Annotated in this window: 55 protein-coding genes and 1 pseudogene (1 of these 56 running past the window's edge); 22 read left to right on the top strand and 34 right to left on the bottom strand. The window is 39.1% G+C overall.

Annotated features, from left to right (window positions below):
• Nucleotides 1-395, top strand: the final stretch of a protein-coding gene (locus tag DK207_RS07095; protein ID WP_109440572.1) for an adenosine deaminase. Its footprint begins 604 nt before the window's first position; the window shows 395 of its 999 coding nt (coding positions 605-999); the start codon falls outside the window, past its left edge; it ends in the stop codon at nucleotides 393-395.
• Nucleotides 396-438: 43 nt separating this feature from the next.
• Here DK207_RS07095 and DK207_RS07090 read toward each other — a convergent pair whose 3' ends face one another.
• Nucleotides 439-993, bottom strand: a complete 555-nt coding sequence (locus DK207_RS07090) for a cytochrome b (protein ID WP_109440571.1) — start codon at nucleotides 991-993, stop codon at nucleotides 439-441.
• A 214-nt stretch (nucleotides 994-1,207) separates the two neighbouring features.
• Here DK207_RS07090 and DK207_RS07085 point away from each other — a divergent pair, with 214 nt between their 5' ends.
• Both DK207_RS07085 and rnhB read left to right on the top strand, forming a co-directional pair.
• On the top strand, nucleotides 1,208-1,588 hold the full coding sequence (locus DK207_RS07085; protein ID WP_109440570.1) for a hypothetical protein: 381 nt from the start codon (nucleotides 1,208-1,210) through the stop codon (nucleotides 1,586-1,588).
• 40 nt (nucleotides 1,589-1,628) lie between these two features.
• Nucleotides 1,629-2,195 (top strand): ribonuclease HII, encoded by a 567-nt coding sequence (gene rnhB, locus DK207_RS07080; protein ID WP_109440569.1) that lies wholly within the window; start codon nucleotides 1,629-1,631, stop codon nucleotides 2,193-2,195.
• Between the two features lie 51 nt (nucleotides 2,196-2,246).
• Here rnhB and csrA read toward each other — a convergent pair whose 3' ends face one another.
• From csrA to alaS, 3 genes are all read right to left on the bottom strand, one after another.
• The gene (gene csrA, locus DK207_RS07075) at nucleotides 2,247-2,510 is read right to left on the bottom strand and encodes a carbon storage regulator CsrA (RefSeq protein WP_005082058.1); all 264 of its coding nucleotides are present in this window, start codon (nucleotides 2,508-2,510) and stop codon (nucleotides 2,247-2,249) included.
• 231 nt (nucleotides 2,511-2,741) lie between these two features.
• Nucleotides 2,742-4,022 (bottom strand): aspartate kinase, encoded by a 1,281-nt coding sequence (locus tag DK207_RS07070; RefSeq protein WP_109440568.1) that lies wholly within the window; start codon nucleotides 4,020-4,022, stop codon nucleotides 2,742-2,744.
• A 63-nt stretch (nucleotides 4,023-4,085) separates the two neighbouring features.
• A complete protein-coding gene (gene alaS / locus DK207_RS07065) occupies nucleotides 4,086-6,734 on the bottom strand; it encodes an alanine--tRNA ligase (protein WP_171293644.1) in 2,649 nt (882 codons plus the stop codon).
• 255 nt (nucleotides 6,735-6,989) lie between these two features.
• Here alaS and DK207_RS07060 point away from each other — a divergent pair, with 255 nt between their 5' ends.
• From DK207_RS07060 to DK207_RS07040, 5 genes are all read left to right on the top strand, one after another.
• Nucleotides 6,990-8,015: a type I glyceraldehyde-3-phosphate dehydrogenase gene (locus tag DK207_RS07060; protein ID WP_109440566.1), complete on the top strand. Its 1,026-nt coding sequence runs from the start codon at nucleotides 6,990-6,992 to the stop codon at nucleotides 8,013-8,015.
• 33 nt (nucleotides 8,016-8,048) lie between these two features.
• Nucleotides 8,049-8,360 (top strand): hypothetical protein, encoded by a 312-nt coding sequence (locus DK207_RS07055; protein ID WP_109440565.1) that lies wholly within the window; start codon nucleotides 8,049-8,051, stop codon nucleotides 8,358-8,360.
• A 78-nt stretch (nucleotides 8,361-8,438) separates the two neighbouring features.
• The gene (locus DK207_RS07050; RefSeq protein ID WP_109440564.1) at nucleotides 8,439-9,527 is read left to right on the top strand and encodes a hypothetical protein; all 1,089 of its coding nucleotides are present in this window, start codon (nucleotides 8,439-8,441) and stop codon (nucleotides 9,525-9,527) included.
• 204 nt (nucleotides 9,528-9,731) lie between these two features.
• Nucleotides 9,732-10,898 carry an ATP phosphoribosyltransferase regulatory subunit gene (locus tag DK207_RS07045; protein WP_109440563.1) on the top strand — a complete coding sequence of 389 codons (1,167 nt, stop codon included), beginning with the start codon at nucleotides 9,732-9,734 and terminating at the stop codon, nucleotides 10,896-10,898.
• Nucleotides 10,899-10,958: 60 nt separating this feature from the next.
• A complete protein-coding gene (locus DK207_RS07040; RefSeq protein WP_004638526.1) occupies nucleotides 10,959-12,278 on the top strand; it encodes an adenylosuccinate synthase in 1,320 nt (439 codons plus the stop codon).
• A 378-nt stretch (nucleotides 12,279-12,656) separates the two neighbouring features.
• Here DK207_RS07040 and DK207_RS07035 read toward each other — a convergent pair whose 3' ends face one another.
• Both DK207_RS07035 and DK207_RS15875 read right to left on the bottom strand, forming a co-directional pair.
• Nucleotides 12,657-13,610: a hypothetical protein gene (locus tag DK207_RS07035; RefSeq protein WP_109440562.1), complete on the bottom strand. Its 954-nt coding sequence runs from the start codon at nucleotides 13,608-13,610 to the stop codon at nucleotides 12,657-12,659.
• A 110-nt stretch (nucleotides 13,611-13,720) separates the two neighbouring features.
• A complete protein-coding gene (locus tag DK207_RS15875) occupies nucleotides 13,721-14,722 on the bottom strand; it encodes a helix-turn-helix transcriptional regulator (RefSeq protein ID WP_109440561.1) in 1,002 nt (333 codons plus the stop codon).
• A 202-nt stretch (nucleotides 14,723-14,924) separates the two neighbouring features.
• On the opposite strand from DK207_RS15875, the gene DK207_RS07025 reads away from it, so the two are divergent.
• The gene (locus tag DK207_RS07025; protein WP_109440560.1) at nucleotides 14,925-15,659 is read left to right on the top strand and encodes a proteasome-type protease; all 735 of its coding nucleotides are present in this window, start codon (nucleotides 14,925-14,927) and stop codon (nucleotides 15,657-15,659) included.
• A gap of 48 nt (nucleotides 15,660-15,707) precedes the next feature.
• Here the strand turns inward: DK207_RS07025 and DK207_RS07020 are convergent, their stop codons facing one another.
• The 14 genes and pseudogenes from DK207_RS07020 to ppsA all read right to left on the bottom strand — a co-directional run bounded on the left by DK207_RS07020 (nucleotide 15,708) and on the right by ppsA (nucleotide 29,109).
• The gene (locus DK207_RS07020) at nucleotides 15,708-16,178 is read right to left on the bottom strand and encodes a DoxX family protein (RefSeq protein ID WP_109440559.1); all 471 of its coding nucleotides are present in this window, start codon (nucleotides 16,176-16,178) and stop codon (nucleotides 15,708-15,710) included.
• Nucleotides 16,179-16,239: 61 nt separating this feature from the next.
• Complete coding sequence (gene alr / locus DK207_RS07015) at nucleotides 16,240-17,313, bottom strand: alanine racemase (protein ID WP_109440558.1); 1,074 nt, start codon at nucleotides 17,311-17,313, stop codon at nucleotides 16,240-16,242.
• A 63-nt stretch (nucleotides 17,314-17,376) separates the two neighbouring features.
• The gene (gene dnaB, locus DK207_RS07010) at nucleotides 17,377-18,822 is read right to left on the bottom strand and encodes a replicative DNA helicase (protein ID WP_008940978.1); all 1,446 of its coding nucleotides are present in this window, start codon (nucleotides 18,820-18,822) and stop codon (nucleotides 17,377-17,379) included.
• Nucleotides 18,823-19,004: 182 nt separating this feature from the next.
• Nucleotides 19,005-19,305: pseudogene (locus tag DK207_RS07005) on the bottom strand (TM2 domain-containing protein).
• A 114-nt stretch (nucleotides 19,306-19,419) separates the two neighbouring features.
• Nucleotides 19,420-19,866 (bottom strand): 50S ribosomal protein L9, encoded by a 447-nt coding sequence (rplI, locus tag DK207_RS07000; protein ID WP_109440557.1) that lies wholly within the window; start codon nucleotides 19,864-19,866, stop codon nucleotides 19,420-19,422.
• A gap of 9 nt (nucleotides 19,867-19,875) precedes the next feature.
• Nucleotides 19,876-20,103, bottom strand: a complete 228-nt coding sequence (gene rpsR / locus DK207_RS06995) for a 30S ribosomal protein S18 (protein WP_000090661.1) — start codon at nucleotides 20,101-20,103, stop codon at nucleotides 19,876-19,878.
• Nucleotides 20,104-20,114: 11 nt separating this feature from the next.
• Nucleotides 20,115-20,498, bottom strand: coding sequence for a 30S ribosomal protein S6 (gene rpsF, locus DK207_RS06990; RefSeq protein ID WP_004638540.1), 384 nt, complete (start codon nucleotides 20,496-20,498; stop codon nucleotides 20,115-20,117).
• A 189-nt stretch (nucleotides 20,499-20,687) separates the two neighbouring features.
• Complete coding sequence (gene cyoE, locus DK207_RS06985; RefSeq protein ID WP_109440556.1) at nucleotides 20,688-21,566, bottom strand: heme o synthase; 879 nt, start codon at nucleotides 21,564-21,566, stop codon at nucleotides 20,688-20,690.
• A 10-nt stretch (nucleotides 21,567-21,576) separates the two neighbouring features.
• A complete protein-coding gene (locus DK207_RS06980) occupies nucleotides 21,577-21,906 on the bottom strand; it encodes a cytochrome o ubiquinol oxidase subunit IV (RefSeq protein ID WP_004638542.1) in 330 nt (109 codons plus the stop codon).
• Entirely contained in the window at nucleotides 21,906-22,526 is a 621-nt protein-coding gene (cyoC, locus tag DK207_RS06975) for a cytochrome o ubiquinol oxidase subunit III (protein WP_004638543.1), read from the bottom strand. Before cyoC ends, DK207_RS06980 begins: the two co-directional genes overlap by 1 nt.
• Nucleotides 22,527-22,530: 4 nt before the next feature.
• Nucleotides 22,531-24,513 carry a cytochrome o ubiquinol oxidase subunit I gene (gene cyoB, locus DK207_RS06970; protein WP_109440555.1) on the bottom strand — a complete coding sequence of 661 codons (1,983 nt, stop codon included), beginning with the start codon at nucleotides 24,511-24,513 and terminating at the stop codon, nucleotides 22,531-22,533.
• Between the two features lie 3 nt (nucleotides 24,514-24,516).
• Entirely contained in the window at nucleotides 24,517-25,587 is a 1,071-nt protein-coding gene (gene cyoA / locus DK207_RS06965; protein ID WP_109440554.1) for a ubiquinol oxidase subunit II, read from the bottom strand.
• A gap of 297 nt (nucleotides 25,588-25,884) precedes the next feature.
• Nucleotides 25,885-26,664, bottom strand: a complete 780-nt coding sequence (locus DK207_RS06960) for an RDD family protein (RefSeq protein ID WP_109440553.1) — start codon at nucleotides 26,662-26,664, stop codon at nucleotides 25,885-25,887.
• A 66-nt stretch (nucleotides 26,665-26,730) separates the two neighbouring features.
• Nucleotides 26,731-29,109 carry a phosphoenolpyruvate synthase gene (gene ppsA, locus DK207_RS06955; RefSeq protein ID WP_109440552.1) on the bottom strand — a complete coding sequence of 793 codons (2,379 nt, stop codon included), beginning with the start codon at nucleotides 29,107-29,109 and terminating at the stop codon, nucleotides 26,731-26,733.
• A 158-nt stretch (nucleotides 29,110-29,267) separates the two neighbouring features.
• On the opposite strand from ppsA, the gene DK207_RS06950 reads away from it, so the two are divergent.
• On the top strand, nucleotides 29,268-30,104 hold the full coding sequence (locus DK207_RS06950; protein WP_004638549.1) for a pyruvate, water dikinase regulatory protein: 837 nt from the start codon (nucleotides 29,268-29,270) through the stop codon (nucleotides 30,102-30,104).
• A gap of 336 nt (nucleotides 30,105-30,440) precedes the next feature.
• Nucleotides 30,441-32,492 carry an EAL and GGDEF domain-containing protein gene (locus DK207_RS06945; RefSeq protein ID WP_109440649.1) on the top strand — a complete coding sequence of 684 codons (2,052 nt, stop codon included), beginning with the start codon at nucleotides 30,441-30,443 and terminating at the stop codon, nucleotides 32,490-32,492.
• Nucleotides 32,493-32,645: 153 nt separating this feature from the next.
• Here DK207_RS06945 and DK207_RS06940 read toward each other — a convergent pair whose 3' ends face one another.
• Both DK207_RS06940 and DK207_RS06935 read right to left on the bottom strand, forming a co-directional pair.
• Nucleotides 32,646-33,647: an LLM class flavin-dependent oxidoreductase gene (locus DK207_RS06940; protein ID WP_162540210.1), complete on the bottom strand. Its 1,002-nt coding sequence runs from the start codon at nucleotides 33,645-33,647 to the stop codon at nucleotides 32,646-32,648.
• A 138-nt stretch (nucleotides 33,648-33,785) separates the two neighbouring features.
• Nucleotides 33,786-34,283 (bottom strand): glycine zipper 2TM domain-containing protein, encoded by a 498-nt coding sequence (locus DK207_RS06935; protein ID WP_109440550.1) that lies wholly within the window; start codon nucleotides 34,281-34,283, stop codon nucleotides 33,786-33,788.
• Between the two features lie 237 nt (nucleotides 34,284-34,520).
• On the opposite strand from DK207_RS06935, the gene DK207_RS06930 reads away from it, so the two are divergent.
• Nucleotides 34,521-35,237, top strand: a complete 717-nt coding sequence (locus DK207_RS06930; RefSeq protein WP_109440549.1) for a pseudouridine synthase — start codon at nucleotides 34,521-34,523, stop codon at nucleotides 35,235-35,237.
• A gap of 32 nt (nucleotides 35,238-35,269) precedes the next feature.
• Here the strand turns inward: DK207_RS06930 and DK207_RS06925 are convergent, their stop codons facing one another.
• The 3 genes from DK207_RS06925 to DK207_RS06915 form a co-directional block, all read right to left on the bottom strand.
• Nucleotides 35,270-35,713 carry a GNAT family N-acetyltransferase gene (locus DK207_RS06925; RefSeq protein ID WP_109440548.1) on the bottom strand — a complete coding sequence of 148 codons (444 nt, stop codon included), beginning with the start codon at nucleotides 35,711-35,713 and terminating at the stop codon, nucleotides 35,270-35,272.
• Between the two features lie 98 nt (nucleotides 35,714-35,811).
• Nucleotides 35,812-36,120 (bottom strand): type II toxin-antitoxin system RelB/DinJ family antitoxin, encoded by a 309-nt coding sequence (locus DK207_RS06920; protein WP_109440547.1) that lies wholly within the window; start codon nucleotides 36,118-36,120, stop codon nucleotides 35,812-35,814.
• A gap of 109 nt (nucleotides 36,121-36,229) precedes the next feature.
• Nucleotides 36,230-37,138: a pseudouridine synthase gene (locus DK207_RS06915; RefSeq protein WP_109440546.1), complete on the bottom strand. Its 909-nt coding sequence runs from the start codon at nucleotides 37,136-37,138 to the stop codon at nucleotides 36,230-36,232.
• Nucleotides 37,139-37,255: 117 nt separating this feature from the next.
• Between DK207_RS06915 and tsaE the strand changes: the two genes are divergently transcribed.
• The 5 genes from tsaE to DK207_RS06890 all read left to right on the top strand — a co-directional run bounded on the left by tsaE (nucleotide 37,256) and on the right by DK207_RS06890 (nucleotide 42,188).
• Complete coding sequence (gene tsaE, locus DK207_RS06910) at nucleotides 37,256-37,732, top strand: tRNA (adenosine(37)-N6)-threonylcarbamoyltransferase complex ATPase subunit type 1 TsaE (RefSeq protein WP_109440545.1); 477 nt, start codon at nucleotides 37,256-37,258, stop codon at nucleotides 37,730-37,732.
• The gene (gene mutL / locus DK207_RS06905; RefSeq protein ID WP_109440544.1) at nucleotides 37,722-39,695 is read left to right on the top strand and encodes a DNA mismatch repair endonuclease MutL; all 1,974 of its coding nucleotides are present in this window, start codon (nucleotides 37,722-37,724) and stop codon (nucleotides 39,693-39,695) included. The genes tsaE and mutL overlap by 11 nt, the downstream gene beginning before the upstream one ends.
• A 6-nt stretch (nucleotides 39,696-39,701) precedes the next feature.
• Nucleotides 39,702-40,646 carry a tRNA (adenosine(37)-N6)-dimethylallyltransferase MiaA gene (miaA, locus tag DK207_RS06900; protein WP_109440543.1) on the top strand — a complete coding sequence of 315 codons (945 nt, stop codon included), beginning with the start codon at nucleotides 39,702-39,704 and terminating at the stop codon, nucleotides 40,644-40,646.
• Nucleotides 40,647-40,736: 90 nt separating this feature from the next.
• Nucleotides 40,737-41,249 carry an RNA chaperone Hfq gene (gene hfq, locus DK207_RS06895; RefSeq protein WP_109440542.1) on the top strand — a complete coding sequence of 171 codons (513 nt, stop codon included), beginning with the start codon at nucleotides 40,737-40,739 and terminating at the stop codon, nucleotides 41,247-41,249.
• A 78-nt stretch (nucleotides 41,250-41,327) separates the two neighbouring features.
• On the top strand, nucleotides 41,328-42,188 hold the full coding sequence (locus DK207_RS06890) for a DMT family transporter (RefSeq protein WP_109440541.1): 861 nt from the start codon (nucleotides 41,328-41,330) through the stop codon (nucleotides 42,186-42,188).
• 41 nt (nucleotides 42,189-42,229) lie between these two features.
• Here DK207_RS06890 and nfsB read toward each other — a convergent pair whose 3' ends face one another.
• The 3 genes from nfsB to DK207_RS06875 all read right to left on the bottom strand — a co-directional run bounded on the left by nfsB (nucleotide 42,230) and on the right by DK207_RS06875 (nucleotide 44,415).
• A complete protein-coding gene (gene nfsB / locus DK207_RS06885) occupies nucleotides 42,230-42,883 on the bottom strand; it encodes an oxygen-insensitive NAD(P)H nitroreductase (protein ID WP_109440540.1) in 654 nt (217 codons plus the stop codon).
• 206 nt (nucleotides 42,884-43,089) lie between these two features.
• Nucleotides 43,090-43,806, bottom strand: coding sequence for a UDP-2,3-diacylglucosamine diphosphatase (locus DK207_RS06880; protein ID WP_109440539.1), 717 nt, complete (start codon nucleotides 43,804-43,806; stop codon nucleotides 43,090-43,092).
• Nucleotides 43,807-43,905: 99 nt separating this feature from the next.
• On the bottom strand, nucleotides 43,906-44,415 hold the full coding sequence (locus DK207_RS06875) for a peptidylprolyl isomerase (protein ID WP_004638567.1): 510 nt from the start codon (nucleotides 44,413-44,415) through the stop codon (nucleotides 43,906-43,908).
• Between the two features lie 167 nt (nucleotides 44,416-44,582).
• On the opposite strand from DK207_RS06875, the gene DK207_RS06870 reads away from it, so the two are divergent.
• The gene (locus DK207_RS06870; RefSeq protein WP_109440538.1) at nucleotides 44,583-46,310 is read left to right on the top strand and encodes a glutamine--tRNA ligase/YqeY domain fusion protein; all 1,728 of its coding nucleotides are present in this window, start codon (nucleotides 44,583-44,585) and stop codon (nucleotides 46,308-46,310) included.
• A 420-nt stretch (nucleotides 46,311-46,730) separates the two neighbouring features.
• On the opposite strand, the gene DK207_RS06865 is transcribed toward DK207_RS06870, so the two are convergent.
• On the bottom strand, nucleotides 46,731-47,441 hold the full coding sequence (locus DK207_RS06865) for a glutamine amidotransferase (RefSeq protein ID WP_416224662.1): 711 nt from the start codon (nucleotides 47,439-47,441) through the stop codon (nucleotides 46,731-46,733).
• 37 nt (nucleotides 47,442-47,478) lie between these two features.
• Nucleotides 47,479-48,444 carry an alpha/beta hydrolase gene (locus tag DK207_RS06860; RefSeq protein WP_109440536.1) on the bottom strand — a complete coding sequence of 322 codons (966 nt, stop codon included), beginning with the start codon at nucleotides 48,442-48,444 and terminating at the stop codon, nucleotides 47,479-47,481.
• A gap of 228 nt (nucleotides 48,445-48,672) precedes the next feature.
• On the opposite strand from DK207_RS06860, the gene DK207_RS06855 reads away from it, so the two are divergent.
• Both DK207_RS06855 and DK207_RS06850 read left to right on the top strand, forming a co-directional pair.
• Nucleotides 48,673-50,388, top strand: a complete 1,716-nt coding sequence (locus DK207_RS06855) for an AAA family ATPase (protein WP_109440648.1) — start codon at nucleotides 48,673-48,675, stop codon at nucleotides 50,386-50,388.
• A 10-nt stretch (nucleotides 50,389-50,398) separates the two neighbouring features.
• Nucleotides 50,399-50,761, top strand: coding sequence for a 5-carboxymethyl-2-hydroxymuconate Delta-isomerase (locus DK207_RS06850; protein WP_109440535.1), 363 nt, complete (start codon nucleotides 50,399-50,401; stop codon nucleotides 50,759-50,761).
• Nucleotides 50,762-50,824: 63 nt separating this feature from the next.
• On the opposite strand, the gene DK207_RS06845 is transcribed toward DK207_RS06850, so the two are convergent.
• Together DK207_RS06845 and trmB are read right to left on the bottom strand one after the other, a co-directional pair.
• Entirely contained in the window at nucleotides 50,825-51,184 is a 360-nt protein-coding gene (locus DK207_RS06845) for a hypothetical protein (protein ID WP_109440534.1), read from the bottom strand.
• Between the two features lie 352 nt (nucleotides 51,185-51,536).
• Nucleotides 51,537-52,253, bottom strand: coding sequence for a tRNA (guanosine(46)-N7)-methyltransferase TrmB (trmB, locus tag DK207_RS06840; protein WP_109440533.1), 717 nt, complete (start codon nucleotides 52,251-52,253; stop codon nucleotides 51,537-51,539).
• Between the two features lie 183 nt (nucleotides 52,254-52,436).
• On the opposite strand from trmB, the gene DK207_RS06835 reads away from it, so the two are divergent.
• Both DK207_RS06835 and DK207_RS06830 read left to right on the top strand, forming a co-directional pair.
• On the top strand, nucleotides 52,437-54,899 hold the full coding sequence (locus tag DK207_RS06835; protein WP_109440647.1) for an ExeM/NucH family extracellular endonuclease: 2,463 nt from the start codon (nucleotides 52,437-52,439) through the stop codon (nucleotides 54,897-54,899).
• A 239-nt stretch (nucleotides 54,900-55,138) separates the two neighbouring features.
• Nucleotides 55,139-55,753, top strand: a complete 615-nt coding sequence (locus DK207_RS06830; RefSeq protein ID WP_109440532.1) for a glutathione binding-like protein — start codon at nucleotides 55,139-55,141, stop codon at nucleotides 55,751-55,753.
• Nucleotides 55,754-55,818: 65 nt separating this feature from the next.
• Here DK207_RS06830 and DK207_RS06825 read toward each other — a convergent pair whose 3' ends face one another.
• Nucleotides 55,819-56,130 carry a hypothetical protein gene (locus DK207_RS06825; protein WP_109440531.1) on the bottom strand — a complete coding sequence of 104 codons (312 nt, stop codon included), beginning with the start codon at nucleotides 56,128-56,130 and terminating at the stop codon, nucleotides 55,819-55,821.
• A 156-nt stretch (nucleotides 56,131-56,286) separates the two neighbouring features.
• Nucleotides 56,287-57,671, bottom strand: a 1,385-nt coding sequence (ahpF, locus tag DK207_RS06820; protein ID WP_109440530.1) for an alkyl hydroperoxide reductase subunit F, incomplete at its 5' end; no start/stop codon positions are given.

Here is a 57,671-nt window from a genome sequence, read left to right as displayed (position 1 = left end):
CTCCAGCATATATTTGGGAGGCTTTAGATTTACTCAAAGTCAACCGTATTGATCATGGTGTGCGTTCAGAAGAGGATGAGCAACTTATGGCTCGTTTAATTTCAGAAAAAATGCCTTTAACGGTTTGTCCGCTCAGTAATCTAAAATTGTGTGTAGTAAACGATATGGCCGAACATAACATTCGCCGTTTACTTCAAAAAGGCGTACATGTCACTGTAAACTCTGACGATCCTTCATATTTCGGTGGGTACATGAATGATAACTTTATTGCGATTCAGCATGCTTTAGATTTATCCGATGATGAGCTAAAACAGCTTGCGATTAACTCATTTGAAGCTTCATTTATTGCTGATGAAGAAAAGCAAAAGTGGATTGATGAAGTAAAGAAAATTTAAATATAAAAAAACCGCATCATGCGGTTTTTTTACATCCAAAGATTTACTTAGGTTGTTTTAGCATGCTTAGTAAGACATTATCTTTATCAATAAAGTGATGTTTAATAGCCGCTAATCCATGACCAACAATCAATAAACCTGCAAACCAAGACAAATAAATATGTAGCGGTTTAACAATGGCTAAAAGCTCAGGATTGTCTTGAACCAATCTTGGTATTTCAAATAAGTATAAAACAGGTGCAGGGTGACCAGCACTCCAACTAAATAAACAGCCTGTGATTGGTAAAGCTAAGAGCATTAAATAAAGCAGGAAATGTCCAACATGTGCCAAAGTTTTCATCATTGGAGACATGGTGTCAGGTAGCTGGGGAGTAGGGTGGGTATAACGCCAAAAGATTCGAATGAGGACCAAAAAAATAATCGTCGTTGCAATATTTTTATGTAAGGTAATGACACTGCCTTTGAAGCTACCATCCGCTTCATAACTGAGAAAATTTCCACTATAAAAACCAATAAGCCATGCAACAATAAAAATCGCTGCCATGAGCCAATGCAATACTTGTGCGGTACGTGTATAGTATTGTGTTGAGGTTGACATCGCAACATCCTAGCTGTGATATGAGTAAATTAATTCTAAATACGGGAATAATCTCCTCATACTCAGTATATGTAACAGAGCGTTTTATCCTTAGAACGTTTAATCAAACGGTAAGAAGCTAAATTGTTTTATTGTGTAAAATTGAATTTGGGTCATATCATAAACGCTCGTGTTTAGGCACAATACGCCTGCCAAAATTTAGGTAGGTAAAATTATGAAAAAATTAGTATTGATTGTTGCTCCACTTGTTTTAGCGTTTGCAGGATGTGCCGCAACAGATACAAATAATCCAACTACGACTTCACAGCAACTAGGTATGGCCGCGTTAAAAGTTGCCGTAAATGCGAAGTGCTTAAATGAAATCAATAATATCGCTGCATGGAAAACAGCAACACGCTATATGAGTACTGAGCAAAGAAATGAGATTCAAACCAATGTATGTGGTTGTGTCAGTGATAAAGCGCCTGAAAGTGTGACTGCTTTTGATCTTGCAACTGCCGCAGTTGATCCTGCTGCGCGTACAATGATTGTAAATAAAGTGGTTACAGAAACTGTAAATACTTGCGTAAATGAAGCGTTAAAACAAGCGAAATAATGAATGAGGCTGTAATCAGCCTCTTGTTGAGAGATGTAATATGACGATTGCTGGTGTCGACGAAGCAGGGCGAGGACCTTTAGTTGGTTCTGTTGTTGCTGCGGCTGTAATTTTGGACCCAAATAATCCAATTGAAGGCTTGAATGACTCGAAAAAGTTGACTGAAAAGAAACGTGAAAAATTATTTGTAGAGATTCAAGAAAAAGCACTCGCGTGGTCTATTGCTGAAGCAAGCCATGCGGAAATTGATGAATTCAACATTTTACAAGCCACTTTTCTCGCGATGCGTCGAGCAGTTGAAGCATTGGCGACTCAACCAGTGAAAGTGATAGTAGATGGTAATCAAATCCCCAAAGGTATAAGCATTCCTTGTGAAGCAATCGTTGGTGGTGATGCGACGCATGCTGAGATTAGTGCGGCGAGTATTTTAGCTAAAGTCACACGTGATCGCCAAATGAAGGCTTTAGATTTGGAATATCCTAATTATGGTTTTGCTAAGCACAAAGGCTATCCAACCAAGGCGCACTTTGAAGCTATAGCTATACACGGGGTGATTGACGAGCACCGACGTAGTTATGCTCCTGTTAGAAAAGCATTGGGCTTATAAATAATTAAAGCGACTATTGTAGTCGCTTTAATTATTGAAGAATTCGCTATATTAACGATTGAAGTTATTATGTTGAGAGAAATCATTACTCTCTTCTTCATACGTATGTTGATAATCTTGATCAAGATGTTGTAAATGCTCATGCATGGCACGTTCATGTTGGATACGTTGGTAAATTTCCTCACGATGCACAGAAACTTCTTTTGGAGCATTTACACCAATACGCACCTGATTGCCTTTTACGCCAAGCACAGTAACACTGACTTGATCCCCAATCATTAATGTTTCTCCGACACGACGGGTCAGAATCAGCATGTTTATCTCCTTGCTAAACGCTTAAACTTGCGACAGGGAATTCATTGTTCGAAAGCACAGCCTAATATACAGAAAATTCTAACAAAATTATGTAAAAAATTTTTTTCGTAAATTTTGTGAGAACTTTCTTAAAACCTCTGCGCTAATATAACAGAGCCACTATAAAAAAAACTATAGTGGCTCTGTTTTTTTTATTATTTACTTGAAAGTAAATATTTAACTAGCTACAAATTAAGCACGTGCGCTGCTTTCACCATGCTCACGGTCTAGACCAAAAGCTGTGTGTAAACAACGAACTGCTAGTTCTAAATAATTTTCTTCGATTAACACAGAAATTTTAATTTCTGATGTAGAAATCATGAGAATATTAATGCTTTCTTCAGCCAAAGCAGTGAACATTTTACTTGCAACACCCGCATGTGAGCGCATGCCAACACCCACGATAGAGACTTTAACAATATCGTCACGCGTAACAACTTCACATCCTTCAATGCTGCTTGCTGTTTGTTCTAAAATCGCTTTTGCCTTGGCAAGATCAGTACGATTTACGGTAAATGTAAAATCAGTTGTACCATCTTCTTCTACATTTTGGATAATCATATCCACTTCGATGTTGGCATTACTAATTGGCGACAAGATTTTAGATGCAATACCAGGCTCATCAGGAACGCCTAGAATCGTTAATTTTGCTTCGTCACGGTTAAATGCAATACCTGCGATGATTGGTTGTTCCATATCGTCTTCCGCCTCAGTCGTAATTAGTGTGCCTACATTTTGTTTGAATTCTTCATCGAACGCGCCGTCATCGTCATTATCAAAACTTGATAATACACGTAATGGAACTTGATATTTACCAGCGAATTCAACAGAGCGAATTTGTAAAACCTTTGAACCTAAAGATGCCATTTCTAGCATTTCTTCAAAAGAAATACGGTCAACTTTCTTTGCTTTAGGTGCAACACGAGGGTCAGTCGTATAAACGCCATCTACATCAGTGTAGATCTGACATTCATCCGCTTTTAACGCAGCTGCAATTGCAACACCTGAGGTGTCTGATCCACCACGACCTAAAGTTGTCGTATTGCCATCCGCATCAAAGCCTTGGAAACCAGCAACCACCAGAACACGACCTGCATCTAAATCTTTGGTCATCACATCGGTATCTATTGATTCGATACGTGCTTTGGTAAACGCGCTGTCGGTTTTGATTCCAACTTGACGACCCGTATATGATTTAGCTTCTACACCAATAGAATTAAGTGCCATAGCTAACATGGAAATCGTTACTTGTTCACCCGTTGACACCATTTGATCAAGTTCACGTGGGTCAGGGGTGCTGGTAATGGCTTTAGCAAGCGCAAGTAAGCGGTTAGTTTCACCACTCATTGCAGATACGACCACGACCACTTTGTGACCATGATCATGCCAGCGCTTGACACGACGAGCAACATTTAAAATGCGCTCAGGAGTACCCATAGAGGTACCGCCATATTTTTGAACGATTAATGCCATAGTTGTTCCATATAAGCCATGACCCTGAGAGGCATCAGGGTCAGTTACACAAAAGTGAAGTTCTTATTGCTCAAGCCAAGCAGGGAGTGCTGCAAAGACTTGATCGAACTTCTCGTTTAGTGGCGCGCCACCTTGTGCTAAGTCAGGTTTACCACCACCTTTACCACCTAGTTCTTGAGCTAAGTGTTTGATGATGTCACCTGCCTTTAGATTTGCAGTATATTGTTTAGCGACAGATGCGATTAAACTCACTTTATCGCCTTCAACGCCAGCTAAAATAATGACTGCATCTTCCAATTTTGATTTTACGCTATCATGTAAATTGCGTAATGATTTGGCATCTAAACCTTTGACTGTGGTAATGAGTGTTTGACGTCCCGCAATTTCTTTCACTTGATCCAGTAATTCAGCTGCTTGGAAACTTGCCAATTTCTGATTCAGTTGTTCGATTTGCTTTTGCAAACTAGAAGCTGTTTCAACAACCGCTTCAACTTTCTCAACCGTTTGATCTTTTTGAGCTTTCAACAAACCGTTGATCGTTTGAATGTCAGTATCTGCTTTTTGAACGACTTCAAGTGCTTGAGTACCAGTAACTGCTTCAATACGGCGTACGCCGGCAGCAACACCACCTTCAGAAGTGATTTTGAATAAACCAATATCACCAGTACGCTTCACGTGAATACCACCACACAGCTCAATAGAGAAGTTCTTGTCTTCAATCAATGAACCCATAGATAACACACGAACTTCGTCACCGTACTTTTCACCGAACAACATCATTGCACCTTTGGCTTTGGCTGTTTCGATATCAAGTAGTTCAGTGGTTACTGGTGTATTTGCAAGAACTTCAGCGTTAACCAAACGTTCGATTTGTTGCAACTGATCAAATGTCACAGGTTGGTCATTTGCAAAGTCAAAACGTAAAATGTCGCTAGCAACGAGAGAACCTTTTTGCTGAACGTGATCACCTAAGATTTGGCGTAAAGCTGCATGGAGAAGGTGTGTTGCAGAGTGGTTACGTGCAGTTGCAGCACGAATGTCAGCTTTAACAGTAGCTTCAACACTTTGAGTTGCTTTTAAGCTACCTACAGTTACGATACCTTGGTGAACAAACGCGCCACCAGATTTTTTGGTATCTTGTACTTCAAAAATACCCGTATCGTTCTTGAAAATACCTGTATCACCGATTTGACCACCGCTTTCAGCGTAGAAAGGCGTTTGATTCAATACAATTAGTGCTTCATCACCTTCATTGATCTCGTCAACTTGAATACCATCTTTATAGATCGCAATAATTTGACCTTGACCATTCGTAGCTTCATAACCGTCGAACTGTGTTTCGCCTTCAACTTTAACAATGTTGTTGTAGTCTACGGCGAACTTTCCGGCATCACGTGCGCGTTGACGTTGAGCAGCCATTTCGATTTCAAAGCCAGCTTCATCAATTGTAAGATCACGCTCACGTGCGATATCCGCAGTTAAGTCAGTCGGGAAACCGTAAGTATCGTAAAGTTTAAATACCGTTTCACCTGCAATCACTTTACCTTTAAGTTGTGCAAGTTCACCTTCGAGCAATTTCAAACCTTGTTCAAGTGTTTTAGCAAATTGTTCTTCTTCACGGATTAAAGTTGCTTCAATGACATCTTTGCGTGCCGCAAGCTCAGGATAAGCTTCGCCCATAACCTCAATTAAAGGTTGCAACATTTTATAGAAGAATGTGCCAGTAGCCCCAAGCTTGTTACCATGACGTACAGCACGACGAATAATACGACGTAGTACGTAACCGCGACCTTCATTTGAAGGGTTCACACCATCAGCAATCAAGAAACAGCAAGAACGCGCATGATCAGCAACCACACGGAGTGACGGTTGACCTTCATCTTCGATACCGATGATATTGGCAGCCGCTTTTAATAAATGTTGGAACAGGTCAATTTCATAGTTCGAGTTGACGTGTTGAAGTACCGCAGAAATACGCTCTAAGCCCATTCCTGTATCAACAGAAGGTGCTGGGAGAGGGTGCATCACGCCATCCGCAGTACGGTTGAACTGCATGAAAACGTTGTTCCAGATTTCAATAAAGCGATCGCCGTCTTCTTCTGGTGTACCTGGTAAACCACCCCAGATATGATCGCCATGATCGTAGAAAATTTCTGAACAAGGACCACAAGGTCCTGTATCACCCATTGCCCAGAAGTTATCAGAAGCGTATTGACCACCTTTATTATCGCCAATACGGATAATACGTTCAGCATCTACGCCGATTTCTTTATTCCAGATGTCAAACGCTTCGTCATCGGTATGATAAACCGTGACATACAAACGATCTTTAGGTAAACCTAGCCATTGTTCGCTGGTTAAAAATTCCCATGCAAACTTGAGTGCATTTTGTTTGAAATAATCACCAAATGAGAAGTTACCCAACATTTCAAAGAATGTGTGGTGGCGTGCTGTATAACCGACATTATCAAGGTCATTGTGTTTACCACCCGCACGGACACATTTCTGTGATGAAACAGCGCGAACATAGTCACGCTTTTCTAAACCAAGAAAACAGTCTTTAAACTGGTTCATACCAGCATTGGTAAACAGCAAAGTTGGGTCGTTGGCGGGAACGAGTGAGCTCGAAGCGACACGTGTATGCCCTTGCGATTCAAAGTAACGCAAAAATGCTTCACGAATTTCAGCTGATGTCATAAAACGAGTACTCACAACCAAGACACTCCATAATTTTGAATTTGGCTATATGCAATTAAGGTCATTGTTCGATGTTCTACAATTGAACCAATCACATGGCATGGATTTTAAAAGTGCTAAATTATAACGGAAAATACCTGTCCGACCAACGATTTTACAAGCAATATCATATAAAACTGTGTTTAAGCTAAAAATCTATATTCAACAGCGCGGTTCATGTTTTACCATATAACACATAAATGATGATGTTTTGATGAACAAGGGCTCTGCATGCAACGTATCGCTATCAATGGATTTGGTCGGATTGGCCGGAATGTATTACGTGCATGGTTTGAAAATCCCAAACAGTTTCAATTTGAGATCGTTGCGATTAATGATATCGCTGATGTACAAACGTTGGTGCATTTATTTAAGTACGACACAACCCATGGACGCTTTGCTGGACAGGTTGAAATTCAGATTGAAAACCAACATATTTTTTTGAATATTCACTCCAATCAGCGTCAGCTTAAAATACAGGTATTTAAACAAGAGCAGCCTGAGTTGCTTCCCTGGAAAGATTTAGAGATCGATGTGGTGCTGGAGTGTACGGGGTTATTCCGTTCAAGAGCAGACGCAACTCGTCATATTGAAGCAGGGGCAAAACGCGTCATTATCGGTGCGGCTCCATTTGATAGTGTAGATGCTGCAATTGTTTATGGTGTAAACCATGCTGATGTAAAAGCAACTGATCAGATCATTTCTAGTGTTTCATGTACTACGCAAGCATTAGTCCCTTTAGTGAAGATTATTGATGATGCTTTTGGTATTGATACAGCTTTAATGACTGAAATCCATGCGGTTACTGCAGATCAATCCGTTTTGGATCATGCACATCGTGATTTACGCAGAGCACGGGCTTCTGGTCAGAATATCATTCCAACGACTTCAAGTGCTTTAGGTGCATTGAAACGTGTTATGCCGAAAATGGAAAATCGAATAGATGGTTATTCCATCCGAGTGCCAACAATTAATGTTGCAGCCATTGATTTAACCTTTGTATCGCATTCACCAATTACGGTGCATAAAGTAAATGAAATATTAATCAAGGCTGCACAGTCTGATTATGCACAGATTATGCAAGTGACCGATGAAGATCTTGTCTCTAGCGATTTTAATCATTCGCCATATTCCTTAATTGTAGATTTAACTCAGACCATGGTTGTCGGTCATCAAGCAAAAGTTTTTGCGTGGTATGATAATGAATGGGGATACGCAAATCGTTTACTCGATTTGTGTGAGTCGTTCGACTCATAAATTTTATAACTAAAAAATAATTTGGAGACTTAAATGACATTTATGTTGATGTGGGGATTTATTGCTATTTTATTATTGGCGGTTATATTTTTATTTTGGTTTCAATTTAAAACGCAGTCAGAACCAACATATGATGCTCAGGTATTGCAAGTTGAAGAAAAAGTTTTGCATTTGGAGTTACATCTGAAGAAAGGTTTAGAAATCATGCAAGACATGGCCAAAAAAATGCATGTGCAACAAGAAGTATTAGATAAAACCATAGCGAATGTTGCTGCTTTGGAAAAACAGAATGCTGAGTTAGTTAGTGTTCTAGAAATGATGATTAAAACCGGGAATAAAAAATAAAGAAATTTTGTTGTTTGCTATATTTACTCTTGTTATTCTTTTTGTCGATTTAATAAGACTAAAATTAAAAGGAAATATATGAAGTTTTATTCGAGAAAAATAGGTGTATTTTTTATACTTAGTTCGGGGTTTATTTTAACAGCATGTGGAGGAAGTTCTAGCGAGAAAAGAAAAGCCGAAACAGATGTTAAGAATGATGAGGCCTTATATCAAGTTTATTATCAAAAACCACTTTTCTCTGAAGGTTATATTTTTGACTCTTTTGAAATCACAAAGTATTCGATAAGAAATAATGAAATTAATTTTTCAAAGTCACATAATGAACCCTTAGATTTGAAGATTCTGACTGAAAATAAGATTTTTGAAATTAATACCCCACAAAGTAATCTGATCAAGAGAGTTTCTCCAACACTGTGGACCTATGAGCGTTTACCAGAACTAAAGCAAAATTTAACTTTTGAACTTTTAAATTTGGATGGCGAAAATATATTTGATCGTGTGTTGCCTGGGTATCGTGAAACGTTTAATTTGAATAACGAGCTAAATGATCGCTTGGATCAAGAATTGGTTAAATTTTATCAAAATTATAAAGATGCCACTTTCCCAAAAGGTAGTTCTTGTTATCGCTTAAAAGAAACACAATGGAATCAACCCTATATTACTTTAAATTTTGTTTTTGATAATCAATCATTCAAGCAGGAGAGAGAAAATATTCTAAATACATACGAGAATTTAAATTCTCATGCGAATAAAGCAGATTATGACTTGTTTTGGGGGAATTGGCATAATTTGGATTGGATTTTTTTAGTCAATAAATACGATAGTTGGGGCACTTTCGGTATTGCTGGAAATACCGATGCTCAAACATTCCGTGCAGTCTTAACTTCACCATTAATATGGGATGCTGCACTAAGTTTGGATTATGAGAGCAAACGGTTAGAAGAACTTAAGAACTCTAATTTTGATTTCGATAGTAGAATTAAAGAAGGACTTCTATTAAGTCAGGAACTTCGCGTTGCTCAATTAGAAAAAGGGTGCTTTGCATATAATGAACAAGCCATTACAGCAATCCGAAAACTGAAATTGATCAATTGGAAACAAGGAGATAGTTCAGCTATTGGGCAGTTCTTTGGACAGCGAACTTGGACTTTTGAGCCAAATCCATAATAATAATCTATTGAAATCATTGGTTAATTAAATAAAAACTGTTTGTTTTCTATAATGTGGAATAAGCAGTTTTTATGCAAATTCTCAGGTGCATCATGTAAATCTTCATGCTACACTACGCTGAATCGGGCATTCACCCGATTTTTTTATGTGGTTGCTTTTTATGTGGATGCCTCCACGTTGAACAGATTTTAGGTTTGGAACATGACCATTTCACAGACATGGTTGCTCCCTGATGGGGTAGCAGATGTATTGCCCGAACAAGCGCAAGTCGTTGAAACATTGCGCCGAGAAGCTTTAGATTTCCTCGCCGTTCGAGGTTATCAGTTAGTGTATACGCCATTTATTGAATACATCGAATCGTTGTCTTCACTTTCAGAATCCAGTCAAGATTTAGATTTAGTTACTTTCAAAGTGATTGATCAACTATCTGGTCGTTTGCTTGGTGTTCGTGCAGATATGACACCACAAGTTGCACGTATTGATGCTCATGTTCGACCAATTGAAGGTGTGGCTCGTTATTGTTATGCGGGCACGGTATTACATACTAAACCTCAAAACTTTAATTCAACGCGTGCACCTTTACAGTTGGGTGCGGAGTTGTACGGTCATGACAGCATTGAAGCTGATGTTGAAATGATTGATGTGATGTTAGGCTTGCTTAAACATACACGACGTTTAGAAGGTGTTCATCTAGACTTAGGACACGTCGGCTTATTCCGTAGTTTGGTAAAACGTGCTGGTTTAAATAAAAATACTGAAAGTGAACTTTCAGACTTATATCAGCGTAAAGCATTACCTGAACTAGAAGAATTTACTAAAGATTTAATGATGGGCGCTGATTTTTATGCATTAGGTCGTTATGCAAGTGATCTAGATGCATTAGAAAATAACTTAAGCCAAGATATTTTAAATGATGAAGATTTTAAAAATGCTTTTGATGCATTGAAATCAACATTTGCACAAATTCAATCACGCTGGCCGAATCTAGATATTGGTATTGATGTGATCGAGTTACGTAGTTACCACTACCATACCGGTCTGATGTATGCCATTTATGCACCAAATCGTGCGGCACCACTTGCGCAAGGTGGTCGATATGATGGTATCGGTGAACATTTTGGGCGTGCGCGTCCAGCGACAGGATTTAGTTGTGATTTATATGCTTTAGGTGCAACACAATTTGTAGAAATTGAGACTGTTGTCGCTCCAAAAGGTAATGATCAAGATTTATTAAATGCAATTGTAGCTGCACGTAGTCAAGGTTTACGTGTGGTGCAATTATTAGGTAATGATGATTTAAGCTCTGTCCCATATGCGACCCATCAAATGGTGTCTCAAAATGGGCAGTGGGTTATTGAAAAAATTTAATTGCTAAGTTGTTTGACGACTTGGTTTCCAATTTTAACAGCATGATGTAATGAGGCTATTATGGGCAAAAATGTTGTGGTACTTGGTACCCAATGGGGCGACGAAGGTAAAGGTAAAATCGTCGACCTGCTCACAGATCAAGCGGCTGCGGTAGTTCGCTATCAAGGCGGACACAACGCAGGTCATACTCTTGTGGTCGGTGGTAAGAAGACTGTCTTACACCTCATTCCATCAGGTATTTTACGTGAAAACGTATTGTGCTTAATTGGCAATGGTGTAGTGCTTTCTCCTGAAGCATTAATCAAAGAAATGGCGATTTTGGAAGAGGAAGGCGTACCTGTTAAAGAACGTTTACGTATTTCTCCAAACTGTCCATTAATTTTGCCAAACCATATTGCGCTTGACCAAGCACGTGAGAAAAAACGTGGTAATGCCAAAATTGGTACAACAGGTCGTGGTATTGGTCCAGCTTACGAAGATAAAGTGGCTCGCCGTGCGGTACGTGTAGCAGATTTGATTCGTGGCGGAGCATTACTTGAAGAAAAACTCAAGGAAATGCTTGAGCTTCATAACTTCCAACTTTCTCAATTCTATGGCGTTGAAGAAGTGAAGTTTGAAGACGTTCTTGCGCTTTGTAATGAATGGCGTGAAGTGCTTGCTCCATTAGTAATTGACGTAACTAAAGTGTTACATGATTACCGTAAAGAAGGTAAGGCAATCATGTTTGAAGGTGCACAAGGTTCATTGCTTGACATCGATCACGGTACTTATCCTTATGTAACGAGTTCAAATACGACTGCTGGTGGCGTAAGCTCTGGTTCTGGTATGGGCCCATTACATTTAGACTATGTACTTGGTATTACCAAAGCCTATACGACACGCGTAGGTGCTGGTCCATTCCCAACTGAATTGCATTACGATGCTTCGACGGATACAGGTGATGCGATTGGTCGTCATTTAGGAACAGTAGGCCATGAATTTGGTGCTTCTACTGGTCGTCAACGTCGTTGTGGTTGGTTTGATGCTGAAATCTTACGCCGTTCAGTTGAAGTGAACTCATTGTCTGGTATTTGCTTAACTAAACTCGATGTATTAGATGGTTTAGAAGAAATCAAAATCTGTGTAGGTTATGAAGATGTGGATTCAGGCTGCGCAGGTTCTTCTGACGCGATTTCATTTGAAAGCTTGAAGCCAATTTATGAAACTATGCCTGGTTGGAGTGAGTCGACAGTTGGCTTAACTCAAGTTGATCAACTTCCTGCGAATGCTTTGGCATATGTTAAACGTCTTGAGCAGTTGATTGAATGTCCAATTGATATCATTTCAACTGGCCCTGATCGTGCAGAAACAATCGTATTACGTCATCCATTTTCAGCATAAACTGATGGGATGATTGAAAAGCTCCCAGAGGGGAGCTTTTTTATTTTTATAGATTTATATATTTAAAATCTCTAGCAGATAATTAGATTTTTATTGCGTTCTTTGTTATTTCACAGACTGAAAAATTCTCGTTATATTTGTTTTACGTTCAAACGAAGAGGGTTTTTAATCATGACGAAAAAAACGATTCGCTACAATGGATATGAGCTAGCATGCCGATGTTAATTCATATTTTACTAATAGAAAAGGGAAAAACCAATTCTGATCACATGGGGGAAAAGAATTGGTTTGATTATTTTAAATAAAATAAGAACAACCTAAAAATTTAATCATAAATTTATAATAAATCTAAGAGAACCAGATGGTTCTCTTTTTTATTTATAATCCTGTTGAACCATTGAGATAGCTGATACCTGCTAGAGGGCTATTCACTTTAGTATTACTAAAAGTAATTTCATAATTGTTTGGGTTGTAGGAGGTATTTTGGCATGGTGTCTCAGTCGGTCTACAAGAAATTTCTAATAAACTTGGAGATAAGGCAGGCTGAAAATAGAAACTTTCAACTTTATTATTTTGAATTGAAATAATTCCTGAGCCTTCAATGAGAGTCCTATCTCCCAAAAATAATTCGATTTTATTATGATTTGTAAAATTAAGTTGATAATAGTTGCTTAATAATTTTGAACCATCTTGAGTCGATGAAGTTATTGACCACTTTAGCTCATGAGCTTGACTCATTGGTAATTGAACCTTAGTCGGTGCTTCAGTAAGAAACCCTTCAACAGAGCCTGCAAGCGTAATGGTATTGATCTGGCCATCTGCCCAAGATGATTTAGTTAACAATTGATTATTAAAATCAAGCTTAGCTTGGCCTGTTTTCATATTGATTGAATTGACAATATTTGAGCACGGATTGTTATTTTGTGAACATTGAAATTCTTTTTTAAAAGTTATGCTCTGACCGCTTTTTTCATATTCCTTTAATTTGATTGAGTTTGGCGTGGCATTAATTAACGTATCATAATCCGCTTCTAAGCGATAAAACGTATTTGCATCCATATCAAAATCAAACTCTAATCGATAGCTTGTTTTGAATTGATCATTTTCTTTGTTAAAGATTTGAGTATAGCGATAGACAGGAGTATCTACATTTGTTGATTGAGCAGAAGGTAGAGATGTATTTAAGAACTTTAAATCAGTTTTAACTTCATTCATTACTTTAGGTGAGGTGTAACTACTATCAGGATTTGTAGAGCTACCACCGCAGGCAGATAAAAATGAAATCGTCGTTAGGAGACCAAGAAAAGTTATAGATTTATTGGGGTTATACATTTGAATTCTTCCAATCGAAATATTTTAATAAATTATCTGTGTTTATTTATTGATAATTTTCCCACTAGCATTATATAGAATGTTATGTCTAGATAAAGACTTATTTATGATTATTCACTAATTTCCTTTACTGCATTATATACAGCAGCGGGTTCGATATTGAGAAGTTTCTTGCCAAAACTTCTGAGCCACCATACTAACTGAGAGGTAAATGGAACAGTTGCGGACACTTCAACAATATTCTCTTCGATAGAGGTAATCGTCTGATCTTTACTTAATTGACTTTCATAGAAGCTTTGGGCTGTACTTTCAGTCATGGTAAGCTTCAACAAAATTTGTTCTGTTGGCTTACTATAGTCAACTCTAAAACCAAGTGCACCAGAGTCAATATAATCATCGATATCGAAATTAACGGGGTGTAGGGCACGATTATCAAGTACCGTGGCTGCTTTAAAACGGTGTAAAGCAAAGGTTTGCACCTCAGTTTTATCATTTCGAGTACAGATTAAATAAATTACAGCTCCTTTTTGAACCAGAGCGAGTGGATTTAGGATATAAGTTTTATCTTCGCCTTGATTGGTTCTCGCGCGGTAAACACATTCAATTTGCTTATCTTGTAACAAGCCTTCATAAATAGCTTGTTGAGCCTGCTTATCGACAACAGGAGGAATAAGAGGTTGATTTGCAGGCACAATACGCACACGGTTAATCCACTGTCTTACATTATTTTGGGTTGAAAGACTTCGCTTAGCGAGATCAAACCAAGGCGTCATTTCTTCTAATAGACTGGGCGGTAGCAAATGTCGTAGATGTTCTTCAACCATCATAAAAGTCACAGCTTGTGAGCTGGTCATATGAGGTAAACTCTGAATCGGCGCATCTGAACGCCAGCGCCAGCCTTGGGGTACAGTTTTATTACTTTCAATCGGAAAACGTTGAGCAATCTGGTTTAGATCTCGCTGGATCGTTCTTAAGCTAATATCAATGCCTTCACGCTCGAGTATTTCTTGTAATTCACGAGTACCCATCCATTTTCCCGTAGATAGGCGAGATAAAATTTGCCATTGGCGATAAAGGCTATTGGATGTTTCTTTTTCTTGTACGGATGACATAAGCGTAATACGTAATTCAATGGTCTAAAGCAAACACAATAAAAAAACTATCTCTATTTATCAAGTCCATCCTCACCAGATTACGTATTTACGACTGAAATGAACACGCTTTTATTTAAATATTTTAAATATGAGGAAGAAATAATCATTTAAATGGTATCTACGGTTTAGGTTTTGACTTGTTAAATGTAGAGAGAAAAAGATGACTTATTGTTGTGCATTAAGATTAGAGCAGGGGTTGGTACTGATTAGTGATACGCGCACCAATGCAGGTGTCGATCATATTTCTGTTTTTCGGAAACTTCACACCTTTGGTGTAGAGGGTGAGCGCTTTATTGCCTTACAAACCTCAGGTAACTTGGCAACGACCCAAGCAGTGATTGGGCATTTGAAAAATGCCTTGGTTTTGCGTCAAGAACCCAATTTGAATACAGTCAATACCATGTTTGAAGTGGCAGAATTAATCGGTAAAACCTTACGTAAAGTGTTAGGTGATATCTCGACGGATCCACACGAGCAGATGCATTATTCCTGCAGTATTCTGGTAGCGGGTCAAATTCGGGGTGATAAAATGCAACTGTATAATATCTATCCACAGGGTAATTTTATTTGTGCAACCACCGACACGCCATACTTTCAGATTGGTGAAAGTAAATATGGTAAGCCGATTCTTGATCGTGCCTTATATTATCAAATGCCTTTAGATGATGCTTTGCGTTGTGCACTAATTTCATTTGATTCAACCTTGCGCTCCAATGTTTCAGTCGGTTTACCTTTGGATGCCCTGGTTTACCATAAAGATAGCTTTAAAATACCTACGGGCAAAAGAATCAGTGAAAATGATCCTTACTTTACCCAGATTAGTAGGCAATGGTATGAAACCTTACGCCGCGGTTTACAAGAGTTGCCTAAGCCTACAGCGGATTATGATCTATAAATACTTATAGAATTTGTGTGATGATTGATCATAGTTTGGATGGTAAAACTATGAGCTTGTTAGCTTTTTACTGAGTAAGCGGTCGAATGATAAAATGCTTGGTCGAGCGCTTATTAAGACAGCCAAAAGTAACATATAAAGCAGATCAGGCACATAGAAAAACCAACTTAACCAGCTTATCGCATCTAAGCCATTTGGGATGGTGTGAATACCTACGGTATATAAAGCGGTCAAACATATAATAAATAATAAAATACTGCTTATTTGAGTCAACAAACCCATGATTAAAAATAAACCGGCAAGCATTTCTGTTGCTGAAACAAAGCTACTCATGATTTCAGGAAAAGGAATACCTGCCTCAGTAATCGTTTCCAGCATGATCAGTTTATTTTTCTCAACGAAAAGTTTATTGAAACCTGTTGTAAAGAAGAAAATGCCGATTGAAATTCGTATTAAAAATAGAACCAATTGCTGTACCGGCATTTTATAGAGTGGGTTGTCGTAAATCAGTTTAAGCATGCTGGATTTAAATAGCTAAAACTGTATTAGAGATAAAACATAAAAGTTGATCAAGTAGGATTTAGTTACCTAATTTTCTTTGGGGGCGTTGAGTTAGGCGGCAAAGTAACTCATAACCAATGGTCCCATTAGCGGTTGCAACATCATCGACTAGACGATGTGCTCCCCAAAGCTCAACTTTGGTGCCAATTTCAGCATTGATATGCGTCACATCAATCGCCATCATATCCATGCTGACACGACCAACGACTGGGACAAGTTGCTGGTCAATCGCAACGAAATTCTGCTGCAGATAAGCACGTGGATAGCCATCTCCATAGCCAATCGAAACAATGGCAATTTTTGAAGGGCAGCTTGCTGTAAAGGTCGAACCATAGCCAACACATTCACCTTGCTGGATTTGATTTAAGGCGATGATTTCCGCACTAAAGGTCATTACGGGCTTTAGATCGAGTTCATGCACATTCTTATAAGCAAAGGGTGAAGCACCGTACAGCATGATACCAGGACGGACAAAATCAAAATGCAGTTCGGGATATTTATAAATCGCCGCTGAATTGCAGCATGAGGCTAAAATCGGTGCACATGCCTGTTTAACCTGTAAAAATTGTTCTATTTGCTGTTCATTCAGCGGATGATCTACATCAGCATTAGCAAAGTGCATCGCCAATACACAGTTAAAGCCGTCGGCTTTTAAACGCTGAATCACCTCAATGATTTCAACTACTTTAAAGCCTAACCGATTCATACCGCTATTTAATTTTACCCAGACTTTCAAACCTAAAGCATTGTAAGCTTGTTTATGTTGGATCAGCCATTCGACTTGTTGGGCATGATGGACAATACACTCAAGCTTTTGTTCAATGACATGCGTCATTTCATCTACTGAAAATACACCTTCGATCAAAGTGATCGGTTGATTATATCCAAGTTGCCTGATTTGTAGGGCTTCTTCTAAGCAGGCAACACCGAAAGCATCCGTGGCGTCCAAGGCGGCTAAACAGTCTTTAACTCCGTGTCCGTAAGCATTGGCCTTAACCATACTGACAATTTTCGAGTTGGGAGCAAGTTGTTTAACGCGGTTTAAATTATATTGCAGTGCGGTACTGTCAATATAAACTGTTGCTTGGCGCACCCTGATTTCTCCTTTGGGACGACTTGAAAATATAAAAAGCAATTTTAATCAATAAGATAAAAATTATTCTTCATCATCATATTGAGCATAGAACTCAGGTGAGAGATTGCTAAAACGAGTATATTGTCCTTCGAAGGCAAGGCGCACGCTACCAATCGGACCGTTACGCTGTTTACCAATGATGATTTCGGCTGTACCAGCTTCTTTAGACTCTTTGTTATAGACTTCATCACGATAAATGAACATGATTAAGTCGGCATCCTGTTCAATTGCACCTGATTCACGTAAATCTGACATCACTGGGCGTTTGTTTGGTCGATTCTCCAAACTACGGTTAAGCTGTGAAAGTGCAATCACTGGACAGTTCATTTCTTTGGCCAAAGCTTTTAAGCTACGAGAAATTTCTGAAATCTCACCAACACGGTTATCACCCATGCCTGGGACTTTCATCAACTGTAAGTAATCGACCATGATACAACCGATTTTTCCATCATGCATTTTGGCAATGCGTCGCGCACGAGCACGAAGTTCTGTTGGTGGCAGAGCAGAGGAGTCATCAATATATAGATGCATTTCTTGTAGCTGCAAAATTGTGCCTGTAACCTTGGTCCATTCATCGGCATCGAGATTGCCTGAACGTAAATGTCCTTGATGAACTTTACCCATTGCAGAAATCAAACGCATGGCGATAGAGTCAGCTGGCATTTCCATAGAAAACACTAGCGCTGGTAATCTGTTGTATTGCAAAACACTTTCAACCAAGTTCATGGCAAAAGTGGTTTTACCCATAGATGGACGAGCAGCAACAATAATCAAGTCACCTGCTTGCATCCCTGAGGTTTTATTATCTAGTTCTACAAACCCTGTAGTTAAACCTGTAATGTTGCCATCTAGCTTTGAAAGTTCATCTAATTTAGTGATGACGTCCGCGGTAACGGAGCTAATCGACTTGGGACCTGAATCTTTCTTATTGTTATTGTGTTGTTCGGCCAAAGAGAAAATACTGGTTTCTGCTAAATCAAGAATTTCACTGACTGGACGACCTTTCGTGTCATAGGCATTTTGTAGAATATCCGTACTGACCTTGATCATTGATCGAAGGGTTGAAAACTCTTTAATTTTATTGGCATAGGTTTCAAGATTGTAAAAACTTGAAGGCGAGTCCGCCATAAGTTGCATCAAATATTCTTCACCTCCAATCGCATCGAGGAGGTTCTGCTTAAGTAGCCAGTCATTGACTAAAACTGCATCGTAAGGCGAGTTTTCTTGGGCGAGTTTTTCAATCGCACGGTAGATATATTTATGTCGTGTCGCATAGAAATCATTTTCTTTTAATAAGTCACTGACTTGTTCAAAAGATTCGGCAACAGTCATTAGTGCAGCTAAAACTGCTTGCTCAATGGCAAGGTTATGCGGAGGAGTACGGAATTCTTTTAGTTGACCTGAGTCACTCACTTTACTCTCTGTGTTTGGAGAATTTTTTGTAAAATTGGCATTCGCCTGTGACATAACAAGACCTAATAAAAAAGATGAAACATAACCGAGTGACTATCTTAATCCAATTGAAGCTGATCTGGACAATTTAATTCAGGGAAAATTGTGTAAGTGGTGCAATAGCATAATAGATAGTCATTTCTGCTATTGCCTCCTGATTGGCCAGATCGATATAAGAAAAAAGGAATTGTTTTACTTTAAGGTTGTGCAAACCAGTCCTGTACGAACTTTCCATTTTTTTAAGCGGTAAGCAGAAAGGCCGTAGCGAAGATCATTTTTTTGAGCGTCTTTGACGAAACCCGTATCCTTGCCCAAGGAATAGAGGAAGGCATCAAGCAAGAGTAAGGTTGCATCAATAAACCACCAGAAACCTAAGCCACCAAAAGTGATTAATTTTAAAATACCAGAGGTCTTTTTACCGAGATAGAAACGATCTATTCCAAAAAAACCTAAAAACATGGCGAGTACCAAAGCGATGATACGATTCTTTTTTTGCATATGTGGCCCTATAGAGATAAGAGTTATAAAATTTAAAACTTAATTTGAAGTCTTTTTGTATTTTTTAGACATAAAAAAAGAGCATGTAAAACATGCTCTTTTTTTATGCAGAAATTACTCAGATACGATAGTAACGAGAACTTCAGCAACAACATCATGATGCAATTGGATTGCGATGTTGAATTCACCAGTGTGACGAAGCGCACCGTTTGGTAAACGAACTTCTGCACGGTCAACAACAAGACCAGCGTTCGTTAAAGCGTCAGCAATATCACGAGTACCGATAGAACCGAACAGTTTACCTTCATCACCAGCTTTAGCTGTGATTACGATATTTACTTCGTTCAATTGTTCAGCACGTGCATTTGCAGCAGCTAAAATATCAGCTTCTTGTTTTTCAAGTTCAGCACGACGAGCTTCAAAAGCAGCAGTGTTTGCTTCAGTTGCAGCTACAGCTTTACCTTGAGGGATCAAGAAGTTACGACCGTAACCAGCTTTAACTGATACTTTGTCGCCTAATTTACCAAGGTTCTTAATGCGTTGTAATAAGATAATATCCACGGCTCAACCTCACTTATGATTGTCAGTGTAAGGAATCAAAGACAAATAGCGAGCTTGTTTAATAGCTAATGCTAATTGACGTTGATAACGAGCTTTAGTACCAGTGATACGGCTAGGAACAATTTTGCCGTTTTCAGTGATGTACTGTTTTAAAGTGTCAATATCTTTGTAGTCGATGTACGCAACATTCTCAGCTGTAAAGCGGCAGAACTTGCGACGACGGTAAAAACGTGCCATTGATGTTCTCCTTATTCAGCTTCTTGTACTGCTTGTTGTGCTTCTTCACGTTGAGCTTTACGCGCACGTTTTTCTTCAGCACTCTTAGCAAGTAAAGATTCTTCAGTAATTGCGTGTTCACGACGGATAATGATGTTACGAATGATTGCGTCGTTATAACGGAATAATTCTTCTAATTCATCAAGAGTCGTTTGACCACATTCAACATTCATAAGAATGTAGTGTGCTTTGTGAATTTTGTTAATCGGGTAAGCCAATTGGCGGCGGCCCCAATCTTCTAAACGGTGAATTTGACCTTCAGCTTCTTTGATCTGAGAGATATAGCGTTCAACCATACCTACAACTTGATCGCTTTGGTCTGGATGTACCAAAAGTACGATTTCGTAGTGACGCATTGTCAGCTCCTTACGGTTTAAACAGCCCCTAATTTATAAATTAGAAGCAAGGAGTCATAACTTAAAAAGTTATGTCGCAAATTGCGAAGCGTGAATTTTAGGTGGTTTTCAAGCAAATAACAAGGAAAACTTCGAAGAAATGCAAATGTTTGCAATAGAGAAAAAAGATAGAGAGACTCTCTATCTTTTTTAAAAAATCGGAAAGAGTGGTGCAGGGGTTTTGAAGGTAAAGCTAAAACTTAAACTAATCACTGTAATTAAAATCACAGAGAATAAGAAAAAGCGTTTTGCCCAAAGCTGATCATTTTCCGCTTTGAACCCTAAAATACCAATATAAAGCCAGTAAACACAAAGCACATTACAGATCACCAAAAACAGAGTAGTGGTATATCCATAAATAAATAATGCGTTCATTGCCAGTGTAAATAAAATCACATAAATCAGCGATTCTATTTTAGTTCTGAAAATTGAACGAGCGACTGGTAAAATTGGAACTCCTGCATTTTTGTAATCATCAAAACGATAGATTGCAATCGCCCATGAATGCGGCATTTGCCATAAAGCATACGCAACAAAGAGCAATAAAGCCGCCATGTCAAATTGATGACTCACTGCCGTATAACCTATGACAGGTGGACTCGCTCCAGAAATACTACCAATAACGGTTTGATGGATTGTGGTGCGTTTAGTCCACAAACTATAAAAACCGACATAAACCACAAAACCAATCACAGCAAATAAAAAAGCATAAGCATTGATATAGAACCAAAGTATGCTGAAACCCATAACACCTAACACAAAGGCATAACACATTGCGACAGTAGGGGAAATGGTTTTCTTGACAAGCGCACGATTCATGGTGCGTTGCATTTTTTGATCGATGTCTTGGTCAATTACATTATTGATCACACATCCTGAGGCAACGACGAGCGTTGTTCCGATGAGAGTGAGTAATAATAAGAGGTAGTCTATGGAGCCTTGGGCGGCTAAAAAAAAGCCGCCCAAAGTGGTAATAAAATTACCGAAGAGAATTCCTGGCTTAGTCAGGAATAAATACTTTTTCCACATGACAATCAGTTTAGATCATCATGTTGTAGTGTAGGTAATTCATAATCCACACAGAGCCAACTAAAAGTACAGCAATACATAAAATCGTGTAGATAAATGCAATAAGATTCCAACGTTGATCAGATGATGTATTCATGTGTAAGAAATACACAAGTTGTACAAGAACCTGAGCAACCGCAGTAATTGCAATGACAGTAACTAAAATGCCACGGCTAAAACCACCTGCCATCACCATCCCAAAAGGGATGATGGTAAGAATGACAGAAAGAATAAAACCTACTGTATATTGTTTTACATTACCGTGCGATGCACCTGCAGCATTATGGTCATGACTACTCATTAGAGAACTCCCAGTAAGTAAACGACGCTGAATACACAGATCCAAACGATGTCAAGGAAGTGCCAGAACAAGCTTAAGCAAGCAAGACGACGTGTATTCGGTAGTGTCAAACCGTTCTGTTTGATTTGATACATCAAAACAGCCATCCACACTAAACCAGAAGTTACGTGGATACCATGCGTACCAACCAAAGTAAAGAACGCTGATAAGAATGCGCTCTTAGTTGGTCCATAACCTTCATGAACAAGGTGATGGAACTCATAGATTTCCATCCCAATGAACGTTGCACCAAAAATAAAGGTAACAATTAACCATAAAAGAACTTGGTTAACATTCTTTTTATATGATGCAAGTACTGCAAAACCAAATGTCACAGATGAAATAAGGAGTGCAAAGGTTTCAGCTAATACGAATCCCAAAGAATCATGGAATAAGTCGTATGCACTAGGTGTACCTGGTGGAATATGACTGCTTAATACAGCAAATGCGATGAAGAGTGATCCGAAAAGAATCAAGTCACTCATCAAATATGTCCAGAAACCAAAGACCGTTAAGTCTGTATCATCATGTTCGTGATGACCGTCATGTCCATGGTTATCGTGATGAAGTACTTCAGCCATATCCTTAGTCCTTCTTCAAGTGTTTTTCAAGTAACGCATAGCGTTCATTTTCGATACGTTCAACTTCAGCAGCTGGTACATAGTAATCAACATTCTTAGTGAATGAGCTTGCGATGAAGCTGATGATCGCCGCAACGAATGAAACTGCTACAAGCCACCAAATGTGCCAGATGAGCGCGAAACCAAGAATGGTAATGAACATCGCAATGACGAAACCAGCAGCACGATTTGTCGGCATGTGGATATCTTCATACTTTGTATTGCGAGCATAAGCCACACCATTTTCTTTGTCAGTCCAGAAACGATCGATACCATTAGCAACTGGAAGATGAGCAAAGTTATAAAATGGAGCAGGGGAAGAAGTTGCCCATTCAAATGTACGGCCATCCCATGGGTCGCCAGTGTAATCCATGTTGTCTTTACGTTGTAAGAAACCAACGATGATTTGCATTAAGAAACATGCAATACCGATTGCAACAAGAACAGCACCAAATAATGCGATTGCCAAGTACGGATCCCATTCAGGGTTATCATATGTATTCAAACGACGAGTCATACCCATGAAACCAAGGATATAAAGCGGCATGAATGCAAAATAGAAACCAAAGAACCAGAACCAGAACGCAGCTTTACCCCATGCTTCATTGAGCTTCCAACCAAACATTTTCGGCCAGTAGAAAATGATGCCGGCAAACATACCAAACACCACACCACCGATAATTACGTTATGGAAGTGAGCGATCAAGAAGAGTGAGTTATGTACAAGGAAGTCCGCAGGTGGAACAGCCATAAGTACACCAGTTAAACCACCGATACCGAATGTTACGAGGAAGCCAAGCGTCCATAACATTGGAGTCGTAAAGGTAATGCGACCTTTATACATGGTGAATAACCAAGAGAAGATTTTTACACCAGTCGGAATCGCAATAACCATGGTCATGATACCGAAGAACGCATTTACGTTCGCACCAGCACCCATGGTGAAGAAGTGGTGAAGCCATACAACGAATGCAAGTACAGTAATTGCAATTGTTGCGTACACCATTGACTTATAACCGAACAACGACTTACGAGAGAAAGTTGCAACGATTTCTGAGTACAAACCAAATGCTGGTAATACCAAGATATATACTTCAGGGTGACCCCAAGTCCAAATCAAGTTCACATAAAGCATTGGACTACCGCCAAGCTCATTGGTGAAGAAATGGAAACCGAAGTAACGGTCTAGCGTTAGCATTGCAAGTGTACCTGTTAAAACAGGGAAAGATGCAATAATCAAAACGGCCGTACAAAGTGAGGTCCACGTGAAGATCGGCATGTCCATAAGTTTCATGCCAGGTGCACGCATTTTGATGATGGTAACGAAGAAGTTAACACCAGTTAAAAGCGTACCTAGACCAGAAACCTGGAGTGCCCAAATATAGTAATCTACACCAACACCTGGAGAATATTCGATTCCAGACAAAGGAGGATATGCCATCCAACCAGTTGCAGCGAACTCACCTAGTGCGAGAGAAACCATCATGAGACCCGCAGCACCAGCAAATAACCAGAAGCTAAGAGAGTTCAATAATGGGAATGCAACGTCACGAGCACCAATTTGTAATGGTACCGAGATATTCATCATACCAACGACTAGACCCATTGCTACGAAGAAGATCATGATTACACCGTGTGCGGTGAAAATCTGGTCGTAGTGTTCTGGGTGTAAATAGCCTTCGCCACCACCTTTTGCAAGGAACTGTTGCAAACGCATCATGATCGCATCTGCGAAACCACGCAAAAGCATGACGACAGAAACGATGATATACATGATACCAATTTTTTTATGGTCTACTGATGTGAACCATTCGTTCCACAGGTAGCCCCATTTTTTGAAATAAGTAATACCACCAACAAGTGCGATACCACCTAGAATCATCATTGCAATAGTAACCAACACGATCGGATCGTGCGGAATTGCATCAAGTCCTAACTTTCCAAACATGTCTTATTCCTCTGCAGAAGCTGTGGCATGTTCATCATTAGTATGAGTTGCTTCAGTTGCATGCTCAGCAGAAGCTGAGTGGTCTGCACCGTGATAGTTACTCATGTAATGATTAATAACAGATTCGAACAATTTAGGCTCAACTGAAGAATAATAAGTTACAGCATGTGGCGAAGTTGGATAAGACTTCATTTCTTCAGCTGCTTTCTTTTCTTCTGGAGTCGTTGCTCTTGCTACAAGCGCGTCGATCTGATGTTTAGAACGATTGCCATCTTTAAGCGTTGCTAATTCAGCTTGATCAAGCGTACCTTTTTGAATAGCGGTAGTGCCATTTTCGTCTACTACAACAGTATTGCCTTGACCAGATTTAACAGCTTCTACCCATTGTGCAAATTCAGCATCAGTTACACTATGTGCTTTAAAGCGCATTTGAGAGAAACCGTAGCCTGAATAGTTTGCTGAGATACCACGGAATACACCAGGTTCATCTGCCAATAAATGGAGGTGAGTTTGCATACCTGCCATGGCATAGATTTGACCGCCTAACTGTGGAATGAAGAATGAATTCATTGTGAAGTTAGATGTAATCTTAAAGCTTACAGGCGTTTGTTCTGGGAAGCGTACTTCGTTTACCGTTGCAATGTTTTGCTCAGGATAGATAAAGATCCATTTAAACTGTTCAGCAATAACCTGAATTGTTAATGGAGCTTTATCAGACTCTAACGGACGGTAAGGGTCGTACTTGTGGGAACCCCACCAAGTTAACCAAGCTAAAATACCAATAATAATGACAGGAATACCCCAAACAACAATTTCAATTGCCGTAGAGTGTGCCCATGTAGGTTTATAGTCTGCATCTTTATTCGACGCGCGATATTTCCAACCAAACCACAATGCCATAACGATTGATGGAATTACCACCAATAGCATTAAATAGATCGCAGTCATCATGAGGTCACTTTGACCTTGACCAACCGGACCTTTATTGTTTAGAAGTACTATATCACCACCGCACCCAGTTAAGAGCACAGCAAGCGTTGATAAAGACAATACAGCTAAAATCGTTTGTCTCATTTTACAACCTCGGTGAAGAGTCCCATTCCCTAATTAAATTATGGGATAGCGATTAAAGTGTCGCATGAATGATAAGAATTTTTTGTGAAATGCTTAGCAATCATTCGACACCGCTACGTTGTTGGGCATTATGCCTCATATTGAAAAACTAAGCTACTGATAAAGTGGTCTGAAATGCTTGTTTTAAAACCCGATTTATTTTGTAAGGATTGTTATTTAGCTATAGGCTTTTTCTATAAATATCAGCTTAATATAAAGAAAAGAGGAATAAATCCTCTTTTCTTTATGGATTTGTAATTACTGCTTAATTACTTTGGTTTTCGCGAACTTATCGTGCAAAGTTTGACGGTTTGAACTGATTGCAAAAGCATAATCGATGATGGTAATAATCGGCACGAGTAACAAATTTAGGATAATGAATACAACGCTACGTAGCCAAAAAGCGCGAATAAGACTCACTTGATTGTTATTTTCTACATCCACAATTTTGATACGGGCTAGTTTTTTACCGATACTTTGTCCTGATTTAGCAATGAAATAAGCTTGAATCATGAGCATGACCACAATATAAATCATCATACTTTGCCATGCTTCAGGTGGTATAAGTTGAAACAATTGTTGTTGCAATTCAGCAGCTTTGGCAGAAGCAAATTCAGCAGCCTGCATTTGCTTTTGAATATCTGCAAGCTGTCCATGTTGGTCTTCAGTAAAATAAAACGATGGGATCATTGCAATCGGAAGCCACAACAAAAAATCGATTGCTTTGGCAAATGCACGAGAACCTATTGATGCAAGTTCGACTGTTTCGGTTTTTTGCGATGACGGTTTTGCTTGGTACTGTTGCGTGCTAGATACGGTTTCAGTAGGTTGTGGTGACGGAAAGGGGGTTGATGTATGACCGATTGGTTCATACACAAGTTTTCCTTGGGTTAACTCACCGAGCGTTTTCCATTCACTCAAACCTTCATGCCAAGCAAGATCAGTAAGTAGAACTTGTTGGCTTGCAAGCATTTGATTGACTTGATCTAGCGTGTATGGACCAGCTTGTTGATTATTACGTGCCAAGTAAATTTGCATATGTTCTAAATCTCTATCACAAATGATGAAAAAAGACCCCACCTAGGGGGTCTTTTAAAATAGTAGTTAAGCCTGCTTGATTTTTTCTTCAGCTAAGAAGAACCAAGTATCTAAAACTGAGTCAGGGTTAAGTGACACAGACTCGATACCTTGTTCCATCAGCCATTTTGCAAGATCTGGATGGTCAGAAGGACCTTGACCACAAATACCTACGTATTTTCCAGCTTTACGACAAGCATGGATTGCCATCGATAATAAAGCTTTAACCGCAGGATCACGTTCGTCAAATAAGTGAGAAACGATTCCTGAGTCACGATCTAGGCCAAGCGTGAGTTGTGTTAAATCATTTGAACCGATTGAGAAACCATCGAAATGCTCAAGGAATTGTTCTGCCAATAAAGCATTGGTCGGTAACTCACACATCATGATAACTTTTAGACCGTTCTCACCACGTTTGAGACCATTTTGAGCGAGCAATTCGATAACACGCTTAGCTTCAGAAACAGTACGAACGAAAGGAATCATGATTTGAACATTGGTTAAGCCCATTTCATCACGAACTTTTTTCAACGCACGGCATTCAAGTTCAAAACAATCGCGGAAGTTGTCAGAAACATAACGGCTAGCACCGCGGAAACCCAACATTGGGTTTTCTTCTTCTGGTTCGTATAATTTACCGCCGATCAGATTGGCATATTCATTCGATTTGAAGTCAGACATACGGACGATGACTGGTTTCTCAGCAAATGCTGCTGCAAGTGTTGAAATACCTTCTACCAATTTTTCTACATAGAACTCGATAGGAGATGAATAACCAGCAGTACGTGTCATCACAGCTGCGCGTGTTTCACGAGGAAGGCTTTCGATATTTAACAATGCTTTTGGATGGACGCCGATCATACGGTTAATAATGAATTCAAGACGTGCCAGTCCAATCCCTTCGTTTGGAATCTGAGCAAAGTCAAATGCGCGGTCAGGGTTACCTACGTTCATCATGATTTTGAACGGTAATTGTGGCATCGAATGAATTGAATTGCGTTGTACTTCAAAGTCTAACGCACCTTCATAAATGAAACCTGTATCACCTTCTGCACAAGATACAGTTACTTCCTGCCCATCAGTCAGCACTTCGGTTGCATTACCACAACCGACAATTGCAGGAACACCAAGTTCACGGGCAATAATTGCTGCGTGACAAGTACGACCACCACGGTTAGTAACAATGGCTGCTGCACGTTTCATCACAGGTTCCCAATCTGGGTCAGTCATGTCCGATACAAGTACATCACCGTCTTGAACCTTATCCATTTCTTTGATTGAGGTTACAACACGTACTTTACCCGAACCAATACGCTGTCCAATTGAACGACCTTCACAAACCACAGTACCACGTTGTTTTAATAGGTAGCGTTCCATTGTGCCGACATTTTGACGGCTTTTTACTGTTTCAGGACGCGCTTGAACGATATAGATTTGACCATCATCGCCATCTTTTGCCCATTCGATGTCCATTGGAGCACCGTAATGTTGTTCGATGATGAGGGCTTGTTTTGCAAGCTCATGTAACTCATGATCATTTAATGCAAATTGTTGGCGCTCAGGCTTTTCAACATCTACAACAACAACCGATTTACCCGCCGAACCTTCTTCACCGTAAATCATTTTTTGGTGTTTTGAACCAAGATTACGACGTAAAACAGAATGTTTTCCAGCATTTAAAAGTGGTTTTGATAAGTAGAATTCGTCAGGGTTTACTGCGCCTTGTACGACCATTTCACCCAAACCGTATGATGCTGTAATAAATACCACATCACGGAAGCCAGACTCTGTGTCGAGCGTAAACATGACACCAGCAGCACCCGTTTCAGAGCGAACCATACGTTGAACGCCAGCAGAAAGCGCAACGACACTGTGTTCAAAACCTTGGTGTACACGGTAAGCGATTGCACGGTCATTATATAAAGAAGCAAAAACTTCTTTAATTGCAATCAGGATATTATCGATACCGCGAATATTTAAGAAAGTTTCTTGTTGACCTGCGAAAGAGGCGTCTGGTAAATCTTCTGCAGTTGCAGAAGAGCGCACAGCAACAGCGATGTCTGGATTACCGTTTGAAAGTGCTGTAAATGCTTCACGAATTTCTTGTTCTAAAGTTTCTGTAAGTGGCGTATCAACAATCCATTTGCGGATTTTTGCACCTGTTTCAGCAAGCGCGATAACATCATCAACATTAAGTTGTGCAAGTTCAGCCTGAATTCGAGCATTTAAGCCGCTTTGATCCAAGAACTCACGATAGGCAGCTGCAGTTGTAGCAAAACCACCAGGTACCGATACACCAGCATTGGATAAATGGCTGATCATTTCACCCAAAGATGAGTTTTTCCCACCTACGAGTTCGACATCGTGTTTTCCTAATTTTTCCAGACCGATTACGCGCGCTTCCAAAGTATTTACTCCACTTTTTTTGCAGTATGAATGACTATCATTGGTATGAAATTATACGAATGTGCTTAGATTTAGCGTTTTACTAAGCGACAGTCATGTTAGATGAGTTTACTATAAAGATTATAGAGCACTAAGACAAATGTTTAAGGAGAATTTTGATGCCCGAAAGTAAACAAATTAAACGGAGCGTATTTTTTATTTCGGATGGTACAGCAATCACTGCAGAAACCCTTGGACATTCACTACTTGCACAATTTCCAAATGTCGATTTTGATATCCATATCATGCCGTATATTACGACTGAAGAGGCTGCAATGAATGTTGCTGTAGAGATCAATGCCTGTCAAAGTCGTGATGGTTCCTTACCCTTGGTTTTTGATACTTTGGTTGATCCCCATGTTCGTGAAATTATTAATACTGCCAAGGCCGTAAATTTGGATGTTTTTGAGGGGTTGATTAGTAAACTTGAACAGGAGTTAGGCACACCGCCAACAACATTGGTCGGACAAACGCATGCTGTAACGGATTCGGAGTATTATAAAGCACGTATCGATGCAGTACATTTTGCATTAGATAATGATGACGGGGCGCGTACACGTCATTATGACAAAGCTGATATTATCTTAATTGGTGTATCACGTTCAGGAAAAACCCCTACATCAATTTACTTGTCATTACAATTCGGGATTCGAGTGGCAAACTATCCTTTAACAGAGGAAGATTTGGATGACAACCGTTTGCCAAAAATTCTACGAGAACATAAGAATAAACTCTTTGGATTGATGATTGATGCTGAACGTCTCGTGGCTATTCGGAATGAGCGGAAAGCAAATAGTCGCTATGCAAGTTTTAGTCAGTGCCAAATGGAATTACGTGCGATCGAAGGAATTTATATTTCTGAGGGAATTAAATACTTAAACGTTACAGAGATGTCGATCGAAGAAATATCGACACGTGTTTTACAAATGACAGGTTTAAAACGTCGTATTGGTTAGTTGAGTATGGCTACTGACTAACTCGTGAAGGAAGTAGCCTTATTTATGAAATTTTGTTGTAATTTATAACTTTATGTTAGCAATAAACGCTTAATTAAAATTAAATATTTGATGTTAAATAACAAAATACACTTGTCCTAGAATAGGGGTGAGTGTGCAAAAATCTATGCATTTATGTTAAAATATTGTGACAAAAATCTCACTTTTGCTATTGGTGGTATATGGGTTTTATTGCAGCTGAACCTCTTGAAATAAAGAATTGTATTCAGAGCAAAACCAGTAAAGTTACTTAAGAAGCATGTGAATTCGGCTTTAACTTTTCAATTTAACCATCAAATGAACGAAGTCCAGCAGAACGTTTTTAATCATATACCGAGTCTAGTTTGGTTGCTTTCAGACCAGGGTAATGCTTATTTTTTTAATAAGGTCAGTCAAGAATATATCGGGACAAATGAATTTCAGAAATTCCAAAAAAACTGGATGGACTTGCTTCATTTTGAAGATATTGCACTCTTTCAACGTGAATGGCGACAAGCATTTTCCACGAAAATCCCTTTTCAGCTTGAGTGCCGCTTGAGACACCAATCAGGTGCATACCGATGGTTTTTATTATCAGCAAAATTTGTGGAGGCTGACCACGGTGAGCAAGGGCATTGGTTCATCAATAGTGTAGATATTCATGAGACCAAGCAACATCAACACAATCTCGTGCAGTGTATAAATGCCCAAACCAATATGCTCGATAATAGTGTGGATTGTATCAAGTTATTAGACCTTGACGGCTGTCTGTTACATGTCAATAGGACAGGATGTATTGCCCTTAATATCCCTGAAAATAACCATCGGTTTGGAATGAAATGGACTGAGTTATTGGCACCCGAAATACGCTCCAAAGCGAATTACGCTTTTAAAATGGCACTTAAAGGAAAGGCTGCGCGTTTTCGTGGTATGAGTGGTGAAGGGGATCGTAAACAATATTGGGATAACTTACTTACACCAGTCTTAAATGATAAAGGACAAGTTGTGCAGATTTTGTGCATGTCACGTGATGTGACAGCGCAAAGACAAACCGAGATTCAATTGCGGATTTCCAGTGAGTTGGATGAACTGACAGGATTGTATAACCGTCGCTTCTTTAAGTTACAACTTAAACGCGCATTACAAAGGCATAAAAAGAATAACAAATTTTTGGGCTTGATCTTATTAGACCTAGATTATTTTAAACATGTCAATGATACGCTTGGACATGCGGCAGGCGATCATTTACTCCGTATCTTATCAAAGCGAATAGAAAATACTTTACCAGAAAATACCTTTGTGGCGCGCTTAGGTGGTGATGAGTTTGCGATTCTAGTGAATGGAATAAAGCATGAGCAGGAACTTGAAAGAGTTGCCATTGATGTTAGTCGGCAGCTAGACGCACCAATCACTTATGCTGGAAACTTAATTAATGGCAGTATGAGTATGGGGTGTGCGATATACCCGCGAGATGCAAAAGATTCCTCAAACTTAATGAAATGTGCGGATACTGCTTTGAATGATTTAAAAGCGACAGGAAGGGGTGGTTTCCGTATGTTTAATCAACAGATGGAGATTGCGGCGCAAAACATTGCAGTACAACTTAATCAAGCACGTCATATCATTCGTGATGATTTGATGGTTCCATTTTATCAACCTAAAGTACGTTTATCAGATGGCAAAGTTGTCGGATTTGAGGCCCTATTGCGTTGGCAAACAGATGACAAGCACATTCATTCGCCTTGTCATATTGAACAGGCTTTTCAAGATTATGTATTAGCGACAAGAATTAGCGATGCAATACAGAATAAGGTTTTTAAAAATATTGCCATGTGGCTTGAGCAAGGACTGACGGTGGTTCCAATTTCGATTAATGCTGCACCAGTGGAATTTCTCAAGGATAATTACGCAGAGCGTCTGTTACAACGCTTGAATCTATACAAAATCCCGCATCATTTGGTTGAAATTGAAATTACTGAACATATTCTGGATGATCGTGGTTCTGATTACGTGATTAGGGCTTTGAACTTGCTTAAACAGCAAGGTGTTAAGATTGCACTTGATGATTTTGGAACAGGACACTCTTCATTGACACGATTAAGAGATTATCCGGTGGATTGTCTAAAAATTGATTGTGAATTTATTCGTCAAATGAATGGAGATGAAGCGATTTTAGCTATTGTTCAAGCCATTATTGCGTTGGGGCCAAAGTTAGCTTTGGATATCGTCGCTGAAGGCATTGAAAACTCAGATCAATTAGAGTTGCTGAAGCAATTTGGATGTTCAATTGGACAAGGCTATTTATTTAGTCGTGCTGTGAATGTACAACAGGCAACCCATATGATGAAACATGGAATACGTCTATATTAAAGACTGCGATTGTCTGTGTTTACTGCCTGGTCTGAGCGGTTTTAATCTATTGACCTAAAGCTAGGTTGGAATGTCGACAGAGTCAAAATGATCTTAGACTTATCCATCACAAGGCTTATATCAGAATAAGCCTTGTACGTTTCATTGAAAGTACTACTTACTTTTTAAGTCCATCAATAAACTAAAGTTATCCAAGCGTTTTTGCGTATCATAGATATCACAAGTAAAAATAAATTCATCTACATCATATTGCTCGGCAATCTTATTTAGCCCAGCTTTAACAGTTTCTTGGGAACCAATTTGAGCCATTGCATAAAAATTCTGAATCGCCAATTGTTCAGCACTACTCGCAAGCCCATCGGTTGATTCAATCGGAGGTTTAAGTTTAAGACTATGACCTCGAATCAAATTCAATATTCTCTGATATGAGCTGGTGGCTAAAAATTGTGCTTCTTCATCTGTTGTAGCAACCACAGTTGGTACACCCATAGACACATAAGGCTTATCCAAATATTCCGAAGCTTGGAAATTCTCACGATAGATTTCAATTGCTTGGGCGAGCATTCTAGGGGCGAAATGTGAGGCAAAGGAATAAGGTAGCCCTAGTTTTGCAGCAAGTTGGGCACTAAATAAACTCGAACCTAATAGCCAGACGGGTACATGTGTATTTTGCCCAGGCGTAGCAACAATTTTTTGATTGGGGGCAGGTTCTTTAAAATATTGTAAAATTTCAATGACATCTTGAGGGAATTGATCTTCAGTTTCTTGACGTCCGCGGCGCAACGCTCGCATCGTCATAGGATCGGTACCTGGTGCACGACCTAAGCCAAGTTCAAAGCGATTTGGATAGAGTGTCGCTAAAGTACCAAATTGCTCTGCGACGACTAATGGGGCATGATTTGGAAGCATGATGCCCCCTGATCCCAGTCTGATTTTTTGAGTATGTGCAGCAATAAAACCTAATAAGACAGCGGTTGCTGAGCTAGCGATCCCATCCATATTATGATGTTCAGCAAGCCAAAAACGTTCATAGCCCAGTTTTTCTGCATGCTGAGCCAGCTCCAATGCATGACGTAGTGAAAACTCAATACTGTGTTCGTCTCGTACGGGAGCTAATTCTAAAATAGAGAATTTGATCTCTTGTAGTGATTTCATCATAGATACTCAATCTTATATATCGAAATAATACGATATAGGTTGGAGTTTGTATATCGAATTTATTCGATTTATTTGTATCTATTTTTAAATTAAAAAAAAGCACCCGAAGGTGCTAAGGAGGTATCGAAAATTGAATTATCGATTTTTGTACCAACCACGATGTAATCCATTGTCGTGGCGATATTTTTTGTTAGATTTGTAATGGCGACGATTATCATATGAATGACGGTTATCGTAACGGCGGTCATAACGTCGATCAGCATCACGATCTTGAGCAACTTTATTGCCTAATGCTGCACCACCTGCCGCACCAACTGCTGCGCCAATATATCCACCGTTAGTACCACCCATGTTGTTACCCACAGTATAGCCACCAACACCACCTAAGCCGCCACCGATGGCTGCTTCAGTACGATTACGTTTATTGCTAGAAGCAGCAGCGCCACCAGCACCACCAATCGCTGAACCAATCATTGCGCCTGTGTGTCCACCAAGCTCTTTACCAACTGCTGTACCAACCACGCTTCCTAGAGCAGATGTAGCCGCCACACGTGTTGTATTATCAGCATGGGCAACTGTCATCATAGAAGTTGCTGCAAGGAAGATACTACATAACCAGATATTTGATTTCACTTTGATGCTCCTTGTCCACATTGATTGGACAATATTCTTTTAACTTGTGACAAATGTAACAAGTCTTTTGTGAGAAAGTATGGAGCTGTTTCCCCAGATTGATGGCGTTTATTGAGGGTTTTGTATGTGATCTATTACAAATAGAGCAATTATGAAGAAATATTGGTGAACATAAACTAAGCAACAGATGATAGAAGAATAAAGTACAATAATAACAAGTTTGATTTGGATTTTGTTATGTTGCTGGAAAAAATTCTGCAATCACAAGGCTTTGGTTCACGTAAATATTGCCAGCAGCTTATAAAAAACGGGGCAGTCATCATTGAAAATCAGGTCTGTCATAATCCAAAGCAGAACTTTGGTACAGAAGATTTGATTTTTCAGGTTTTTGAAGAAGAATATCATTATCGAGAACATCTTTATCTTGTTCTGAATAAACCACAAGGTTATGAGTGTTCACATCAAGCAACGCATCATAAAAGTGTTTTTAGTTTATTGCCCGAGATTTTAATTCGTCGCGGTGTGCAATGTGTCGGACGTCTCGATCAAGATACTACGGGGCTTTTGCTTTTAACAGATGATGGGCAATATTTACAAGCATTGACCCATCCTAGGAAACATGTCCCGAAAGTATATTGCGTTTCCACAGCTGATCCAATTACGCCTGAACAAAAGCATCAATTAGAGGTGGGTGTGGAATTGCGTAATGAAAAAGGTATCTACGCGGCAACAGACATCAAGCTGATTTCAGAGCATCAACTTGCGATGACGATCCATCAAGGTGTTTATCATCAAGTCAAGCGGATGATCGCAGCAGTAGGGAATAAGGTTGAATACTTGCATCGACAACAAATAGGCTTACTTGAGTTACCTACATTAGAAGAAGGACATTGGGACTATTTAACAGCTGAGCAAAAGCAACTTAGTCAAAATATTTCCGATAGAGCTGAATGAAATTTGCACTATCACTGAGTTTTAGAAAGCTTTTACTTCAAGAAACAGTGGAAGGTTTTAAACTCATCATCATGGATAAAGCCCATTTTTTCATAAAGCTGATGAGACTGGAAGTTATTACGTTGTGTTTCCAAACTAATGCGTTGCGCATTTTCGTGGCGTGCAAATAATATTGCAGTGTCAATCAGTTGTTTGGCAGAACCTTGTTTTCGAAAACTTGGTGTGACATAGACATCATCTAATATATAGTAAGTTTCGCAAGCTACTGATGAAAAAGCGAGATAAAGCAGAACAAAACCTGTAAAAATTTCATCTTTTACATGTATGAAAATAACGCTGTCTTTGTTTTCAAAACGGTGCTTTAAAAATTGATAAGATTGGGCAATATTTGATGAGGCGCCGTAGAATTGGCGATATTCATCAAATAAAACGGCAAGTTGATGAAGATCTTCTCGGGTCGCTCTCTTTACGATCATTCCTATCTATCCTTGAGTTTATAATTTTATTAGGAATGACAGAATAGCGAAAAAGAATCAGCGTAAAAAATAAAAACTTGTGTATAAATGCAACATTGTTAAGTTTTGTCACTTTCTCCTAAAAGCGCATTCAACTCTTCAAATAAATCTTCATGATCATCTTCAACATCAACACTAGGTTGATTGTCTGTTGAGGCAGCAGCTTTAGATTTACGTAATTTAAGTAATTGTTCCATGTTTATGTTTTGATTTTCGATTGCAAAAGGAATTGATTTCGTCAGAACAACCTGTTTAAAAAAAAGGCGAACCGCTTGGGCAGGGGATATGCCAAGTTGTTTAAAGACAGCAAAAGCTTGCTTCTTTTCCTGTGAATCAAGTCGAACCTGATAAACTTCTGTTTTTCTCATGAAGAATAAGACCAAATATTTTTAGTTATCGTCATGTATTTTAAACCATTGCAATGTAATTTCAATATTTTTGAAGTGAAATTATAGAATAATTGTCATTACGATGTATCTACAGTGTCAATTCAAACTTGGAGTTAAAGTATATTTCTCGTTTAGAAACAGGGTCGCGGAAAAAGATTTCTTTCGCAAGTAGCTGTAAAGGATTGGAAAAATCATTACTCGATTTGTGTATGACATTAGGATAAAACTCATCATTTAAGATCGGGATACCTAGATAATTAAGGTGAACGCGTAATTGATGTTGCTTACCTGTTAGGGGTTTAAGTCGGTATTTAGCGTAGGATTTATTGTGTTCTAACAGCTCAATTAAGGTCTCGGTATTACTTGGTTTTTCTAAGTTAACTTGCATAGTGTAAAAGGGCTGACCTTTCTCTAAATGTAGTTTAACTGTTTGTGGAAAATATAATTCAGGGCGATAAGGTGCAATCGCATGGTAAATTTTTTGTACCTTTCTATCGGCAAAAAGCTGTTGATAGATACCTCTTGCGGTTGCTTTTTTACAGAATAAAACGACACCTGCTGTTTCACGATCAAGCCGATGGATTGGGGTTAGATCCTCGTAACCCGTCTGTTTTTTTAAGCGTACAAGTAGGGTTTCTTGGACATATTGACCTGTCGGGCTCATGGTGAGAAAGTGGGGTTTGTCGACCACAAGTAGATCTTCATTTTCAAATAAGATTTCATGTTGAAATGGGACATGGACTTCATACGCAAGAAAACGATAGTAAAAAATATGCGTATTGGCAGTATAAGGACTATCTAATTTTAGTTTTTTGCCTTCAGCTGAATAAATTAACCCGTCGTTAAAACGTTGTTGCCATTCTTCAGCTTGAATATGTTCAAAATGTTGGCACAGGTATTCGAAAATTGTATTTATCGTTATGCCGTGCGGTAAAAAGACTTTACTCGCGCTGACACCATCAATTAAAGGAGGTGTAAATTCAAACACAGACTTCATACAGCAAAATTAACCTAATTTAAGCGGAGTAAAATAAGCCAGTTTCAATGCGGTTGATTAGGCTTTAATTCGCGGCAATGTTATCATAGCCATCATTCCAATTTTGTTTTAATTGCCATGTCGTATTCAGTGAAATTTACTTTAAATCATGAACAAGACACTCAACGTTTTGCACAGATACTTTCTCAGCTGATACATTCGGGCATTATCTATTTAATTGGGGATTTGGGAGCTGGCAAAACAACTTTTACGCGTTATTTTCTACAAAGCCTTGGGCATCAAGGTTCAGTAAAAAGTCCAACGTATACCTTGGTCGAGCCTTATACCATTCAAGGTAAAGAAATTTTTCATTTCGACTTATATCGTTTAGATGACCCTTATGAACTTGAATTAATGGGGATTCGTGACTATTTAGAAACACCCGATGCGTTATTTTTATTTGAATGGCCATCAAAAGGTGGCAATGAAATTCCTAAGCCTGATGTTGTGATTGATATCCAAAAATCAGATGATGAACTTACTCGATTTGTGACGATTACTGTAGATTCTGAATCTTTATACCAAACTTTACAGGAACAATTGCATGGCGCATGATGCAACTCGTCGTATTCATACACTTGACGCTGCTTTAGCGAACCAAATTGCCGCTGGTGAAGTGATTGAACGTCCTTCATCTGTGGTGAAAGAATTATTAGAAAACTCAATTGATGCTGGCGCAACTGAACTAATTATTCGGGTTGCACAAGGCGGTTCTACCCTGATTGAAATCATTGATAATGGCAACGGGATTCATCCCGAAGATTTGCCTTTGGCGGTGATGCGTCACGCGACGAGTAAAATTCAAACCGCGGATGATTTACATGCGATTGTCAGTTTGGGATTTCGTGGAGAGGCGCTGGCTTCAATCGCAGCAGTATCACGTTTAACCTTGACCAGTAGCCGAGATGAGCAAGGTGTTGGATATCAAGTCGAAGTAAATGGTACCGCATTTGATCATCAACAAATTCAAGCTGTGGCTGCCCAAAAAGGAACCCATATTCGCGTACAGGATTTGTTTTTTAATGTGCCTGCTCGTCGTAAATTCTTAAAAAAGCCAGGTACTGAATTTAGTCATATTGAAGAAATTGTACGTCGTTTGGCTTTGACTCATTTTGAGATTCGATTTGTACTCGAACATAACGATAATATTCGTTTGAACCTGCCTGTGGCGGACAGTGGTGAATTGCGTTACCAACGTGTTCAGCAACTTTTGGGGCAGCAGTTTATCCAAAATGCCTATTGGATTGATGCCGAAAGTGTAAATATGCGTTTGTCAGGATGGTTAGGTCATCCCTCTGATGCCAGAGCGCAAGCCGATATGCAATACGTCTATGTAAATGGTCGTATCGTAAAAGATAAAACTATTTCACATGCATTACGTATGGCCTATGAAGGCATCTTGCATGGACATCAACATTCTTCTTATTTGTTGTTCTTAGAAGTTGATCCTGAAAATATTGATGTGAATGTACACCCAACGAAGCACGAAATTCGTTTTTTGAATCAGCGTGAAGTGCATGAGTTCGTGCGGCATTATGCTAAAGCAACGCTATCACAATTTCAGACAGCAAGTGCTGATTTAGCTCAGGCAATGAAACTTGATGAAATACAGAGCGAAGCGGCTCAATATCAATCACAACCGAAATATCAAGAACAATTTAATTTACACAGAGCGACCGTTACTGAACCGTCATTAAATCAACAAACAGAGGTATCAACAGATCTGTTAACTGAGTTTAATCAAAGTCGTCCTCAAGCTGTTCACTATAATTCAGGGCAATCACAGCAACCACGGTATAATGGTTCAGGTCAATTGAATAATGCGCTTAAAACTTATCTGGCACCTTTAAGAGAGACAGATACTCCAGCAGTTTCCCTCGATAATAGCGGCGGTGACGTAGATGAACAAACAGCTCCGTCAAGAGTAGATGAATTTCCGCTTGGTATTGCAATTGCACAATTACATGGCATTTATATATTGGCGCAAAACATTGAAGGTTTAATTATTGTTGATATGCATGCCGCGCATGAACGAATTTTATTGCAGCAAATGAAAGCAGCATGGGATAAGCCAGAATTTTGGGTTTCTCAACAATTATTGATCCCTAAAGTAGTCTCAATTACGCGTATGCAAGCCACACGTGTAGAAGATTTGCAACCACAATTGCAACGTTTGGGGCTTGAAATAGACCAGTATGGCGATGAACAAGTGATCGTGCGCGGTGTACCCGCGATTTTGCACAAAGCTGATTTTTCAAATTTAATTCCCGAATTACTTAATGATTTGGATCCAAATGATGAGGCGCGTGGCTTATTACAAAAACGAGATGAGTTGTTAGCAGGTATGGCATGTCATGGGGCAGTACGTGCTCATCGTCAATTAAGTCTGTCTGAAATGAATGCTCTGTTACGTCAAATGGAGCAAACTGAATTTGCAAGTCAATGTAATCATGGCCGTCCGACTTGGCGCGCATTTCCACTTCAACAATTAGATAAATTATTTGCTCGAGGAGAGTAGTTTTACATGTCGAATCAATTGCCCGTCATCAATTTAATGGGGCCTACCGCAAGTGGTAAAACTGCATTGGCATGTGAACTCTATGAGCGTGGTCATTATGAGCTTATTTCTGTTGATTCAGCTTTAGTTTATAAAGATATGGATATTGGTACTGCAAAGCCCACTAAAGAAGAACAAGCGCAATACCCACATCATCTCATTGACATCATTACGCCATTAGAAGTGTACTCAGCCGCGCAATTTGTTGAAGATGTTTGCCCCCTCATTGACGATATGCATGCCCGTGGTAAAACTCCGATTTTGGTCGGTGGAACAATGCTGTATTTTAAAGCCTTGCTTGAGGGGCTCGCAGATAATTTACCGAATGCAGATCAAGCAATACGAGATGCGATTATGGCGAAAGCGGAGCATGAAGGTTGGCAAGCAGTTTATGATGAATTGGTAAAAGTGGATCCAGTTGTGGGTGAGAAATTTAAAGTGTCGGATAAACAGAGAATTATTCGAGCTTTAGAAGTTTATCGAATTACAGGCGCGCCAATAACAAAACTACAAGCTGAACAACCTAAAAACCAACCGTATCGTTACACATTTCATAACTACGCATTAATGCCTGATCGGTTAGAATTACATCAACGCATTGAGCAAAGATTGAGCAAAATGTGGAGCATTGGTTTTTTAAATGAAGTTGAGGAATTAATTAGAAAATACGATTTAAATGATAGTTTACCCTCCATGCGTTCTGTGGGTTATCGCCAAGCTTTAGATTTTTTATTAAAAAGTGACTTAAGTCTCAAAAATAAAGTAGAAATGGAGAACAAAGCGTTATTTGCGACACGGCAACTCGCCAAACGTCAATACACTTGGTTACGTTCTTTGCAAGAAATACACGATTTTAAAACTTACGTGACGATAAAGCAGGCGAAAGAAGACTTGCGAAACTTCTTGGGATAAAGCAAAATTCGCAAGCTGTCTTTTTATAATTTTTAGTTGAAAAATAAAGATAGTTTTTTTGCGCTGATTTAAAAATTTTTGGAGTTAAAAATGTCTAAAGGTCAAACTTTACAAGATCCGTTCTTAAATTCTCTCCGTAAAGAACGTATTCCAGTTTCTATTTTCCTTGTGAACGGTATCAAACTACAAGGTCATATTGAGTCTTTTGACCAATATGTTGTATTACTTAAAAATACTGTAAGCCAAATGGTTTACAAACATGCAATTTCTACAGTTGTTCCTGCACGTAACCCACGTCCAGCTGGTGCTCAAGGTTCTGGTGGATTCCCAGCACAAGGCGCTACTGGTGGCTTCGGTGGTCAAGGCGCTACTGGCGGCTTCGGTGGTCAAGGTGGCGGCTTCGGTGGTCAAGGCGGCGGCTTCGGTGGTCAAGGTGGCTTCGGCGGTCAAGGTGGCTTCGGTGGTCAAGGTGGCTTCGGCGGTCAAGGTGGCTTCGGTGGTCAACAAGGCGGCTTTGGTGGTCAAGGCGGCTTCGGTGGTCAAGGTGGTTTTGACAACGAAACTAAATTTGAAGATGGTCAAGACGACGAAAACAATCGTTAATAGATTGATGATCTTTAAAATGCCAGTCTCTATTTAGACTGGCATTTTTTTGTTTATTGAAAAGCTAGAATAGATATTATGGAAATTATTGCTGCCGCAGCCTGTTGTAGTGTCATTGTTTCGATTTTATTGAAATATTTTAAGACCAAGGGTTTTGATGTTTTTCAGATGATTGCATGGAATTATTTAAGTGCAAGTATTTTATGTTTCTACTGGTTTAAAACTGATATTACCCATGTCTCACTGAGTCATACACCTTGGTGGTTAATTTTCATTTTAGCTGTTTTATTGCCGAGTATCTTTTTGTGTTTGGCTAAATCATTGCAATATGCAGGAATTCTGAAAACAGAAATTGCCCAGCGTTTAGCGGTAATTCTATCCTTATTGGCTGCCTATTTTATTTTTGGCGAACAATTTAGCCACTTGAAGTTAATCGGTGTGGGTTTAGGTATTGTTGCCATACTGGCGATTATTTTTGGTCAAGCAACGGAACATTCAAATAAAGCTATTAATTTAAAATCCGCTTTGTTTTTACTTAGTGTTTGGGCGGGCTATGCGATTATTGATGTATTGCTTAAATATAGCAGTAGTCTTGGTTTACAGTTTGCAGTCACGCTTAATTTAACTTTTATTGGTGCTTTTATTTTATCAATAGCCTATCTTGCAGTGACGCAACCGCATTGGCAACCAAAAAATATTTTTATGGGTTTGATTTTAGGTGGGCTTAACTTTGCCAATATTGCCTTATATGTGAAAGCACACATGGTATTTAAAGAAACGCCTGCAATTGTCTTTGCTGGGATGAATATTCTTGTTGTTATTTTAGGTGTATTGAGCGGCGTGATTTTATTTAAAGAGCGTTTGAAAGCATACACATGGCTTGGTTTGGTTTCAGGCATCGTGGCTGTGCTTTGTTTGGCGAGAGCAATGATGACCTAAAAGAAAGGGAGTAAGCTAAGTTACTCCCGCATTCTATAAGATTATAAACGCGTAAAAATAACGTCATCTGCCAAGCGTGATTTAGGAAGTTTGGCATTGAAGTCCGTTTCACTGCGATAACCAAGCGATACAATCACAGAGGCTTTGAGGCCTTTTTCGGTCAAACCAAATTCTTGATTAATCGTATTGCGGTCAAAGCCTTCCATTGGTGTCGCATCAATGCCTTCAAGTCCTGCTGCAAAAAGTAGTTGACCTAAGGCAAGATAGGTTTGATTTTCCATCCAGGCTGGAAGGTTTTTTAACTCATTACGGTAAAACTCGACATAGCCTTGACGTGTGTCACGTTGACCCTGTTTTGCAGTTTCATCTTTAAAACGCCCACTTAACTCATCTTGTTGAAGTAGTTGTTCTAAATATTCAGCTGAAATATCAGTGCGTGTGCAAAAAATGAGAGTGTGAGAGGAGTTCAGTACTTTAGCCGCATTATAGATATAGTTGCCTGTTAAACCCGAAGCGATTCGTTGTTTTGCAGCATCTGTTTCAGCGACAATAAAATGCCAAGGTTGAATATTTACAGAGGATGGACTAAAGCGTAATACTTCTAGAAGTTTTTCAAATTGTTGTTGGGGGATTTTTTTCTCGGCATCGTAAGCTTTTGTTGCATATCGCGTTTTTGCAGTAACGAGTGTATCCATCCGTCATATCTACTCAATTAAAAAAATTTCATTTATTTTACTTGATATCGGCTTGACTGAAAGTAGCTAAATGTGAATTTTCATATAGATTTAAGTCGTATGTCAGTAATTTCAAATGGCCAAGTTAATAACGTTTTATACTGATCTCTTTATTTAAAGCGCTCCATATTTTAATTTTTACAAGGTTGATCACACGTTAGAATGGGTCAATATGACCATTTCTTAAAATCAATTTTATAATTATCTTGTTCATTCATTTCAAGAATCCAAGCCGAGTCTGCGCGCCAGTCACCCAATACTATTCTTTGTTTATTCTGTATTTGATGAATTTCAGGACGATGGGTGTGTCCATGAATTATTAAGTCAACATGTTGGATTGCATCATCAACCGCATGATCATTCACATCCATAATGTCATAGCTTTTCAATTGTTTGTTTTCACTACTTTTTTTACGAAAACCATTAGCTAGTTTTTGTCTAAAGCTTAATGGAGTACGTTTTATTAAGCCCAATAATACGGGGTTACGGATCACTTTGCGGAAACGCTGGTAAGCTACATCATCAGTACAGAGTGCATCGCCGTGTTCCAAACGGAATGTATGCTGTTGAATGTGCAGGGTATAAACGTCAGGCAATAGAATGCCATTAAATTGATCTAAGAACTTTTGACCTAAGGCAAAATCACGATTTCCTACTTGGAAGTAAATATGATTATCCATAGCAGTAAAGGATTGCAGGGCAGCGATAATTTCATCCAACCAAGGGGCAGTATAATCGTCGCCAATCCAAGCATTAAACCAGTCACCTAGAATGTAGAGCTGAGTATTTTTATTTTTATATTCGTCTAATAAAGCCAAAAACCCTCGAACAAGTCGAGGGTGATCAGGTGACAAATGTAGATCAGAGGTAAACAGGTAGGTCACTTTTTTATCCTTTTAATCTCCCTAAATCCCTCTTTAAAAAGAGGGACTTTCCTCCCTTTATAGAGGGACTTGTGTAGCAGTGCTACTCAGGAGAGATTTTTATTCAGAGATAATTTTAGCAGATTCGATAACTACGTTTTCTAAAGGAACATCGGCATGATAACCACGGTTACCAGTACGAACCCCTTTAATTGCAGCGACAACGTCCATGCCTTCAACCACTTTACCAAATACAGCATAACCCCAACCTTGAGCTGTTTTACCAGTGTGGTTCAAGAAAGAGTTGTTTTTAACATTGATAAAGAACTGAGCAGAAGCAGAGTGAGGAGCTTGGGTACGCGCCATTGCAATTGTGCCTTCATCGTTACTTAAGCCGTTGTCAGCTTCGTTTTCGATCGAGTCACGTGTTGCTTTTTCTTTGAAGTTTTCGTCCATGCCACCGCCTTGGATCATAAAACCATCAATCACACGGTGGAAAATTACGCCGTCATAGAAACCATCACGTACATATTCTAAGAAATTTGCAACCGTTTTTGGTGCTTTTTCAGCGTTAAGCTCAAGAACAATACGACCTTTGTTGGTATTTAATTCGACTTGAGGAAAACTCATTACATTAATCTCCTAAACATGGGCAAATTGACCATGGGTTTTTGGTTGAGAGAAGCATAAGCAAACTGTAAACTACAAGGCAAGTAAAAAACGTTAAAATCTTTCAGAAAAAGTAAAGATTCCGTTTTTATTCCCTATTTTTAACTGTAAGAAGTGATTTACACCCTATGAAGCCAAATGATGTTGTTTCAGAACTGCCAAAGAACCCGACACCGAATACGCATGCCTCTGTCGACAACGCGCAGCAAGAACAACAGGCAGGCTTAGATTTTGTACGTCAGGTAATCACAGATGACCTAAAAGAAGGACGTACTCAAAAAGTTGTGACGCGTTTCCCACCTGAGCCAAATGGTTATCTGCATATTGGTCATGTGAAAGCAATTTGTCTCAATTTTGGTGTTGCTGAAGAATTTGACGGTTTATGTAATCTACGTTTTGACGACACGAATCCAGATGCCGAAGAACAAGAATACGTTGATGGGATTGCCAATGATGTGAAATGGTTGGGTTTTAACTGGAATGGTGAACCTCGTTATGCATCAGGATATTTCGATCAACTCTATGCATGGGCTGTTCAGTTGATTGAACAAGGGGATGCTTATGTGGATTTACAATCTCCTGAAGAAATTAAACTGAATCGTGGTAATTTCGTCGAGCCAGGTAAAAACTCGCCGTATCGTGATGCGACAGTTGAAGAAAACCTAGCGCGTTTTGAACAAATGCGTAATGGTGAAATTCAAGAGGGCGGTGCTGTATTGCGTGCCAAAATCGATATGGCAAGCCCAAATGTGCATATGCGTGATCCGATTTTGTATCGTGTATTACATTCTGAACATCACCAAACAGGTGATAAATGGAAAATGTACCCAATGTATGACTATGCTCATCCATTGTCTGATGCAATTGAGGGCATTACTCATTCACTGTGTACCTTGGAATTCCAAGATCACCGTCCATTCTATGATTGGGTTGTTGAGAAAGTTCACTCCAAAGCCGTACCTCGTCAGTATGAATCTTCGCGTCTAAATGTTGATTATACGATTACCTCTAAACGCAAATTGCGTAAATTGGTCGAAGGAAGTTATGTCAATGGTTGGGATGATCCACGTATGCCAACTGTAGTAGGTATGCGTCGCCGTGGCTTTACTCCAGAAGGCTTACGTGATTTCTGTAAGCGTGTTGGCGTTTCTAAAACAGATGGTATTGTCGATGTGGCAATGCTTGAATTCTGTATTCGTCAGTCTCTAGAAAATACCGCTGCGCGTGGTATGGCGGTACTTGATCCATTGAAAGTAACGTTAACCAATTTGCCAGAAGAATTAGATTTAACGCATAAACGTCATCCAAATGTGGATATGGGTGAACGTGTGATTCCTTTAACCCGTGAACTTTATATTGATCGAAAAGATTTTGAAGAAGTTCCACCTAAAGGCTTTAAGCGTTTAATTCCTGATGGTGAGGTGCGTTTACGCCATGCGTATGTGATCAAATGCGATGAAGTCATCAAAGACGAAAATGGTGAAGTCGTTGAACTTAAATGCTCAATTGATCCTGATACTTTAGGCAAAAATCCTGAAGGACGTAAAGTTAAAGGTGTGATCCATTGGGTTTCGGCGAGCAAAGGTGTACCTGCTGAAGTTCGTATTTATGATCGTTTATTTACGGAAGCTGCGCCAGATGCAGATGATGATTTCTTGGCAAATCTGAATCCAGAATCATTAAAAGTAGTTCAAGCGGTGATTGAACCTGCTTTGGCACAGGCAAAACCTGAAGACCGCTTCCAGTTTGAGCGCGAAGGTTACTTTGTGGCAGATCAACACGATCACCAAGCAAGTAAGCCAGTGTTTAACCGTATTCTTGATTTAAAAGATAGTTTTAAAGTTGAGAAAAAATAAGCCTGAGCTTATTTAAGAACGGGACATTGTAATTTGATAAAAAGCCCAATTTTTAATTGGGCTTTTTTTATTTTATGGATTGAGATAAAAGTAGACCACAAGAAAAACAAACAGCATCGTCGTTGCGATCAAATAAGTATCTATCGTATGAAAACTTTTGAGAAACTTTAGCATAACTTTCACCCATCTCCGCAAAAAGGAACAAAATAAAAAAACATATAATGTTTATATTCTATTGTTTAGTCTAAAATTTCTTTAAATTATCGTGTGAGTATTTCATGTGTACGTTGTGTAATCTAAGCTTAATAAATGTAATATTTTAAGGTTTTTTCCAACAGTATTTATTTTTATGATTGGTTTTATAGATTTATTTAGAAGTTGAGTAAGCTCATCGAAATTAACTTACTCATGGCGAATGTATTACGTCAAACTGATTTGACCTAAAAATCTTTGAATGACTTGTTGCGCTTTCGATTCTAATTGCAAAGCGTAGCTTAAATTTCCTGCTCTTAGTTCAGGAATGGATAATCCTGCTTGGCCGATTTCACAAGTATGACCAATTAGCCATTTTTCAAAACTTTCTTGTGTAATTTCGATATGAAATTGCAGTGCTAAAATATTATTTCCCACTGAAAAGGCTTGATTTGGATAAATAGCAGAGCTGGCAAGCAAAGTACTATTGTCTGGTAAATCAAAAGTATCGCCATGCCAGTGTAAAACTTCTATATTTTCGAGGGCTGCTAATGGATTGTTTTCAACAGCATCAACTTCTAGCTGACTCCATCCAATTTCTTTTTGATGCCCCGCATAGACTTTTGCACCCAACGCATGTGCAATAAGTTGGGCCCCTAAACAAATCCCTATAGTAGGTTTATTGTCTTGTAAACGTTGTTTTAAACCTGCTATTTCATCCAGAAGAAAAGGGTAGTCTTCCGTTTCATAAACACCAATTGGCCCACCTAACACAATGGTTAAACCATCGTAATTAAGCGCGGGAGTAAGATCATCAACACCTGCCTCAAAATAACGGACACGGAAGCCGAGTTGATAAAAAAGATCTTCTAATGAGCCTAAATCTTCAAAAGCGAGATGTTGAATGGCATAAATTGTTTTAGGTAGGGATGCTGCAATTGGAGTCTTCACGGGAGCACATTTCCAAAAATAGAAATTAATGCATTTTTTTCTCAAGCCATGCAAATAGATCTTTGTAAACTTGTTCACGCACAGGTGGCGCAGATAGTACAAGGTCATGCAAGCCATTATGAATGGCTAGAGTTTGCACATCTCCCTCCATTTTTTTCGCATTATGAGTCATGTCTTTTACATCAAGAATGACATCACTTTGTTGAGCATCAATACCCCATTTTTTAGGATATTTAGATTGGTGCGAATGCATAATCAGAGTCGGAATATTTAGGCGAATGCCTTGGTGGATTTCTTTTTGTGCCTCATGAATAGCATGAACAAAGCATAATCGAACAAAAGGAACAGTTTTTGGTTTCCAGTTTAAATTAAAGTCCCACTCGCCATAAAATGCTTTGTGTAGGCTCGGGACGTACCATTGGTTTAATCCACTTGGAAATTTAGCATTTGGTAAGCGTTTACCAACTTCACTGAGTAAAGGTATACCGACTTTTTTCTCTAAGATACTTTTGTAAAAATCATAAAAAGGACTATTTGCCCATAACGCTTTAACTAAACGATGATCTGGGTAATGAGCCGCGTAAAGGGTACTGATTAAACCACCTGTTGAGTGACCTGCAAGTAACACTTGATTATGATTTTCTTGTCCAATGATTTCGAGTGCCTTGCTGATTTCTGCATCATATTCACGTAGATCTAAAACATAATAAAGTTTTTGATGGGGAAGTTTTGAACGCCCGTATTTTCTTAGATCAAGCGCATAAAAGTCATAACCTTGTTGGTTAAACTGCTCAGCCATTTCAGTTTGGAAAAAATAATCGGCGAAACCATGAATATATAACACCGCTTTTTTTGTGACGTGGTTGGCTTTCTTGCGTATCAATGTAGCAACCACTTTTCCATCATAATCATCAGCAAAATTCAACGTCAGTTGTTCAAAGTCATCGCCGAGTATATCTGTTTGATAAGTATGTAGATTTAAGCTATTCATTTTTATATTCAGCCTGAATTTATTTATAACCACCATAAATGAAAAGACCAATATGTCAATGAGATTCTAAGATCCAAAGGGTTTAAGACCGCATGTTGACACTCAGACTATAGCATGTGTTGAGCAATGAAAATTTTAAAGGCAAGTCAACGAAGTTTTCTTGTTTGAGTTTTTATTTTTGGCAAAAAATCGTTAAGCTATGTGCTGTTGTTTTTGACTGATGAAATTATGAAACAAGAGACTGCACTGAAACTTTTAAAAGCTGGGGAAAATGTTTTTTTAACAGGTTCAGCAGGTGCAGGAAAGACCTATACGCTTAATCAATATATTCATTACCTAAAAGTGCGTAAAGTCCCTGTTGCGATCACGGCATCTACTGGGATTGCAGCAACTCATATGAATGGGATGACAATTCATACATGGGCAGGGATTGGAATTAAAGATAGTTTGAGTGATGATGATCTCAAACGAATGAAAGAACGTAAATACTTAAAAGAGCATTTAGAAAATGCCCAGGTTCTCATTATTGATGAAATTTCTATGCTGCATGCCAAGCAACTTAATCTTGTGAATCAGGTGTTGAAATATTTTAAAGAGAGTGACGAGGCTTTTGGCGGAATTCAGGTCATTGTGGCTGGTGATTTCTTTCAGTTGCCACCTGTGGGTCGCAATGGTGAAGCCAACCGTGATAAATTTTGTTTTATGTCTGATGCTTGGGTTGAAGCGAAATTTAGAGTTTGTTATCTCACTGAGCAGCATCGTCAAGACGATGAAATACTGAATCAGATCTTAAATGCGATTCGTGCCCAGAATATTCAAGCTGACCATATTCAAGCTTTACAACAATCTCGTGATCAAGATATCGGTGATACTTTCACACGCTTATATACTCACAACATGGATGTAGATAATATCAATTATCAACATTTAAATGAGATCGACACTGAAAGTCATCAATTCAATGCCGTGCTTGGTGGCAATGACAAGCTCATCGAAACCTTAAAGTCTTCTGTTCGCGCACCCGAAGAACTGAGCTTGAAAAAAAATGCTAAAGTTATGTTTGTTAAAAATAATTTTGACATGGGGTATATCAATGGCAGTTTAGGTGAAGTCATTGGTTTTGAGGAAGATGATCAACAGGGACTCCTTCCTAAAGTAAAGTTAACAGATGGGACTACTTTGTTAGTGGAACCTGAAACCTGGTCTATAGAAAACGAAGCAGGTAAGGCCATCGCCAGTTTTCAACAAATTCCTTTGCGTTTGGCTTGGGCGATTACCATTCATAAAAGTCAGGGTATGACACTTGAAGCGGCTGAAATCAATTTGACGCATACTTTTGAGAAAGGTCAGGGCTATGTGGCACTGTCTCGATTAAAGTCGTTGAATGGACTTAGACTACTCGGGTTTAATCAGCAAGCATTAGAGCTGGACAGTTTAGCAATAAAAGCTGATCGCCGTTTTCAGGAGTTATCTACAGAAGCAGAAGCAAATTTTGAAAATGTCGATTTGACCACGCAGCACAATGCATTTATTCGTCATTGTGGTGGGACGTTAAATACAACCGAAATTGCACGTAATGAAAAGAAACTATCCAAAGGTGGTGCGAAGCAAAATTATGCAACTGCGACCTTAGATGAAACCCGAGCTTTATTTGAGGGTGGATATGAGATCGAAGACATTGCGCATGAGCGTGGATTAACACCTGCGACGATTATTAATCATTTGGCACGCTTGCATAAAGAACAAGCTTTGGATATTTCTGTTGCCCATCCTGGTGATGAGGTGGTGGAAGAAGTACGCAAGATTTATAAACGTCTACACAAACGTAAGAATTCTGAGCATTTTACCGATGACGGGGCGATCAAGTTACGTCCAATTGTAGAAGCAACGAGTCCTAGAATGTCCTATGACCAAGTTCGATTGGCTTTGTTGTTTGTAGAATAAGGAGAATCACTTGCCACATATCATTGTGAATTACTCAGCACAACTGATTGATTTAGATCAACAGCAACTGCTTCAAGAAATAAACGCATCATTAATTGCAACAGCGCTATTTGATGCAAATGATATTAAGTCTCGTATTTTCAAAGATGAAATGTTTTTGATTGGTTTAGGCGATGCGCAAGATGCTTATATTCACCTGAAACTTTATCTGCTCAGTGGGAGGTCTACAGCACAAAAGCAAAATTTAGGACAGAGTCTGCTAAGGACACTTGAGCAAAAAATATATTTGAAATCTGAATTTGAGTTTCCGATTCAGCTTTGTATTGAGGTAATTGATATGCCAAAAGAAAATTATTTTAAGGGAATTGCTTAGCTGAGCAAAACAAGTTATAAAAAAATCTGGCTTACATGCCAGATTTTTTTATAACTTGTCATATTATTTCTTTAATTTAAAGCGGTAGTTACATTTCAAGCAGCGATAGTCCTGAAAAATATTTTTGTCGATCATGACACCTGCTTTTTTTCCAAAAATATTACCCACTACACCGCCAGTAATTCCCACACTGATTGCACCGACAAATGTTCCTACTGTACCACCCACAATAATACCTAATGGCCCAGCCACAGTACCGATCGCTGCGCCTACAGAAGCTCCCGTCGCTGCACCGCCTACAGTACCAGCTGTTGTACCAGCAGCAGTCATTAAAACACCGCCAGTGGTTTTCAGTAATTTGTCATGATCACGTGTTTCAATTTCCGTAGAGCCACATTTTGGACATTGCAGTGTTTTTTCCATAAAAGTTATCCTGTCTTTCATCATTAATTGACGTGGTTGTTCGAATTCACGACGGTGATAGGTAATACACACTATTCGATTGTTCTTGCCGAATTGATCAGTGAACTTTACAACTTGTCATCTTTGATTTTAGCTCAACATTGACATAGATATTTATAGATCATGTAAACACTTGTATTTAAATAACTCTCTCATCAACAAAAAATGATCATTTTTATTTGAGATATCTATCCTCAGACGAAATAAATCCAATATTTCCAAGATTAATTTAAAAATTATTAGATATAAAAATAGCATTAAATATTTGATATTTAATGCTATAAAATTTAATCAGGTTAAATTTGGCTAGATTTTAATTGATTTTCTTAAAAATAAAATCATTGATTTTGTGACCAGACTCGATACCACGACGCTCAAATTTTGTCACAGGACGCCAGTCTGGGCGAGGGTAGCTATTGCCTTTACCTGCTAAGTTCTCCAAATTTGGGCGATTGTCTAAAACATCAAGCATCCATTCTGCATACGGTTCCCAATCGGTTGCAGCGTGGAATGTTCCACCCAATGCGAGTTTCTGTTCAACCAACTCCATGCGTTCATGGATCACAAAACGACGTTTAAAATGACGTTTCTTTTGCCATGGATCAGGGAAATATAGTTGTACACAGTCGATACTATTGTCAGGCATTTCACGAAGTACTTGAATCGCATCTGCATCCAGCACAAATAGGTTCTTTAAGCCAGCCATTCCCGCTTCATAAACACACTGTGCGATACCAGGAACATGTACCTCGATCCCAACAAAGTTACGTTCAGGATTTGCTTTTGCCATCAAAACCAAAGAACGTCCCATGCCAAAACCAATTTCGACGGTTAAAGGGCGTTCGGGATGTTCAAAATGCTGACGTAAATCGCCAACAGGATATTCCAAAATTAAATCACGATAATCTTCCAACGCTGTACGTTGTGAAGTGTTGAGCGGTGCTGAGCGACGCATAAATGTCACAATTTCACGGTGCTCTGGCAAATTGTCGAGTTCGGTAATTTGCGTTTCTAACTGATCGGTTGACATGATTCTGGAGATATAAAGATAGAAATGCCGTATTTTAAGTGTTCACAGGGTCAAGTCAAATCTTTAAATCACTTTATTTGCTTAATCATTTTTAAAATGACTTAAAACATGCAAGAAATTCTTCATCCAGATGTCACAAAGATTGAATAGGCTAATGGCGATTTGAACATAAAGTAAAATATGATGAAAACATTTAAATTGCGTACAGTCACTGTTTGCCTTGGTCTTCTTGGTGCTTGTTCGGCTTTTTCACAAGCATATGCTCAACTGAAGTTTAGCCAATATGTGGATGGCAGTAGTAATAAAAAAGGCTTGGAAATTTATAACCCAGATGCGACAGTTGCAAATTTGGCTGAATATGAAATTCAGCAGTTTAATAATGGTGCATTGACGAAAACTGTGGCTTTCCAGCTACAAGGTACGTTGGCGAGTCAAGCCAAATTTCTAGTTGGTCGTACTGAATTAAAAGAGGTACTTGGCTCTCAGGTCAATCAGGTCGCAGCATTATCATTCAATGGGGATGATGCAATTGTACTGGTACATAAGGGCAAAGTTGTTGATCGTTTTGGGAGAGTCGGTGAGCAGCCTGTAAATGGTTGGGGAAATACCGTTTTTAGCAAAGGCAATAGTTTTAGTCGCCTGCAAAACTCAAATCCTGTGACAGAGATTGATCCAACAACAAGTTTTGATTTAGACAGCGCATGGAAAGCTTGGACAGATCGAAATGATTTTTCCAATCTCACAGGATCTACAACAACGCCGCCTACCGATGAGACGATTAGTTGTTCTAGTTCAAATACTGCAATCGCTGATCTAAATCAGCAAGCAACACAGGGGCAGAATTATACGGTACGTGGTGTGATTACCGCAGATTATCGTTATAACAATGGCTTCTCAGGTTTTTATGTACAAACACCGGATAGCAAAGCCAAGGCGAATGTCAGCAACGCCATTTTCGTCTATATACCAGCTAGTAGTACGATTAAAGGTGGGAAAGTCGGTGATGAAGTGATCTTACGAGGGCGCTTAACCGCCTATCAAAATCAATTGCAAATCGATCAAATTCAGCAAGACATTGAAACTTGTAATTTGAATATGTTAGGCCAAATTCAACCAATCAGTTTGAATTTACCATTTAAAAGTTTGACAGAATTGACTGAAAACTCTCCACAACGTTATCAGGGCATGTTGGTTAAACTTCCACAAAGCTTAACCATCAGTGAAAACTATAATTATGGTCGTTTTGGCGAATTATCTTTAAGCTTAGGGCGCTTGTATATTCCAACTAACTTACATGCACCATTATCTAACGAAGCAAAAGAGTTAGCACAGAAAAATTTATTATCAAAAATTATTCTAGATGACGGTTATAACAATCAAAACAGAACACCGTGGTTACCTCAGAATTTTAGTGCAGCCAATACATTGAGGGTTGGGCATCAACTACAAAACGTTGAAGGTATCTTAGAATACCGATTCAATGGTTGGCGTATTCAACCAATTCAAGGTGGTAATCTTCCGACGATTATTAAACCTACACCAGAACGGCCAACTGTAATTGCCAAAGAAGATAAATTAATTCGTGCGGCAGCATTCAATGTCCTGAATTACGATAACGGTAAAAATGGTTTTCCAACTGAGCGTGGTGCAACTTCACAAGCTGAGTTTGATAAACAACATCGTAAGATTGTCAGTGCGATGCGAGCAATTGATGCTGATATTTATGGTCTAATGGAGATTGCCAACAATGGTTTTGGCGAAGACAGTGCGATTGCTTATCTCACACGTGCTTTAGGTACGGATTGGCGTTATGTGGTACCAGAAAACTTAGGTCGTTTGGGTACAGATGCGATTGCGGTCGCAATTATTTATAACAGTAAGCGTGTCAAACCTGTAAATAAACCTGTGGTTTTGGATTTGGGAGATAAAAACAGAACTACAATTGCGCAAACCTTCCAGCCTATTTCAGGAAAGCAAATGTTGACGGTGATACCGAATCACCTTAAATCTAAAAGCTGTTCGGGAGTAAATGCAGCATCACTAGATGCAGATCAGAAAGATGGGCAGGGATGTTGGAATCCAACGCGTGTTAAGGCGGTGGAGCAATTAATTCAATGGGCAGCAAAAAATCCAACTCAAGTTGAAACGCCAAATATTTTGTTATTAGGTGATATGAATAGTTATGCCAAAGAAGATCCAATCGTAGCGCTAGAAAAAGCAAATTATAAAGTGCTATTGAATGACAAAACGATTGGGCAGGGTGAACAGGCCTATAGCTATGTGTTTGGTGTATCCAGTAATGCTGAAGGTTATGGTGGTGCTGGTAATTTAGACCATGCTATTGCGGATTCTAATCTTTACAGTAAAGTCAAAAAAGCGTTTGCTTGGCATATCAATGCGGATGAGCCAACAGTTTTGGATTATAACGAAGAATATAAAACTGATGAGCAGAAGGCCTTATTCTTCGCAGAAGACCCTTATCGCTCTTCCGATCATGACCCTGTAATTGTGGATATTGATTTACAAGATCCTGAGAATAAGCCATCTACCCAAAACAGTTCGTCAGGAAGTTTTGGATGGTTGTCGATATTAGGATTATTGGGGCTTACGGGTTATTCGTTACGTTCTCGAAAAGTGAAAGTTTAATTGGTTCAATACTGAGAAGAGTAGAAAATGATCTGCTCTTCTAAGCAATTAAGTTTATTTGAACAGGATGTATACGATCACTGTAAAAAGTTGACATAAGACTACTTGCAAAATCGCATAAATTCGCCAATAGTCAGATGAACAGGCATTTTACGTTTATTGACAAATTTGTGAAAACATACTTTGCAAATTTCGACCAAGCGTTTTAGAACATAAGAGTTAGATAACAAGGATCAAACATGAAGTTGTATTATTCACCTGGTGCTTGCTCATTGGCAGCACATATTATTTTAAATGAAATAAATGTAGATTTTGATTTAGAACGCGTTGATTTAAAAACACATAAAACCGAAAAAGGTGTGGATTATTACGAGATCAACCCAAAAGGTTATGTACCTGCTTTAGAAATTAATCCAGGTTTAATGTTAACTGAAAATGTGGCAATTTTACCGTTTTTAGCTCAGCATGATCCTAAGCAGGATTTAATTCCGCCATCAGGTATGGGACGTGCAAAAGTTCTTGAGTGGTTAGGATATTTGAACTCAGAATTGCATGACGCTTATGCTGTTTTCTTTGGTGGTAGTCAATTAACGAATGATGAAAAAACCAAAGCTTATGCAGAGATCGACCGTTTACTCAAATATATTGATAAGTATTTGGCTGAGTCTGAATGTGATTATTTAGTAGATGATAACTTTGGTCCAGCGGATGCATACTTGTTCGTATTAACAAATTGGTCAAACCATATTGAGCATGATCTCACACCGTATATCAATATCATCGCGCTACGAAATAAAGTAGCAGAACGTCAATCCGTCCAAATAGCAATGCGCGATGAGGGTTTATTAGGTTAATCGTCCGCATCGCATTAAAAAAGCCTCTAATCATTAAATGATAGAGGCTTTTTAGTTTCAGCAAATTACTGCTGAGCTTTTTCTTTTACATCAGCAGCACCTGATTCAACTGAGCCTGCAACATTTGCAGTAGCGTTACGTGCAGCAGCTTCAGTTTCTGCAGCAGCTTCTGCAGTCGCAGTTGCAGTGTGGTCAGCAGCAGCATCGATTTGATCACCCGCAGTATCAACAGCAGTTGCAATATCATGACCTGCTTGTTCAGCAGCTTGCTCTAAGTGTTCACCAGTTGTTGCGCCTGTTTCTGGCGCTTTTTCTTTACTACAGCCAACAAGGGCAACAGTCGCAGCTAGACCTAAAGCAACAAGTAATTTATTCATTTTCATATTTCCTTTTGTTGTGGCATCCAAAAAGTGGATAACAAAAATATAAACACAAAGTTTAGGAATAAGAAAGTTGAAAATTTGTTGATAACTTGTAAAAACACGCACTTACACTAGAAAATGTAAGTACGTGCACATGTTTTTTAAAACGCTTTATGAGCCAGAACGGATCATATAATCAAAAGCAGAGAGGGAGGCTTTCGCGCCTTCACCAGTGGCAATGATGATTTGCTTATAAGGCACAGTGGTACAGTCACCCGCAGCAAACACACCCTTCACATTGGTCTCGTTGCGATCATTCACCATAATCTCGCCACGATTACTCAGTTCAACAGCACTGTCTTTCAAGAAATCAGTATTTGGCAATAAACCAATCTGAACAAAGATCCCCGCAAGCTCAACCACATGTTCTTCATCAGTGGCACGATCTTTATACTTCAAGCCAGTGACTTGTGAACCATCACCCAGCACTTCAGTGCTCAATGCATTCATGATTACCGTCGTATTGGATAAGCTGTTTAACTTATCTTGCAATACTTGATCAGCTCGAAGTTTGGTATCAAACTCAACCAAAGTCACATGCTCAACGATCCCAGCAAGATCAATCGCAGCTTCCACACCTGAGTTACCACCACCAATCACAGCAACACGCTTACCTTTGAAGAGTGGGCCGTCACAGTGTGGGCAATAAGCGACACCACGGGTTCGATATTCAGCTTCACCCGGTACATTCATTTCTCTCCAACGCGCACCTGTTGAAAGGATAATGGTTTTTGATTCCAGTTTGGCACCATTTTCCAGTTCAACCTCAACCAAGCCCGTTGCTGTTTGATCCGCACCTGTCACTTTGCTGACGCGTTGAAGATTCATGATATCAACATCATATTCACGGACATGGGCTTCCATCTCAGCCGCAAACTTTGGACCTTGGGTTTTTTGTACTGAGGTAAAGTTTTCAATATCCATGGTATCCATCACCTGACCACCAAAGCGTTCAGCCACGATACCTGTTTTGATCCCTTTACGTGCTGCATAGATTGCTGCAGTTGCACCCGCAGGACCACCACCAATTACCAAGACATCAAATGCATCTTTGGCATTGATGATTGCAGCATCTTTTTCTGCTGAGTTAGTGTCTAACTTGGCAATGATTTCTTCCAAAGTCATGCGACCTTGACCGATATGTTGCTCATCTTGGAACACCATTGGCACAGCCAGGATTTTGCGTTGCTCCACTTCATCTTGGAAGAATGCACCATCAATCATGGTCGTGGTGGTATTTGGGTTATAGATCGCAATCAAGTTCAAGGCTTGAACCACATCTGGACAGTTATGACAGCTCAATGAAATAAACACATCAAAGTCGGCTTTAAGATTTAAGCCTTTAATTTGATTTAAAACGTCATCAGAAACTTTAGGGGCATAACCTGAGACTTGTAACAAAGCCAAGATCAAAGAAGTAAACTCATGTCCCATCGGTAAACCCGCAAAGAACACACGAGGTTGTTCACCTGCTTTGGCAACACCAAAACTCGGAC

The sequence above is a fragment of the Acinetobacter haemolyticus genome, from assembly GCF_900406815.1.
In the GTDB taxonomy this organism is placed as follows: domain Bacteria; phylum Pseudomonadota; class Gammaproteobacteria; order Pseudomonadales; family Moraxellaceae; genus Acinetobacter; species Acinetobacter haemolyticus_A.
The sequence above is the reverse complement of the archived record's forward strand: the minus strand, read 5'-3'. Positions and strand labels throughout refer to the sequence as shown.

Bases quoted from the DNA above. Each gene is read 5' to 3' on its own strand.
- DK207_RS07090 (WP_109440571.1), bottom strand. From the start codon at position 993: ATGTCAACCTCAACACAATACTATACACGTACCGCACAAGTATTGCAT.
- DK207_RS07085 (WP_109440570.1), top strand. From the start codon at position 1,208: ATGAAAAAATTAGTATTGATTGTTGCTCCACTTGTTTTAGCGTTTGCA.
- rnhB (WP_109440569.1), top strand. From the start codon at position 1,629: ATGACGATTGCTGGTGTCGACGAAGCAGGGCGAGGACCTTTAGTTGGT.
- csrA (WP_005082058.1), bottom strand. From the start codon at position 2,510: ATGCTGATTCTGACCCGTCGTGTCGGAGAAACATTAATGATTGGGGAT.
- DK207_RS07070 (WP_109440568.1), bottom strand. From the start codon at position 4,022: ATGGCATTAATCGTTCAAAAATATGGCGGTACCTCTATGGGTACTCCT.
- DK207_RS07060 (WP_109440566.1), top strand. From the start codon at position 6,990: ATGCAACGTATCGCTATCAATGGATTTGGTCGGATTGGCCGGAATGTA.
- DK207_RS07055 (WP_109440565.1), top strand. From the start codon at position 8,049: ATGACATTTATGTTGATGTGGGGATTTATTGCTATTTTATTATTGGCG.
- DK207_RS07050 (WP_109440564.1), top strand. From the start codon at position 8,439: ATGAAGTTTTATTCGAGAAAAATAGGTGTATTTTTTATACTTAGTTCG.
- DK207_RS07045 (WP_109440563.1), top strand. From the start codon at position 9,732: ATGACCATTTCACAGACATGGTTGCTCCCTGATGGGGTAGCAGATGTA.
- DK207_RS07040 (WP_004638526.1), top strand. From the start codon at position 10,959: ATGGGCAAAAATGTTGTGGTACTTGGTACCCAATGGGGCGACGAAGGT.
- DK207_RS07035 (WP_109440562.1), bottom strand. From the start codon at position 13,610: ATGTATAACCCCAATAAATCTATAACTTTTCTTGGTCTCCTAACGACG.
- DK207_RS15875 (WP_109440561.1), bottom strand. From the start codon at position 14,722: ATGTCATCCGTACAAGAAAAAGAAACATCCAATAGCCTTTATCGCCAA.
- DK207_RS07025 (WP_109440560.1), top strand. From the start codon at position 14,925: ATGACTTATTGTTGTGCATTAAGATTAGAGCAGGGGTTGGTACTGATT.
- DK207_RS07020 (WP_109440559.1), bottom strand. From the start codon at position 16,178: ATGCTTAAACTGATTTACGACAACCCACTCTATAAAATGCCGGTACAG.
- dnaB (WP_008940978.1), bottom strand. From the start codon at position 18,822: ATGTCACAGGCGAATGCCAATTTTACAAAAAATTCTCCAAACACAGAG.
- rpsR (WP_000090661.1), bottom strand. From the start codon at position 20,103: ATGGCACGTTTTTACCGTCGTCGCAAGTTCTGCCGCTTTACAGCTGAG.
- rpsF (WP_004638540.1), bottom strand. From the start codon at position 20,498: ATGCGTCACTACGAAATCGTACTTTTGGTACATCCAGACCAAAGCGAT.
- cyoE (WP_109440556.1), bottom strand. From the start codon at position 21,566: ATGTGGAAAAAGTATTTATTCCTGACTAAGCCAGGAATTCTCTTCGGT.
- DK207_RS06980 (WP_004638542.1), bottom strand. From the start codon at position 21,906: ATGAGTAGTCATGACCATAATGCTGCAGGTGCATCGCACGGTAATGTA.
- cyoC (WP_004638543.1), bottom strand. From the start codon at position 22,526: ATGGCTGAAGTACTTCATCACGATAACCATGGACATGACGGTCATCAC.
- cyoB (WP_109440555.1), bottom strand. From the start codon at position 24,513: ATGTTTGGAAAGTTAGGACTTGATGCAATTCCGCACGATCCGATCGTG.
- cyoA (WP_109440554.1), bottom strand. From the start codon at position 25,587: ATGAGACAAACGATTTTAGCTGTATTGTCTTTATCAACGCTTGCTGTG.
- DK207_RS06960 (WP_109440553.1), bottom strand. From the start codon at position 26,664: ATGCAAATTTACTTGGCACGTAATAATCAACAAGCTGGTCCATACACG.
- DK207_RS06950 (WP_004638549.1), top strand. From the start codon at position 29,268: ATGCCCGAAAGTAAACAAATTAAACGGAGCGTATTTTTTATTTCGGAT.
- DK207_RS06945 (WP_109440649.1), top strand. From the start codon at position 30,441: ATGAACGAAGTCCAGCAGAACGTTTTTAATCATATACCGAGTCTAGTT.
- DK207_RS06940 (WP_162540210.1), bottom strand. From the start codon at position 33,647: ATGAAATCACTACAAGAGATCAAATTCTCTATTTTAGAATTAGCTCCC.
- DK207_RS06930 (WP_109440549.1), top strand. From the start codon at position 34,521: ATGTTGCTGGAAAAAATTCTGCAATCACAAGGCTTTGGTTCACGTAAA.
- DK207_RS06925 (WP_109440548.1), bottom strand. From the start codon at position 35,713: ATGATCGTAAAGAGAGCGACCCGAGAAGATCTTCATCAACTTGCCGTT.
- DK207_RS06920 (WP_109440547.1), bottom strand. From the start codon at position 36,120: ATGAGAAAAACAGAAGTTTATCAGGTTCGACTTGATTCACAGGAAAAG.
- DK207_RS06915 (WP_109440546.1), bottom strand. From the start codon at position 37,138: ATGAAGTCTGTGTTTGAATTTACACCTCCTTTAATTGATGGTGTCAGC.
- tsaE (WP_109440545.1), top strand. From the start codon at position 37,256: ATGTCGTATTCAGTGAAATTTACTTTAAATCATGAACAAGACACTCAA.
- mutL (WP_109440544.1), top strand. From the start codon at position 37,722: ATGGCGCATGATGCAACTCGTCGTATTCATACACTTGACGCTGCTTTA.
- miaA (WP_109440543.1), top strand. From the start codon at position 39,702: ATGTCGAATCAATTGCCCGTCATCAATTTAATGGGGCCTACCGCAAGT.
- hfq (WP_109440542.1), top strand. From the start codon at position 40,737: ATGTCTAAAGGTCAAACTTTACAAGATCCGTTCTTAAATTCTCTCCGT.
- DK207_RS06890 (WP_109440541.1), top strand. From the start codon at position 41,328: ATGGAAATTATTGCTGCCGCAGCCTGTTGTAGTGTCATTGTTTCGATT.
- nfsB (WP_109440540.1), bottom strand. From the start codon at position 42,883: ATGGATACACTCGTTACTGCAAAAACGCGATATGCAACAAAAGCTTAC.
- DK207_RS06875 (WP_004638567.1), bottom strand. From the start codon at position 44,415: ATGAGTTTTCCTCAAGTCGAATTAAATACCAACAAAGGTCGTATTGTT.
- DK207_RS06870 (WP_109440538.1), top strand. From the start codon at position 44,583: ATGAAGCCAAATGATGTTGTTTCAGAACTGCCAAAGAACCCGACACCG.
- DK207_RS06860 (WP_109440536.1), bottom strand. From the start codon at position 48,444: ATGAATAGCTTAAATCTACATACTTATCAAACAGATATACTCGGCGAT.
- DK207_RS06855 (WP_109440648.1), top strand. From the start codon at position 48,673: ATGAAACAAGAGACTGCACTGAAACTTTTAAAAGCTGGGGAAAATGTT.
- DK207_RS06845 (WP_109440534.1), bottom strand. From the start codon at position 51,184: ATGGAAAAAACACTGCAATGTCCAAAATGTGGCTCTACGGAAATTGAA.
- trmB (WP_109440533.1), bottom strand. From the start codon at position 52,253: ATGTCAACCGATCAGTTAGAAACGCAAATTACCGAACTCGACAATTTG.
- DK207_RS06835 (WP_109440647.1), top strand. From the start codon at position 52,437: ATGAAAACATTTAAATTGCGTACAGTCACTGTTTGCCTTGGTCTTCTT.
- DK207_RS06830 (WP_109440532.1), top strand. From the start codon at position 55,139: ATGAAGTTGTATTATTCACCTGGTGCTTGCTCATTGGCAGCACATATT.
- DK207_RS06825 (WP_109440531.1), bottom strand. From the start codon at position 56,130: ATGAATAAATTACTTGTTGCTTTAGGTCTAGCTGCGACTGTTGCCCTT.